Annotated in this window: 35 protein-coding genes, 1 rRNA gene and 1 pseudogene; 5 read left to right on the top strand and 32 right to left on the bottom strand. The window is 31.3% G+C overall.

Annotated elements, in window-relative coordinates; genetic code table 11:
- On the top strand, window positions 1-79 hold a 79-nt coding region (locus CLCOS_RS23215), incomplete at its 5' end, for an IS3 family transposase (RefSeq protein ID WP_430392620.1).
- An 84-nt stretch (window positions 80-163) separates the two neighbouring features.
- Here the strand turns inward: CLCOS_RS23215 and CLCOS_RS17560 are convergent.
- The 13 genes from CLCOS_RS17560 to CLCOS_RS17505 all read right to left on the bottom strand — a co-directional run bounded on the left by CLCOS_RS17560 (window position 164) and on the right by CLCOS_RS17505 (window position 15,556).
- Window positions 164-1,249, bottom strand: coding sequence for an Ig-like domain-containing protein (locus tag CLCOS_RS17560; protein ID WP_153042958.1), 1,086 nt, complete (start codon window positions 1,247-1,249; stop codon window positions 164-166).
- Window positions 1,250-1,651: 402 nt separating this feature from the next.
- On the bottom strand, window positions 1,652-3,106 hold the full coding sequence (locus tag CLCOS_RS17555) for a basic amino acid/polyamine antiporter (protein ID WP_063602360.1): 1,455 nt from the start codon (window positions 3,104-3,106) through the stop codon (window positions 1,652-1,654).
- Window positions 3,107-3,463: 357 nt separating this feature from the next.
- Complete coding sequence (gene arcC, locus CLCOS_RS17550) at window positions 3,464-4,414, bottom strand: carbamate kinase (protein WP_063602359.1); 951 nt, start codon at window positions 4,412-4,414, stop codon at window positions 3,464-3,466.
- Between the two features lie 20 nt (window positions 4,415-4,434).
- Entirely contained in the window at window positions 4,435-5,433 is a 999-nt protein-coding gene (argF, locus tag CLCOS_RS17545) for an ornithine carbamoyltransferase (RefSeq protein WP_063602358.1), read from the bottom strand.
- 519 nt (window positions 5,434-5,952) lie between these two features.
- Window positions 5,953-7,947 carry a methyl-accepting chemotaxis protein gene (locus CLCOS_RS17540; protein ID WP_063602357.1) on the bottom strand — a complete coding sequence of 665 codons (1,995 nt, stop codon included), beginning with the start codon at window positions 7,945-7,947 and terminating at the stop codon, window positions 5,953-5,955.
- A 150-nt stretch (window positions 7,948-8,097) separates the two neighbouring features.
- Window positions 8,098-8,937 carry a DNA-binding domain-containing protein gene (locus CLCOS_RS17535; RefSeq protein WP_063602356.1) on the bottom strand — a complete coding sequence of 280 codons (840 nt, stop codon included), beginning with the start codon at window positions 8,935-8,937 and terminating at the stop codon, window positions 8,098-8,100.
- An 81-nt stretch (window positions 8,938-9,018) separates the two neighbouring features.
- Complete coding sequence (locus tag CLCOS_RS17530) at window positions 9,019-10,434, bottom strand: amino acid permease (RefSeq protein WP_063602355.1); 1,416 nt, start codon at window positions 10,432-10,434, stop codon at window positions 9,019-9,021.
- Window positions 10,435-10,606: 172 nt separating this feature from the next.
- Entirely contained in the window at window positions 10,607-11,446 is an 840-nt protein-coding gene (locus tag CLCOS_RS17525; RefSeq protein WP_063602354.1) for a DNA-binding domain-containing protein, read from the bottom strand.
- Window positions 11,424-12,710, bottom strand: coding sequence for an ATP-binding protein (locus CLCOS_RS17520; RefSeq protein WP_063602353.1), 1,287 nt, complete (start codon window positions 12,708-12,710; stop codon window positions 11,424-11,426). Before CLCOS_RS17520 ends, CLCOS_RS17525 begins: the two co-directional genes overlap by 23 nt.
- Window positions 12,711-12,968: 258 nt before the next feature.
- Complete coding sequence (locus tag CLCOS_RS22560) at window positions 12,969-13,145, bottom strand: hypothetical protein (protein ID WP_156496396.1); 177 nt, start codon at window positions 13,143-13,145, stop codon at window positions 12,969-12,971.
- A gap of 42 nt (window positions 13,146-13,187) precedes the next feature.
- The gene (locus CLCOS_RS21625) at window positions 13,188-13,616 is read right to left on the bottom strand and encodes a hypothetical protein (RefSeq protein ID WP_082853629.1); all 429 of its coding nucleotides are present in this window, start codon (window positions 13,614-13,616) and stop codon (window positions 13,188-13,190) included.
- A gap of 442 nt (window positions 13,617-14,058) precedes the next feature.
- Window positions 14,059-14,442 (bottom strand): hypothetical protein, encoded by a 384-nt coding sequence (locus CLCOS_RS17510; protein WP_063602352.1) that lies wholly within the window; start codon window positions 14,440-14,442, stop codon window positions 14,059-14,061.
- Between the two features lie 559 nt (window positions 14,443-15,001).
- Window positions 15,002-15,556 carry a flavodoxin family protein gene (locus tag CLCOS_RS17505; RefSeq protein WP_063602351.1) on the bottom strand — a complete coding sequence of 185 codons (555 nt, stop codon included), beginning with the start codon at window positions 15,554-15,556 and terminating at the stop codon, window positions 15,002-15,004.
- A gap of 148 nt (window positions 15,557-15,704) precedes the next feature.
- Here CLCOS_RS17505 and CLCOS_RS17500 point away from each other — a divergent pair, with 148 nt between their 5' ends.
- From CLCOS_RS17500 to ltrA, 3 genes are all read left to right on the top strand, one after another.
- Entirely contained in the window at window positions 15,705-16,025 is a 321-nt protein-coding gene (locus CLCOS_RS17500) for a winged helix-turn-helix transcriptional regulator (protein WP_063602350.1), read from the top strand.
- A gap of 72 nt (window positions 16,026-16,097) precedes the next feature.
- Window positions 16,098-17,276, top strand: coding sequence for an IS3 family transposase (locus CLCOS_RS21620; protein WP_082853628.1), 1,179 nt, complete (start codon window positions 16,098-16,100; stop codon window positions 17,274-17,276).
- 504 nt (window positions 17,277-17,780) lie between these two features.
- Entirely contained in the window at window positions 17,781-19,343 is a 1,563-nt protein-coding gene (gene ltrA / locus CLCOS_RS17485; protein WP_242872342.1) for a group II intron reverse transcriptase/maturase, read from the top strand.
- 336 nt (window positions 19,344-19,679) lie between these two features.
- Here ltrA and CLCOS_RS23115 read toward each other — a convergent pair whose 3' ends face one another.
- The 18 genes and pseudogenes from CLCOS_RS23115 to CLCOS_RS17410 form a co-directional block, all read right to left on the bottom strand.
- Window positions 19,680-19,871 (bottom strand): hypothetical protein, encoded by a 192-nt coding sequence (locus tag CLCOS_RS23115; protein WP_063602348.1) that lies wholly within the window; start codon window positions 19,869-19,871, stop codon window positions 19,680-19,682.
- A gap of 202 nt (window positions 19,872-20,073) precedes the next feature.
- Window positions 20,074-20,190 (bottom strand): annotated as a pseudogene (locus CLCOS_RS22860) (aspartyl-phosphate phosphatase Spo0E family protein); the annotation flags it as partial.
- Window positions 20,191-20,845: 655 nt separating this feature from the next.
- The gene (locus CLCOS_RS23110; RefSeq protein WP_343217902.1) at window positions 20,846-21,028 is read right to left on the bottom strand and encodes a toxin-antitoxin system HicB family antitoxin; all 183 of its coding nucleotides are present in this window, start codon (window positions 21,026-21,028) and stop codon (window positions 20,846-20,848) included.
- An 8-nt stretch (window positions 21,029-21,036) separates the two neighbouring features.
- Entirely contained in the window at window positions 21,037-21,201 is a 165-nt protein-coding gene (locus CLCOS_RS23105) for a type II toxin-antitoxin system HicB family antitoxin (RefSeq protein ID WP_343217901.1), read from the bottom strand.
- 81 nt (window positions 21,202-21,282) lie between these two features.
- Window positions 21,283-21,456: a hypothetical protein gene (locus CLCOS_RS22550; RefSeq protein ID WP_156496395.1), complete on the bottom strand. Its 174-nt coding sequence runs from the start codon at window positions 21,454-21,456 to the stop codon at window positions 21,283-21,285.
- A gap of 238 nt (window positions 21,457-21,694) precedes the next feature.
- On the bottom strand, window positions 21,695-22,990 hold the full coding sequence (locus CLCOS_RS17470; RefSeq protein ID WP_063602347.1) for a glycoside hydrolase family 18 protein: 1,296 nt from the start codon (window positions 22,988-22,990) through the stop codon (window positions 21,695-21,697).
- A gap of 195 nt (window positions 22,991-23,185) precedes the next feature.
- The gene (gene garR / locus CLCOS_RS17465) at window positions 23,186-24,070 is read right to left on the bottom strand and encodes a 2-hydroxy-3-oxopropionate reductase (protein WP_063555433.1); all 885 of its coding nucleotides are present in this window, start codon (window positions 24,068-24,070) and stop codon (window positions 23,186-23,188) included.
- Window positions 24,071-24,228: 158 nt separating this feature from the next.
- Complete coding sequence (garD, locus tag CLCOS_RS17460; protein ID WP_063602346.1) at window positions 24,229-25,752, bottom strand: galactarate dehydratase; 1,524 nt, start codon at window positions 25,750-25,752, stop codon at window positions 24,229-24,231.
- Window positions 25,753-25,783: 31 nt separating this feature from the next.
- Window positions 25,784-26,926, bottom strand: a complete 1,143-nt coding sequence (locus CLCOS_RS17455; RefSeq protein WP_063602345.1) for a glycerate kinase family protein — start codon at window positions 26,924-26,926, stop codon at window positions 25,784-25,786.
- 295 nt (window positions 26,927-27,221) lie between these two features.
- Window positions 27,222-28,571: a glucarate dehydratase gene (gudD, locus tag CLCOS_RS17450; RefSeq protein ID WP_063602344.1), complete on the bottom strand. Its 1,350-nt coding sequence runs from the start codon at window positions 28,569-28,571 to the stop codon at window positions 27,222-27,224.
- A 193-nt stretch (window positions 28,572-28,764) separates the two neighbouring features.
- A complete protein-coding gene (locus tag CLCOS_RS17445) occupies window positions 28,765-30,051 on the bottom strand; it encodes a lactate racemase domain-containing protein (RefSeq protein WP_063602343.1) in 1,287 nt (428 codons plus the stop codon).
- A gap of 192 nt (window positions 30,052-30,243) precedes the next feature.
- Complete coding sequence (locus tag CLCOS_RS17440) at window positions 30,244-31,569, bottom strand: gluconate:H+ symporter (protein WP_063602342.1); 1,326 nt, start codon at window positions 31,567-31,569, stop codon at window positions 30,244-30,246.
- Window positions 31,570-31,954: 385 nt separating this feature from the next.
- The gene (locus CLCOS_RS17435) at window positions 31,955-33,301 is read right to left on the bottom strand and encodes an enolase C-terminal domain-like protein (RefSeq protein WP_063602341.1); all 1,347 of its coding nucleotides are present in this window, start codon (window positions 33,299-33,301) and stop codon (window positions 31,955-31,957) included.
- A 230-nt stretch (window positions 33,302-33,531) separates the two neighbouring features.
- Complete coding sequence (locus CLCOS_RS17430) at window positions 33,532-34,608, bottom strand: iron-containing alcohol dehydrogenase family protein (RefSeq protein ID WP_063602340.1); 1,077 nt, start codon at window positions 34,606-34,608, stop codon at window positions 33,532-33,534.
- A gap of 185 nt (window positions 34,609-34,793) precedes the next feature.
- Complete coding sequence (locus CLCOS_RS17425) at window positions 34,794-36,242, bottom strand: DASS family sodium-coupled anion symporter (RefSeq protein ID WP_063602339.1); 1,449 nt, start codon at window positions 36,240-36,242, stop codon at window positions 34,794-34,796.
- Between the two features lie 59 nt (window positions 36,243-36,301).
- The gene (gene speE, locus CLCOS_RS17420) at window positions 36,302-37,174 is read right to left on the bottom strand and encodes a polyamine aminopropyltransferase (RefSeq protein ID WP_063602338.1); all 873 of its coding nucleotides are present in this window, start codon (window positions 37,172-37,174) and stop codon (window positions 36,302-36,304) included.
- A 269-nt stretch (window positions 37,175-37,443) separates the two neighbouring features.
- Window positions 37,444-38,343 (bottom strand): aldo/keto reductase, encoded by a 900-nt coding sequence (locus CLCOS_RS17415; protein ID WP_063602362.1) that lies wholly within the window; start codon window positions 38,341-38,343, stop codon window positions 37,444-37,446.
- Between the two features lie 34 nt (window positions 38,344-38,377).
- Window positions 38,378-39,529, bottom strand: a complete 1,152-nt coding sequence (locus CLCOS_RS17410; protein WP_063602337.1) for a sugar diacid recognition domain-containing protein — start codon at window positions 39,527-39,529, stop codon at window positions 38,378-38,380.
- Window positions 39,530-39,776: 247 nt separating this feature from the next.
- Here CLCOS_RS17410 and CLCOS_RS17405 point away from each other — a divergent pair, with 247 nt between their 5' ends.
- Window positions 39,777-40,673, top strand: a complete 897-nt coding sequence (locus tag CLCOS_RS17405) for a dihydrodipicolinate synthase family protein (protein ID WP_063602336.1) — start codon at window positions 39,777-39,779, stop codon at window positions 40,671-40,673.
- Window positions 40,674-40,800: 127 nt separating this feature from the next.
- On the opposite strand, the gene rrf is transcribed toward CLCOS_RS17405, so the two are convergent.
- Window positions 40,801-40,917 (bottom strand): 5S ribosomal RNA (gene rrf, locus CLCOS_RS17400).
- Window positions 40,918-41,111 lie beyond the last annotated feature (194 nt).

The raw sequence follows: 41,111 nt of genomic DNA, 5'->3' as shown, positions 1-41,111 counted from the left end.
CAATTTCTATAATACTAAGAGACTACAAAAAAGATTAAACGGCCTAACCCCAATGGAATTTAGGGCTTTATCCGTTTAAATAACTTTTATTATTTCCACTGTCTACTTGACAGGGTGCAGTTCATTTGAGAATAACACGGTGCTTTAGCAAACTATTTATTATTTACTTAGTTTGAGGCGGAACGTCTCCTCCTTGATCTAAATAATCATATCCATTTGGGAGTACTCTAAACCTCCAATAATGCTTTCCCACAGTTTGGGTACAGCCATTATAGTAATAGCCTTTAGCATTCCAAGTTTCAATTAATGTAATAATATATGTTGGTTTATCTGATTCATCTACTTTTGTTTCAAGTTCTACTGGTATACTTTTATTTTCAACATTAACAGATGTTTTAATCTTAGTTGCTGATTGAGGAAATTGTAAATTACCAACTTTTCCTGAAATTTCACTTGGATCTGAGAACAATATAGATAAAGCATCTCTTGCATTATAATCAATTCTTGTGCACCTATGTCCATCTTTATCACTAAATTCTAAAATGACTCCATATGAACTGCTAACTCCAGGTATTTGATATATATATCCCCCATCACTGGTTTGTCCAATTTTCTGCCCATTTATTGGTCCACATCTGCCATCTACAGCATATACTTGTTTATTCCACACAACTTTACAAGGAATACATGTATGGCTATGGTTAGGAATTGTATCTGATTCAGGATCATACCATCCACCTGTAACACTTTTCTTCCATTCTTTTAATTGTTTCGTATCATTAGGTCTAGATGGATAGCCATAATGTGTAAGCTCTTTATCCGAAGCTGTAAATGGATTCCAATCTGTTGGAGGTAAATGGGCAAGTATATCTTCCTGACTTTGAGTTGAAAAAACTTTAGTAACCGCCTCTAAAGCTGCGCTTCCCTCCAATGACTTAACATTCTTGTTTATAGTTATTTTATAAACCTCACTAGGTGTATATTGGCCTTTAGGAGTTACTGTAACTGTTTTGCAATCATTATTCAAGCTTAAAATAGTATCAATCATTTTTCCGCTAGCATCTGTTATAGTTATGTTATTATATAATGTTTTATCATCGATTTTTTCATTAAAGTTTATATTCCATATCTTATTAATAGATACACCATTTTGTTGAGGCAGTTCCTTTGCATAAGCACAAGTATATGCACAAAATGGAAGCATCAGCATAAATAAAGATGCAATTGTAATTGTTTTTAAATTACTCATCACTAATATACTTCCTTTCACGAAATTTAACTATATATGAAAATTATAGCATACAATTCATCTTCATGCTTTCATCAACTTAATTATTATAAAGCATTTTTAATATCATATTATTCAATTTTCAACTTATATCCATTTCTATATTAAATACTTTCCCTTTGCGGGTGTTATAAACCTGATTTCTGATTCTTTATCTTTTACTTCTTTCTCTATGTCCTTGAAATTTAACTTTAGTTCACCTAAAATTGTATCATTCATACTAAAGCCCCTTTCTATTTTTATTTTTATAGATTCAATTATAAAAAGATTTTAGCATGAAGAAAGGCCTACCAGCATGGAATCTGCTGGCGGCCTTTCCTTTTTTTCTGTCTAAAAACATTTTACTTACTTTCTATTTTTTAACTAAATCATAATTTTCCCTGCAACTATCATATATACACTTATAACTGCAAGAATTACTAGAATTGTTACTACACTTTTTTCTACGTTTGTAAAAGCAATTGTATTTCCCTCTTTTCTAGCTTTATAAAAAACTAAAATTCCACCTGAAAATAATATAGTAAGAAGAAGCATATAACTTAAGCCTGCTGCATATATAAGCCAAACTGCATATATAACTGACAATCCTGATATAGCCATATCTCTAATTCTTGTATTATCACCTACAGTATATGTCTCCTTAGTGATAGTTAATTTTAGAGCATACAATGCACTGAAAAAATATGGTACTAATACGGCAGAACTTGCAATAGCGTATAGTATCTGATACGAACTTTTAGAAAAGAAAGCCCATATTAAAAAAACTTGAGTTACTATATTTGTAACCAAAAGAGCATTTTTAGGTGCTCCATTTGCATTTTCTTCTGTAAAAAACTTTGGAAATGCTTTACCTTTGCCTGCAGAATATGACAATTCTGAACATATCAAAGTCCATCCAAGAAATGCACCTAATAATGATATTATTAAACCTGCATTTACTACTATAGCACCCGATTTACCAACCATATATTCTAGAGCATACGCCATAGAAGGGCTCTTTAATCCAGCCAATTGAGCTTGTTTCATTGTACCAAGTGCCAATAATGATACTAAAACATAAATAATAAGTACTCCTAGTAATCCTACTATAGTGGCTTTACTGATATCCTTTCTTACTTTTGCTTGCTTTGAAAATACAACTGCACTTTCTATACCAATAAATGCCCACAAGGTTATAAGCATTGTACCCTTTACCTGTGTCAATACACTTCCAAGATTAGTGCTCATATTTCCCCAAAAATCCAAGTTGAATATATTAACTTTAAACATAATTATTGATACTATTATAAATACAAATATAGGTATAAGTTTTCCAATAGTAGTTAAAACGTTTACCCATGCAGCTGTTTTTACACCTTTTAATATAAGCGCATTAACACCCCATATTAATATGGATTCACCTATTAGTGCAGGTAAATTGTTTCCATTTCCAAATACGGGAAAGAAATATCCTATTGTACAGAAAAGCATAACCAAATATGAAACATCACCTAACATCGAGCTAACCCAGTGTCCCCAAGCACAATTAAACCCTGTATATTCCCCGAAACCTTCTTTAGCATAGCTGTATATACCGCAGTCCAAATCTGGTTTTCGCTGAGATAAATTTTGAAATACATAACCAAGTGTAAACATTCCAACTCCAGTAATAATCCATGCTATAATAATTGCACCTGGGCTTGCTACCTTTGCCATATCTGCTGGAAAAGAAAAAGCTCCACCACCAATTATAGAACCAATTACTAATCCAATTAAAGGTACAAGTCCTAATTTTCCTTCTCCTTGGTTTTGTACACTACCTTCTATACTACTTTGCATACTAACACTCCTCCTTATAAACATCAATAATCTTCTGTAAAACTAAGTAAGCGTTAACTTTGTAACTTTCATATAAAAATTTCTACATTTGATACTTCTTTTTGAATAAAATATGCGGTAACTTTATATCTAGAAATCCTTTTCATTTATAAAATTACTGCCAGATAAATTATATATGGCAGTAATTTTATAATCTAACATTTCCTTATATCAACTTTACTTTATTAGTAAATTTCCTATGTTATATAGATATTTACTAATAAGATAATAAATATAATTTTGTTAAATATTCATTATGCTATACAAACACTACAGCATATAATATATTTTTAATTAAATTGCATTTGTTCGTTAAAATTATACTGTTATTGTTGTACCAGTCAAACCCATTATGGATTCTTTAGCTTTTTCAAGTGAAGTAATGACTGCTATTCTTCCTAGTTTTGATTGTACAAAAGATAATGCAGCTTTAACTTTTGGAAGCATGGAACCTGGTGCAAAATGTCCTTCCTCAATATATTTTTCAGCTTCATCTACTGTCATTTTTAAAATATTTTTCTGATTTGGTTTACCAAAATTAATTGATACTTGTTCTACTGCAGTTAAAATAACTAATTTATCTGCATTGAGCAATTCTGCAATTTTTTCTGAAGCAAAATCTTTATCAATTACTGCAGGAACTCCTTCAAGATCTCCATTTCCCTTATCAACTACAGGGATGCCGCCACCACCTACAGTGATAACAACATGTCCAGCATTAACTAGAGTTTTAATTACAGGTTCTTCGATCACAGTTTTAGGAAGTGGTGAAGGAACTACTCTCCTCCATCCTCTGTTTGCATCTTCTTTCATAACATATCCTTTTTCATCCATAAGTTTTTTCGCTTGTTCTTCTGTAAAAAATGACCCTACAGGTTTAGTTGGATTTTTGAAAGCTGGATCGTTTTCATCTACTACAACTTGAGTAATTACTGTAGCAATTTCCTTACTTAATCCTCTTTTTTTCATTTCTTCTTTTATTGCCTGCTGAAGCTGATATCCTATATATCCCTGGCTCATTGCGCCGCATTCTGGGAAAGGCATAATTGGATTTTTTTCATTTACTGCTGCAGCTGTTTCATATGCAGCAACTAACTGCCCAACCTGAGGTCCATTTCCGTGTGCTATTACTACTTCATGACCTTCTTCAATAAGGTCAACAATTGGTTTTGCCGTTTCTATACATGTTTTTAGTTGTGTTTCCGCTGATTTGTCATTAGGATTAGCCTGCAGTGCATTTCCACCTAATGCTACTACTATTTTTGACATATTTTACTTCTCCCTTCTAACTAATCTCCAAGTGTAGCAACCATAACTGCTTTTATAGTATGCATTCTGTTTTCTGCTTCATCAAATACTACTGAATGCTTTCCTTCAAATACTTCATCTGTAACTTCCATTTCATTTAAGCCAAATTTATCATGTATCTGTTTTCCCACTTTAGTTTTTAAATCATGGAAAGAAGGGAGACAATGTTCAAATATTACCTTTTCATTTCCTGTCTTCTCTATCATTTCTTTATTTATCTGATATGGCTTCAGAAGTTTTATTCTCTTTTCCCATACTTCATCAGGTTCTCCCATAGATACCCATACATCCGTATAAAGAACGTCTGCGCCTTTTACACCTTCATCAATATTATCGGTTACTGTGATCTTTGCTCCTGTTTCCTTTGCTACATTTTTGCATTTAGTTAACAATTCTTCTGATGGAAATAATTCTTTAGGACTAACTATTCTAAAATCCATACCCATTTTTGATGCACCAATCATAAGTGCATTTGCTACGTTGTTTCTTCCATCTCCTGCATATACAAACACCATCTTGTTATATGGTTTATTCAAATGTTCTTTTGCAGTAAGGAAATCTGCCAATACTTGAGTAGGATGATCAGCATCTGTAAGGCCATTCCATACTGGGACTCCTGAATATTTAGCCAAATCTTCAACTGTTTCCTGTGCAAATCCTCTATATTCTATACCATCAAACATTCTTCCAAGTACTCTTGCAGTATCTGCTGCTGACTCTTTCTTTCCCATTTGGCTTCCAGTTGGTCCTAAATATGTTACATTTGCTCCTTGATCCTTTGCTCCAACTTCAAATGCACATCTTGTCCTAGTTGAATCCTTTTCAAACAATAGAACTATATTCTTTCCTTTAAGTTTTTGCTGCTCCGTTCCAGCATACTTTGCCCTCTTCAGATCTTTAGCAAGATCAAGCATAAAATTTATTTCCTTTGTTGTAAAATCCATTAGTGTTAAAAAATTTCTGTTTCTTAAATTGTACATTTAACTACCTCCTATAATGATTATGATTTATTCTAGAATGTAAGTTTCAAAATAAATCAAGATAATTCAAAAAGTTCTTAAAATAAATTTTTAAAATTTACTATCTTCAATACAGTACTTGCACAGAATGATTTACACATAAAAAAATGAATAGCTTAAATCATTAAAACAATATGTAAAAGGTTGTTTCTATAGAAATTACCATAACTTAATCATATTATTAAATATTTGCCTCTACTTGAACTGATGAACATATATGAATTAGATATAATAATCATATATACGAGATAATAAGGATAGAATATAGAGTTGATACTATATGACTTGTACTAGAAAAATTAAGATGATTAAAATATATTATAAGACTATAAAATGAGGAAAAGTAGATACAAATATTTACTTTCAATAATTATTTGTTTAAAGAGAGGAGAATACATAAAATAATTTACACACCTTTTTTCCTTAATCCCTGGTGTATGTAGGATTTTTCACGTACACCAGAAATTATTAAAAGTTTGTTTAAATTTTAAACTTAGAAATTTGAGCTTTCAATTTATTAGCACAATCACTTGCTTTAATTACTTCATCTAATACATAATCTGACTTATTATTAATTTCAAGTACTCTATCGGAAATATTTGATATTTCACTTGTACCTTCACTTGCTGACTGTGCTACATTATCTATAGTTTTTAACACATCACTAATAGATGCTAAAAGTTCCTCTGATGTAGAACTAAAATCTACTACTAAACTCTCTACAAATTTAGCATCTTTACTATATTCTTCTGATACTGTAAGCATTGATTTGTAGTCCTTATTTACATCCTTCTCCATGAACTCTAAAAGTCCGCTGGAATTTTGTGAGAGATTATTTACCGCTTCAATTACTTTATTGGTTATACTTTGTATTTCAGAAGCTGCATCTTTTGATTGTCCTGCAAGGTTTGTAATTTCTTCAGCTACTACTGAAAACCCCTTTCCTGCTTCTCCAGCTCTTGCAGCTTCAATAGTTGCATTTAATGCCAAAAGGCCTGTTTGCTCTGTTATTTGCATGATAGTATCTGAAAGCACATTTATTTGTTTGGCTACGCTGGACTTTTTTATAGCAATTTCAAGTTCCTTTTTTGTACTTAAAAACATTTGATAGCTTTTTTCCTGAGATGTTTGTACACTTTTTTTAGTTTTATCTGCTCTTTCATTTATTTCTTCGGCCTGTAGTGCACCTGTCTGTGATTTTTTTGCTATAGACTGAGCAGCACTACCTATTTCCTGTGATGTAGCTGACATTTCTTCAGCAGATGCTGTTGTCTTTTCCATACCTGCAGATAATTCCTCTGTACTTGAAGATACTTTTTTTACATTTTCATTCAAATTTGACATTTTATCTTTTATAGTGTTTACTACATTTTCTATTGTACGTGATTCTTCTAGTATAGCTCCTATTAATTCTATAAGTGAACTTTTCATTGAAATTGTAGCATTAGCAAGTTGTCCTATTTCATCTTTTCTTCCTAATAAATAATCACAGCTAGTATCAGAAGTTAAATCAAAGTTGGAAGTTTTCTTTACTAACTTTGTTAGAGATATTATTGGATTCCCAATTTTACCTCCAATATATAAGGAAAGTAAGATTGAAAGCACTAACATTATAATTATTACCAAAATAAATCCTAACAATAATGAATGAAGTGGTTTTTCCAATTCATTTTTAGGTACTACAACACCAACAAGCCAATTACAACAGTTAACCTTAGAAGTAACAAAATATTTTTCTTTACCATCAAAATCCTTTAATAGAGTTATATTATTGTTTAATATCTTAGAAAATTTTCCATTCATAATTTTATTAACATTTTTATTTTCATTTTTTGTAGGTTGAAAATCTTTATTGGGATGCATTATAAAATCATTTTTATTATCTAATAAAAATGTATAACTATTATTGACGGGTTTTACTTTATCTAGCATGTTTTTAATTGTATTTAATTTAAAGTCACAACTTACAACACCGATTATTTCACCATTTTTTACAATAGGTTCAGATATAGAAACTGTCATTTTTTTTGTAAGTTCATCTAAATAGGGTTCAGAATAAACTAATTTATTTTTTTGGACAGCATCTTTATACCAATACCTTTGAGTACAATCAAAATCTTTATCAGGTATCCACCCAGTTCCATCTAAATATCTTTTGTCTTTAAACCCTAGATATATTCCCCCTGTATTAGAATTGTCTCTTGTTTTTTCTTGCAGGTATGTTAAAATTTTTTTATTATCATTTGTGTCCATTTGTTGAATACAATCTCCAATTTCTTTGATTACTTTTCCCTGCTCGCCAATCCATTCGTTAGTTATTTCAGAATATTTATCTGATTCTGCAATAATTTTGGTTTTGGATTCCTTCATTATTAAATCATAAGAAATAAAATAACTTACTGAAGCTAATATTATTAAACTTAATATGCATAGAGATGAAATAACTAATATTATATTGTGTTTGATACTTCTCATAAATTGCACTCCTCGTATAATAAGTTTATAACTAGTTAAAGATTTGCTATAGACTTATTTATTTTTTATATTTCCATATAGATTAAAGAATCTATTTTATTTTTCTAGTGGTGATTCTTCCAACAAGCAAGATTTATTAATAAGAATAATTTATTTATCCTGACATTTAAATATAAGGCCTTCAAAAAATTTATTTATAGAAACCTTTCCTCCTATTTTCCTTTTATGATTTATATAATCCATTTCAGCTTTTACATTGGTAAAATCAAAAAGTGCATTTGCATATGTATGAAAAGTATCATCAGCATAATCTTCTATACCCATATTAGCTGTATTAGTAAGTCCTACTTTTATTGCCCTTCTTATCCTTTGCTTTACAACCTGGGCATTATCTCCTAAATAGTTTTTCAAATCATCTAAATTGCATTCTACAAAATTTCTATTATTCTTCATAAGATATAAACTTATCTTGACTATATCATTTGTACCTTTTTCTCCGAGCATACCAAGCATACCTAGAATATGCTTTACTTTGACCAGATTTTCATTTTCAGTTTTGTCAACCTTTTTACTTTTATTTGAAGTTTTAAGCATTTTCTTTATATTAGACAGCATATTCTCCATTTCTACCCTTTCTGCCACTTTTGAAATTACTTTTTTAACCTCAATCTTATTTATTGGCTTATTTATAAAAAATTCTATTCCTGCTTCATAAGACTCTGCTCTTAAATCACTATCTAATACTTGAGATATCATAATAAAACAAATGCTTGAATCCAAGCTTTTAAGTTTTCTTACAAGAACATTTCCATCCATTTCAGGCATAAGAAGATCTGCAAGTACAATATCAGGTTTAAGTAAAAGTATGTCATTAAAAGCATCTTCACTATTGCATGAACTTCCTACAACTTCAAAATTAACATCTTCTTCTATTATCATAGTTAATATTCTAACTATGCTTATATCATCATCTACAACATAAAATCTCATCCTGATCACCTTCTATCCCATGTTCTTTTATTTTTATAGTAAACCCTGTGTCTTTTTTTCTTTTGAAACAATTGATATAAATTAACTTGCCCTCTCAATATCCCTCTTCCTATTTTTATTAGAAAATAGTACATATCCTATATACAAAATCAAAGCTGTAGGAACACCAGTATAAATAGCCATTCTTTCAGTAGCGTCAATTATCATTGCTATTATTACTACTACATACAGTATAATTGCTGCAATCGGAGTAATTGGATAAAATGGTGTTTTGTATTTTAAATCTTCAACCTTATTTCCTTCTGATATAAAACGTTTTCTAAAACGCATTTGACATATGCAATCGATTGTGTAAATAAATACATCAATACTAGCAAGTAAAGATATAAGAAAAAGATAAACTGTATCTGCTGCTATAAAACTTGAAACGATCGCAAATGATGCAAATGCCAAAGAAATAATAAGTGCATATATTGGAACCTTTTTTTTATTTGTTTTAGCTAGTATTTTAGGAGCTTGATCATGTTTTGCAAGTGACCAGAGTGTTCTTATACTTGCATATAAAAAAGAATTGGCTGATGATAAGGCTGAAGTTATAACAATTATATTAACTAAAAGTGAAGCTGAAGTAATTCCTGCACTTTTAAACATATACGCAAACGGGCTTCCTGCAAGATTTGCCTGTCTCCATGGAAGTACACATCCAATTAAGAAAATACATGTAACATAACATAAAGTTATTAAAATTATAAATCCTCTTATGGCCTTCGGCATTTCTACCTCAGGATTTTTACTCTCACCAGCTGCAGTTGCAATAAGATCAGAACCACCAAATGCAAAAATAGCAGATAACATCGATGCTAATATTGCATTAAATCCATTAGGAAAGGCACCACCATCAGAAATAAAATTTGTAAATCCAATAGTTTTTCCTCCTATAATACCTGTAATTATTCCAATTCCAGTTATAACAAATAATATTACAGCTATTACTTTAATACTCGCAAACCAAAATTGAGTTTCTCCAAAATTTCCAGATGGAAGAATATTAAGAACTGCTAACAATATAGTAAACAATAATATCCAAATTATGGGATTAATATTTGGAAAGATATTTTTCATTATAATAGATGAGGCAACTATTTGTGCAGTAACTGTAACTGCACAGCTTATCCATTTCATAAAACCAGCCGTAAATCCCATTGCAGGACTAATAAATTCTGTTGCATATGCTTGTACATTTCCTGAAACAGGCATTGCTACTGCAAGCTCTCCAAGACAAGACATCATTAAATACATTATCAATGCTCCAATTATATATGCCGCTACAGCACCTCCTGGGCCGGCTTTATTGATAACGTTTCCAGAAGCTAAAAAAATACCCGTTCCTATTGTTGCACCAACTGTATACATTTGAATATGTCTGCTTGCCATACTTCTTTCAAGACCTTTTGACTTATCAAGTACCTCTTCTATATCGTTTTCATTTGCATCCATATTATTTCCTCCTTAATTTAATTTATAAACCATCAAAAATAAACCGTTTTCTCAAATGTCACAATTAATCATATTTTATGATAAAATGTAAGTTTCAAAATAAATCAAAATAATTCAAAAAAGTTCTCAAAATAAAATTTTAAGAACTTTTAATTTAATACTATGCTATTTTTTATTCATCCTGGCATTTAAGTACGAGCCCTTCAAAAAACTTATTTACAGAAACTTTTCCTCCTGTTTTCCTTTTATGATTTATATAATCCATTTCAGCTTTTACATTGGTAAAATCAAAAAGTGTATTTGCATATGTATGAAAAGTATCATCAGCATAATCTTCTATACCCATATTAGCTGTATTAGTAAGTCCTACTTTTATTGCCCTTCTTATCCTTTGCTTTACAACCTGGGCATTATCTCCTAAATAGTTTTTCAAATCATCTAAATTGCATTCTACAAAATTTCTATTATTCTTCATAAGATATAAACTTATCTTGACTATATCATTTGTACCTTTTTCTCCGAGCATACCAAGCATACCTAGAATATGCTTTACTTTCACCAGATTTTCATTTTCAGTTTTGTCAACCTTTTTACTTTTATTTGAAGTTTTAAGCATTTTCTTTATATTAGACAGCATATTCTCCATTTCTACCCTTTCTGTCACTTTTGAAATTACTTTTTTAACCTCAATCTTATTTATTGGCTTATTTATAAAAAATTCTATTCCTGCTTCATAAGACTCTGCTCTTAAATCACTATCTAATACTTGAGATATCATAATAAAACAAATGCTTGAATCCAAGCTTTTAAGTTTTCTTACAAGAACATTTCCATCCATTTCAGGCATAAGAAGATCTACAAGTACAATATCAGGTTTAAGTAAAAATATGTCACTAAAAGCATCTTCACTATTGCATGAACTTCCTACAACTTCAAAATTAACATCTTCTTCTATTATCATAGTTAATATTCTAACTATACTTATATCATCATCTACAACATAAAATCTCATCCTGATCACCTTCTATCTTGTCCTCTTTTATTTTTATAGTAAATTCTGTGCCCTTTTTTTCTTCTGAAACAACTGATATTGAGCCCTTAAAAATATCAGTTACAATTCCATTTACATGAGTAAGACCTATTCCTCTGCATATATCTCCGGTTTCTTTATTAAATTTCGTTGAAAATCCAGGATTAAAAACATAAGCTAAATCCTTCTTTTTTATTCCTGATCCATTATCTGACACTACAAAAATGCATTCACCTTGTCTTTTACTAATAACAATTCTTATATATCCATTTTTTCTCTTTTCCATAGATTCAATACTATTGTAAATTAAGTTTCTTATAATTGAAACTAGATAATAATGTTTCTCTACACTGAAATTATCATATATTTTAAAATCTAAGTATACATTTAACTTATTTCTTCTTATATGTTCTTTTACATCTGCTTCAATAATATCCATAATATCCTTAATGTTTATCTTAACATTATCATATTTCTTATCAAATATTTCTTCTAAACCTTTTATAACACTTGCATAATCTTTCTTTATTTCATGAACATCCTTTGCCACATCTAAAGACGCATTTTGAAATTCAACTGGATAATTATTTTCAGACAATGTTTTATAAAGACAATAAGCCTTTTTCATAACACCTTCAATATCTGCTTTATTTTTATTCATAAAATATACTTCACTTTTAATTTTTGAAGTAATAAGTATAAGCTTTCTGTATCTTTCTTCATGCTCTTCCCTTATAAGCAAAGAGCTATAATATTTATACACCAATATTACACATACTGCAATTATAGATCTTACAAAAGCTATAATTGCTAAATCCTGAAATATAATATATTTATACCCTTTAAAACACATAAGTGCACTTATTTCAAAAACATTGGCAATAAAATCACTTGGGACAATTGAAACAAAGAAATTGGTCAAATTTGCATCTATCTTTTTCCAATATAAAAAGTAATATATCAATCCATATGTAAAATAGAATAGAATATCCGTAAAAACCGGACTCACTATTTGATGTAAACTAGCATTACTTATATACATCGTAAGTCCCCTATAAAGAGGTGAAGCTATTCCAACTATACCTGTTAAATATAGAGGATTAATTTCTCTATTAAAATAGAGAAGAACAGGTAGCATGATCACAGACAATGTTATCGTAAATCCCGGTACAAATAAATTAAAATATACTTGTGAACTAAGTGCAATACATGCAGCGACAAGGAAAATAGTTTTTATTTTTTTCATAGTATCCTTCCTTTTTTATTTTTATTATCTTACATGACTAGTATTACATTCGTTTTACCTTTTGTGTTCATCTTTATTTTAGCAGTACCTTCTATTTAACATATCTATAATTTCTTGGCCTCTTATACCTTTTCCTTCTTCTATCAATTCATCAAAATACTTGTCCTTCATTTTTTATTTTCTCACCTTCCTCATAAAAAATTATACCATGTAATTATCGTCGTATTATTTTAATACTATATGTAAATAGTATAGCTTTTATAGTATACTGTCTGGCACAGTTTTTATTACCAAGTTTTCAAACTCTCTTTTAAATTTTCCATATTGACTCTCAAGGCATACAACTACTAATTTAAATTTATCTGTTTTATTATACCTATTTATCATCTGGCTCTGCTTTACCTTTACTATTTTCTCTCCATAATTAGTTACCAAAATAACAACCTATCCCTCTTTTGTTGTATAGTCAGCATATGCCTAATCATGGGAATCATAGTCATCATAAAGATATTCCATAACCTTTTCTTCTATATTTTCACTGCCTATCTTTTTAATTAAGTCAAAACCAAGATCTTGCCACGGAATTATAAGCTGCTCTTTTACATTCAAGGACACAAGACTTTCGTTATACAGATCCATAACCGCTTTATCTTCAGCTAAAAATATTACCCGTTCTATCTTTCCTCCTTGTGCCTTACTTATTATTTCTTCTCTAATTTTCTGTATATATCTCTTTTTTAGACTTACGGCTTTATTTATATATTTTGTATCAGCTAACTTTTTCCTCCTACGTACAGGATATTGAACTGCACTTCCATATATTTTATCTATTGTTTTATTATTTAGAATTCCATATTCACCTATCTTTTTAAGAAGATATTCATCTCGCCTTTGAATCCTAATCATAAGTAATCCCTTCCCATCCTTTTACTAATACAATTTTCTATTTTATCATTGAGCTGCATCCTTTTTAAACATCATTTTATATATTAAAAATACCTTAAATGTAATTTATCAATAAAAATCAATTAAGTGCCTTAAAGCATTCTTTTTTTAATCTTGAAAGTCAAGAAACTGCAAAGGTTTGAGGTGTTTTTTGTATACCTTTTTGAGGCTAAATAATGCCCTTTTTAATAAACTCAGGTATGTTATTATCTCCAAATATATACAACTCCATGTGTGGATATTTTCTTAATCGTTACATCTTTAATAATTAGTTCTTATAAAAGCCTTTATATTACTGAATTAAAGGTACTAAAGGTACGTTACACTATTCTGTTACGATTTCATTGTAACTATACTAGTAACGGCTGCAATATCAGTTAATCACAGCCGTTACAAATTATATTTAATGTCTAACTTTAGATTTTAGCTCTGCAAGTTCTGCAATCTTATGATATCCAAGTGCATTTCCCATTTGAGAATCTTTAGCCAGCTCTAATTTTAGAGATTCTGAAACAACTTTCAAGTAATCAAACATGTCTATACTTCCTCCACCAGATGCAAAAACTGCATTAAAATACAAGATTATATCTGTCCATTTCTTTGTAATCTCATTAAGTACTTTTTCAGCCCTATCCCTTTTTATGTCTTTAATATCTTGTGAAAAATCAAGCTGCTCTCTGTTAAAATACACTTTTCCTGTTTGAATTAGTCTCAACAAATTACTGTAAATATTGTCAGCTACACCTTTTGTATATTTATATCCTAAATCTAATCCTATCTTATACATATCCAGCCTCCTAAAATATATTTTCTCTTTTTCAAATTTCTGAAATAATATGAATTGAATTTACCAGTATATCTTCCTGCATGAAATTGGGGAAAGATATATATTGTCTAAAATCCTTGTAAATGGGATGGTCTTCTTTCAAATTTACTATATACTGAAGGGCATTATTTGCCATTTCAATATCATATTTTTCAACCTATACCTTTACTTTAATACTTTTTTTCTTTGTTTCTCGTAATTCTTAAAAAACTATTAGTAAACTAGCAATCACATATACTTTCTTTTGATGTTTCATCTTCTGGATACTTTAGAATCCAATCCATCTTTCCGTAACAATGTGGTCTATCCATCACTTTCATTCCTTCCTAAAATATTTGAAATGCGACATAAAAACACTGTAAGATTCAATTTGAATCTTACAGTGTTTTTATAAATCGTTCGTATTTTTAGTTGTTACGTTAAATAAGAAGATTGTGTTTTAACCATGTAAATGTTTATTACAATTAGAATCCAATACAATCTATCATTATGTTTATTTGATAAGTGATATATTAGGAATTTATCCAACCAAATTTTCTCCATCTTTAAATGCTCTTAAAGATAACTCATCAAACACTGCTAAATCAGGATTATCGCTAGTTCCGCAGTAATGAATACTATCCTCTAATTTCCAACCTAATTCTTCTAACATATCATTAGCAAATTTAACGCCTTCTGCTCCTATTTTAGGATCTGAGCTTCCTTGAGTGAATATGGTTATTAGCTTTTTACCTGGATGTCTCGGTATAAAATTATCTCCAAGCATTGGGAATGTACGATCAAACCAAACTTTTGCTTGACCTGTAATTTTATAATAATAAATTGGCGAACCAAATACAATAGCATCTGCTTCCTTAATAGCCTCATACATTGGTTGAAGATAATCATTAACAGCACAACCATCATGAGTACGGCAATAAAAGCATCCTTGACATCCACGGATTCCAGGATCATTTAAATCAAATTCAATAACCTCAGTACCTTTAGATTTAGCTCCTTTTGCTACTTGTTCTAATAATTTTGTAGTATATCCATTCTTTCTTGGACTACCTTTGAAAATAACTACCTTTGACATTTCAAATCTCTCCTTCTAAATGAAAAATTTTCTTAAATCAACTCAATTATCTATTGACTAACTTTATTATATTAAGTATCATATGAATGAACAAGTACGCAAAAAATATTTAGTTACTAATATTTATATAAGTAATGGAGGTCGCTTTATGGAAGATTGTTATGTTAAGTACGCTATGGATGTTATAGGTGGCAAATGGAAACTCTTAATCATTTGGACTATGTCTCAAAATGGAGTTATTAGATTTAATGAACTACAGAGGAAAGTTGATGGCATATCCAGTCTGATGCTCTCAAAAAACTTAAAAGAACTTGAAGAAGATTGTCTTATTATTCGTCGTCAATACAATGAAATTCCACCAAGAGTAGAATATGAATTATCAGAACTTAGTAAAAAACTCATAGCTGTTTTACACTCTCTCGGTGAATGGGGGTATGAAGTTCATAAATATAAAAAAACATCTGTCTAACACATTGATATGCTCCCTTTATGGTAGACAGTTAAAATAATAAAACTGTTTCCATAAAGGGGGTATATTTTTATGGGTAGAAAAGAAAAAGTTACAGTTGATAGGAAGATAGCAGCTGTTAAGGATTACCTCATAGGTAAAAAAAGTTGCATGCAAATTTGTTTTGAATTAGAAATTACTAAAGGTTCATTTAGAGAATGGGTTAGAAAATATCAATTAAATGGAGAACTAGGGCTGCAATGTTATAAGAAAAATACCTATTATCCTGAATCCCTTAAATTGCAGGCTGTCTCTGATTATGAAAGAGGAGCAGGATCGTTAAATAATTTATGCAACAAATACAATATTTCTAGTCATGGTATTCTCCAACGATGGATAAAAAAGTATAATGATCATAATAGAGTTAAGTCTCATAACTCAAAAGGAGATAGTACTATGATCATTGGAAGAAAAACAAACTATGAAGAAAAAATTGAAATAGTATCATTCTGCATTAAAAATAACGATAATTATCAACTAGCATCAGAGAAATTTAATGTTTCGTATCAGCAAGTTTATGCTTGGACATCTAAGTATAAAGAAGGTGGTGTAGAAGCCCTTGTTGATCGACGTGGAAAGGAGGCGAGATGGGAAGACAAATACATAGCCATTAGAGAATATAGTGAAGAAAATAAAATCTCAATATCTCAACTATGTGACATTGCATGCGTAGCCCGTTGTTCATACTATAAATGGTTAAATCGCATAGAAAGTATGTCAGATAAAGAAAATGCTGCAATAATTAAAATTATGATTCAAATCTACTCTGAAGTTCAAGGTATATATGGGTATAGAAGAATGAATTTGAATATAAATAGAATACTTAAAAAGAGGTACAATCATAAGCGAATTTATAGATTAATGAGATCTATTAACATGAAATCTGTAATTCGTAGGAAGAAAAAGAACTATGTTCCTAGCACTCCTCAAATCACTACTGAGAATATACTGGATAGAGAATTTTATGCTGATAAACCAAATCAAAAATGGCTTACTGATGTAACCGAATTTAAGTTAACTGATGGAACAAAAGCTTACTTGAGTGCTATACTTGACCTGCACGATAATAGCATTGTTTCCTATGTTCTTGGACATTCAAATAATAACCATCTTGTTTTTCAAACACTTGATAAAGCTATTGAAGCTAACCCTAATGCTAGTCCACTCTTTCATAGTGATAGAGGCTTTCAAGTGCGACAAGAAGTCGCTTAATATATTGCCATAAGGCTACCCCATCCATTCGGGGTAACTCTATTGTGACTAGCGTAGATGGTAACGTCTGGGTTAGAAAGCTCACAAGACAATGTGGAAATCCGAGAAGCCTAAATCTGGGATGACTGCTAGAGTAAGAAAGTTATGGAGAACGTAAAGTGAATCACTTTAGGAATCGTTACGCTGGAGAAAGCGAAATAGGCTGAAACGCTTCGACCAAAAAGGTAAGGAGTCAAGCAAAGGCACTCTTGTTAAACCAATGCGAATGGATAAAGAACTCCCGGTTTAAAGGTGCCTCCTAAGGCTTTCACAATTATATATTATGCGGAACTTGGTAAACCCTATATGCTCCTCTTTATTGAGGTATCTAACCGTAAGGAAAAGAAATGGCATAGAGGGCAGAAGAAATGGATAAAAAGCAAATACTACTTTTATAATGAAAGAAGATAGGGGTTCAAACTTTGCCCTAACCTGAAAAGGTGCTGACTTATCCAATGGTATTTCTTGGCAGGAAAGGACTGTAAACTTATGAATTTTAGTAATTCAACGCCGGATAAAACCGAGAAGCTAAAAAACTATAAATTACTTGCTAATCAATGGGAATCCATTGACTGGATTCAGGTAGAAAAATATGTTAATAGGTTGCAGACCAGAATTGCTAAAGCAACAGTAAAAGGTGACAAAAACAAAACCAAAAGACTACAATACTTATTAACTCATTCTTTTTATGCAAAGTCATATGCGATAAAAAAAGTAACCTCGAATAAGGGTAAAAACACCTCAGGTGTTGATAAAAAACTGTGGTCAACACCAGCGTCAAAAATGAAAGCAGTACTAATGCTAACAGATAAGCATTACATTGCAAAACCCCTTAGACGTGTTTACATTAGCAAGAAAAACAAAAGCAAAAAACGACCTCTAGGAATTCCTACAATGTATGATAGAGCTATGCAGACGTTATATGCACTTGCACTTGAACCAGTTGCAGAAGTTACAGGTGACAATGTTTCTTTTGGCTTTCGTCAAGGAAGAAGCGCAAAGGATGCCTGTGAACAAACATTCAATATATTAGCCAGGAAATGCTCTCCTATATGGGTATTAGAAGGTGACATTAAGGGTTGCTTTGATAATATTAACCATAATTGGCTTATGGAAAACATACCCATGGACAAGAGAGTTATGAAACAATTCTTAAAATCCGGGTTCATATACAAGGGTGAAATGTTTCCAACAGAGAAGGGTTCACCACAAGGTGGTGCCATCTCAAGTCTATATGCAAATATGACATTAGATGGATTAGAAAGGCTAATACAAGATAAATATCATCGAAATACTAAAGGTAAAATTGAAAATCACTACCGGGCAAAAACAAAAGTAAACCTGGTGAGATACGCCGATGACTTTATTATTACCGCAAAAACTAAAGAAATTGCAGAAGAAATTAAAGATTTAGTTAGTTTATTTCTTAAAACCAGAGGACTTACTCTATCTGAGGAAAAGACAAAAATTACGCATATAGATACTGGATTTGATTTCCTTGGTTGGACTTTTCGAAAATTCAAAGGAAAATTAATTGTTAAACCATCCAAGGATTCTATAAAAACCATGATAAGGAAATGTTCTAATATCATACTGAAAGAAGGAAAATCAGAAACACAATCAAAAATAATCCGGAGGTTAAATCTAATTATTAGAGGTTGGACTAATTACCATAGGCATGTTGTTGCAAGTCAGGTTTTCTCGTATATTAATAACACTATATATCTTTTATTGCAACAATGGGCAAAACATAGACATCCCAACAAAAATAGTTGGTGGAGACTAAATAAATACTGGCATGAAAAGAACAAGAAGAGATGGCTGTTTACAACGGGTGAATACAGTCTGATTAACTTAAGAAGAATAGAAATAATTAGACATCCAAAATTACAAATTTCAAAGAATCCTTTTATTGACAAAGATTACTTTGAATTAAGAAAATTAAACCTAAAACTACTGTTTGCTGCCAGAAATGGTGAAGGAATGCTTGAGCCGTATGAGTTGGAAACTCTCAAGTACGGTTCTTAGACGAGGGAAAGGGAGTAATCCCTTTTCTTTAGTCGATTTTAATGGAAGGTAAAGATATTTATGTCTTTTCATCTATAACATCTACTAAATTCACAAAATAAACAAAAATATTATATGGACAAGGGAGGCAACTGTCTTTAATTCTCATAATTATTTAAACTTTGGCTTAACAAGTAAAAAACTTATAATACTAATTCTATGTAGTTTTTTATATTAAATCAAATATATCCATTATTTTAACAGAATACTATTCGATTTCAACGAGTCTTTCATCCATATATTAACTTACACGTCTTTTAACACCTTTAAAGCAATGACTGGATACCTCAGCTTAAACTAATTGTACATCCTTTCGTAATTCTCAGATTTAGGCCCTTTAATATCCTTCACCCTAATATAGGCTCCGTCATTATGCAATACTAAAAAATCTGCACCCTCTTTTTCAAATACACTTTGTATTGTTTCTGTGCCCAGCTTATATACCATGGCCATGTCCATGTGTTTAGGCAACCAATCAAGGGCTTTCATTTTATTCTGAAGCTTAATTTTAATACCATCTTTACCTTATGATACAAATGACAGTACCATCTACTCTATCAGAATTATTAAAGTAAATATAGTTCCACTTAATTGTTTTTTCCTTTTTGACTCATTCAACTCCTTAAAAATATAAAAAATTATACTTCATTAGCTAAATTACAAAAGGAGAGATAAAAACCTTTCCTTTTGTCTAATTGTTCATTTTTCTTTTAGCTATTTCACCACATTCATTTAGTGCTGAATCTAATTTTTGACTTGCAACAACTATTTCCAAATCTAATAACATATCTTTTTCTCGAATTAAAGTATTAAGCTTTTTTTAATCTTCTATCTATACTAAGATTTCTCCCACTTTAAGCATTATTATCCTAGCTTTCCTCGATTAGTATAAGGAAAAGACAGATATTGAATAAATATTAATTCCTTGCTAAAAATAAGCACTAGTTTTCACCAGCACTTACTTTTAATATATCTATATAATAAAAGGGGACTTATTATATCATTTTTATTTTCTCTAAGATTATTTCCTTAGGACATTTATATATTATATCTATATTCTTAAAATTTCCTTAAAACATAAAATAAACATCCTAGATAAGGATGTCTATTTTTACACTAGTTTTAAGGAAATTCAATTCAATATACTATCTTGTGGTGGTTGCATTTAAGTTTAATGTGCCTTGCAACCGCAGGCACAGATGAGTTTTTACTTTCTTTAGGATATTATAAGTATACAAAATATTTGTTACAATTTAATGTCCTATAAATGAACTAATTGTCTATTTTTTTAATATATTGTAAACAATGTAAGAATAAGCACCGGTTTTATCCAGTGCCCATTCTCCATTTATACAATATATTAAATTTCATTTATCGACTATACATAGCATATAACACTTTTACATGAATTTTGTCCCAAATATGTCCCATTTTTGTCCCACGATTTTTATTTATTCTACTATTTAGCTTTTACTTTGAATTGCTATTCCCTTATTCAAAAGGTATAAGCAATATTGGTTCATACTTATATCTTCCTCTTTTGATTTCTCCATTAATTCCTTATACAGTGATTTAGGCATTCTTAATTTAAATTGTCCTGAAAAACTTTCTTCTAATGGCTCTGGTATTGATATACTATCTTCCAATGCTATTTCTATCTAGCTTTTTTTACATCATTTAAAAGATTTCCTTCGTCAATCGTATCTGCACAAGTAATACACCCCTTCAATTCTGGGTACCTTAACACATATTCACCTTCCTCATCTTTTATAATTTCAATTTTATAATTAAGATTCATATAATATTCTATATTCTTCATAACTTATTCCTCCTCTAGATACTTTAAATTCATTCTTTTGTAACAATATAGGGCTTAATTATGCATTTAAAATTACTAATTTCACCTATACATTGCAATACAAATAGTTGTACATAATATTTCAGATTCAACAAGCAACTTTAAAATACTTTCATTGATTCCAAGATAGTCCGCTGTACCATCTGAAATTGAATTTTGATTTAAAATACAATGAGATATTAATACGATTTTTTTGCTTCTAGCATCAGTAAACATAAAATTTCTCCCCATTCCTAACTATTAAAACTTAATATGAGAACACATTATAAAATAATAAATTCATATAAGCAACAAGAAAAATAATTAGCACAAACCATAAAAGTATCCTGTAAGATTAGACACAACCCCTTTTAATGTGTCCATCCTACAGGATACAGTTTAAATAGCATTAAACAGTTTTTAATAATTAAACTATGGAGGAAAAAACTAATTTCACAGTTATATTCTAACCATATCACCTAGCTGGTATAACTTTTTCAATATTGAACATATTATCAAGTACCTGCCAGTTTTCTGGGAATGGCTTTGCCAGAACCCAGTAGCTAACACCTCGAAGTCCATATTCACTTACAAGTTTATATTTTGCTTCTACACTTCTTGCATCTTCAAACCAAACTACATGCTGCCGTCTTTCTTCATCTATATAGTTATAATATGGTGATTGTGCTTTTTGATCATACCTTATGACAGCTCCGTATCTTCTTGCTCTATCCACCGCTTCTCTATTTCCTACACTTTCTGCAAATTCTCCTCCTGGAGTATATGGAAGTGTCCAATCGTATCCATAAAGCGGCATTCCCATCATTATCTTATTAGGAGGTATTACGGTTACAGCATAATTTATTACTTTTCTCACCTCATTAATTGGAGCGACGGCCATAGGTGGGCCACCCGACCACCCCCATTCGTAAGTCATTATTATTACAAAATCAACTATTCTGCCGTGAGCTCTGTAATCATGAGCTCCATGCCATGCACCAGCTTTTACATCATATGTTTTAGGTGCTAATGCAGTTCCAACTACATATCCCAGTGGGTGAAGCCTTGCTACTAATTTCTCAAGGAAGCGGTTATACTTTGTTCTATCTTCTGGTGGAATTCTTTCAAAATCTACTATAGTTCCATAATAACCTTTTCTCCTCATCATATCTATCATATTGTTTATAAGATTATTCTGAGCTTTCTCATCATTAAGGAACTTTCCTATTAACTCAGTGTCAAAATTTTTTCCAGATAAATTTGTAACTGAAAGTAACGGTGCAACCCTATTATTTTTCCCAACCGCAATAATTGTTTCATCTCTAAGTGGAGTCAATCCCCCTTCTGCAGTAATATGATGGCTAAAAGGAGTTATATAAGTTAGATATGGTGCTGCATCAATTACAATTCTAGTTTCTTTTTCATCAGTAGAAGGTTGTATAAAACCATTTGTTTCAATAGTTCCATAGTTTTTGGATTTTTCAGGTATCCTAAGTGTCATACCTTGATAAATAGCGGAAGAACTTGACATGTTATTTAAACTTAGTATGCTGTTTACGGAAACTCCAAATTTTTGAGCTATAGACCACAGTGAATCTCCTGCTTTAACCCTATATGCTCTTTCCCTTGATGGAATTACAATTGATTGTCCCACTACTAAACTTTCCCTTGGATTGAGGTCATTGGCCTTTATTATACTGTCCGGAGAAACTCCAAATTTTCTAGCTATAGACCATGTAGAGTCTCCTGGACGGACTACATATATATTCAAATATATATACGCTCCTTTTCTATTTACTACCATTAGTTATTATATTCAATAACTCTATTTCTGTTCTAAAATACAAGTGAATATTTTAATTGCTTATTATAGAAATGATTTTTTATAATTATGTGCATCTATCTTAAGATTAGTAAATATATGAAAAAGGAATCTAGCTCAAGTTCAAACTAGATTCCTACAAAATTATTTAGTTACTTCAACTTTTCCTAATTTCTCATAGAATTTTACTAAAGCAGAATGATCGCTTTGTCCCTCTCCATCTAAATGCAAATTTCTAAGCATTTCTAATACTTGATTTGTAAGGAAAAGTGGTGCTCCTACTCCTGCTGCAGTTTCAACAGCATTCTTTAAATCTTTTATATGTAGGTCAATTTTAAATCCTGGTTTGAAATTTCTGTCTAATACCATTGGAGCTTTAGCATCTAATACAGTACTTCCAGCTAGTCCTCCACGAATAGCATTGTAAATTAATTCTGGAGATACACCAGCTTTAGTTCCTAGTACAAAAGCTTCTGACATAGCTGCTATATTTAATGCAACAATTACCTGGTTTGCTAACTTTGTTACATTACCTGCACCAACATCACCACATAGTACTGCACTTGTACCCATCTTCAAAAGTAAATCTTTATATTTTTCAAAAACTTCTTTCTTTCCGCCTACCATCATAGATAAACTTCCGTCAATAGCTTTTGGTTCTCCACCACTTACTGGAGCATCCAACATGTCAATTCCTTTTTCTTCTAATTTTTTAGCTATTTCTCTAGAAACAAGTGGTGCTATGGAACTCATATCAATAAATACGGAACCCTTTTTTATTCCCTCAATAACACCATTTTCTCCTAAGACAACTTCTTTAACCTGTGGAGAATTTGGAAGCATCGTTATTATAACATCACTTTTAGCTGCAACATCTTTTGGTGAAGCTCCTCTTTCAGCTCCTGCTTTTTCGAGTTCTTCTTCTGATGCCTTACTGCGATTATAAACTACAAGGTCATAACCTGCCTTTATTAAATTCTTTGACATTGGCTTTCCCATTATTCCAAGTCCGATAAATCCTACTTTCATAAGTCAATCCTCCTGTATTTCTATTTTATAATATTATTATCATACCTTTGCATTTATCATTCAATGTTCATTTGCACAAATATGATTTATTACCAGCAAACTATTTTATATATATGCATAACATTTTACAATCTACTATTTTATCATCAAGGCAATTATCACGTAATTGGTGCAGGATTAAAAACTGATAGTGCATTATAAATTTCATGTACATCTGCATAAGTTTTTTTAGTTCCACTAGCTATATCTATTATCAATTTAAAAAGTTCTAAACCAACCTCTTCAATTGTCTTTTCACCTGTGGCAATTCTTCCTGCATCTAGATCTATTAAATCATTCCATTTTTCTTTAAGTGCCGTATTAGTTGAAACTTTTATAACAGGGGCAATCATTAAATTATATGTAGTACCTCTTCCAGTAGTAAACACTTGTAAAGTCATACCTGATGATAACTGCATTGTCCCACAAACAAAATCACTTGCTGGTGTTGCAGCATAGGTCATACCTCTTTTTCTAATACGCTCTCCTGGAGATAATACATCCACTATGCTTGTACTACCTGATTTAGCTACCGATCCAAGTGCCTTATCTACAACATTTAAAAGTCCACCCTTTTTATTTCCTGGTGAAGGGTTGGCATCTCTATCAACATGTGATTCGTCCAAATATTTATCATACCATTTCATTTCCTTAACAAGTTTCGCAAGTACTTCATCACTAACTGTTCTAGGTGCCAGCAAATGAACTGCATCCCTGATTTCAGTCACCTCAGAAAACATTACCTTTGCACCTGATCTAACTAATAAATCTGCTGCAAATCCTACTGCTGGGTTTGCCGTAACTCCTGAAAAGGCATCACTTCCACCACACTGAAGTCCTACTATTAAATCAGATACAGGACATTTAGTTCTAACTCTTGAATTTAACTTTGTAAGTTTTTTTTCTGCTCTTTTCATAATTTCATCAATCATTTTATTAAATCCAAAACACTCTTGTAGTATGACAAGATTTTCATCTTTTATTTCAGGAAAAAGTAATGTAGGTACTAATTTTTCACATCCAAGAGATACTGTCAGCATTTCACCGCCAAAATTAGGATTTTTGGATAAATTTCTTATTGCCCTTATAGGAATTTCAGAATTATCACCATGTATTGCAACACCACATCCATATAGATGATTCAAAGCTACAACAGCATCAACATTTTTATACTTAGGTAAAAGCTCATTTTTTATTCTCTCTACTGCAACATTGACAACACCTTGTACGCATTGAACTGTTGTAGTTATTCCAAGTATATTTTTAGTTCCAACGCTGCCATCTTCATTTTTATACCCCATAAATGTATAACCTTCTAAAGGTTCATATTTATCAATCATTTTACCGCTTTTTAATTCATCTAAGGAATGTGCCTTAGGTAGTCTAACTTCATCGTGTGCTACCCGACTTCCCTTTTTTAAATCTTTTTTTGCAAATCCAATTATTTCTCCATATCTAATAAAAGGTTCATCTTTTGAAATATCTTTTAAAAGCACTTTATTAGCTTGCGGTATATCCTGCAGCAATTTCAATCCATTTTCAAAAGTAGTTCCCTTTTTAAGTCCACCTTTGTTTACTATTATAGCCACATTGTCTTCAGGGTTAACTTTAATATACAAAGGTTTTAATTGATTACTATCCATTTAACTTTAACCTCCTTACATGTGATTTTAACTATTTTACATTCATTAATCTTACTATATTTTCAACTGTTTTCTCTATATTTTCACTGCCTTTTTTTAGAGCACAGTCTAATGTGGTCACACCTCTAACAATACTAAAAATTGAATCTATACCCTTTTCATATAATACATCTATACCATTTTCAACACTACCTGCCAGTGCTACTACAGGCTTATTGTATTTCTTTGCTATCATAGCTACTCCAATTGGGGTTTTTCCATATTGTGTTTGAAAATCAATACTACCTTCACCGGTAAAAACTATATCTGCTTGCTTAATTTTTTCTTCCAACTTAGAATATTCTATAACTATATCGATGCCGTTTTTCAGTTCCCCTTTTAAGAAAACCATAAGTCCAGCTCCTAATCCACCAGCCGCACCTGCTCCAGGTATATTTAATACATCTACATTAATTTGTTCCTTAATTATCTTAGCATAATGCCTTAAGTTATCATCCAATACTTTAATCATTTCATGAGTAGCTCCTTTTTGTGGTCCAAAGACATTAGAAGCCCCTTCTTTTCCACAGAGAGGATTAATTACGTCGCAGGCTACTTCTAATTTGACATTCTTCAAACGAACATCAAAATTTGTTAAATCAATTTTTTCTATTTTACCTAACTCACCACCACCAAATCCAATTTCCTTTCCATCTCTGTTTGTAAATTTTCCACCTAGAGCTTGAATTGCACCTACGCCACCATCATTAGTAGAGCTTCCCCCTATGCCAACTAACAATTTTTTTATATTGTGGTTTAAACACTCTCTTATTAATTGTCCTGTTCCGTAAGTTGTTGTTATGAGCGGATTTCTTTTTTCTTTTGGCACCAAACCTATTCCGCTTGCACTGGCCATTTCTATAATACCTGTTTCGCCGTCTCCTAAAATACCATATTCAGCTTCTACTTCGTCTCCAAGTGGTCCAATTACTTTTAATTTATATATATCTCCTCCTGTAGCATCAACAAGAGATTGCATTGTTCCCTCTCCCCCGTCAGCCATAGGCACTTGTATACACTTAATATTTTTATTTACTTTTTTTATTCCCTTTTCCATAGCTTCACAAGCTTCTTTTGCAGTCATACTCTCTTTGAAGGAATCTGGTGCCAGCAAAATACTAAAATCCTTTTTCATGTTTAAACCCTCCTATTGCCTAAAATCTATTCAAGAACTTAGCTTTTCTAATATATCTAAATTCTATATTAAAGTTAAATGTTACTATTAAAAGCGTTTACTGTTCATCATCTATTTCTATTTTATTATTGTACTTTTTTACAAGTGAAACAATATTCAGTTGCACAAATATCATTTGCCTTTAATATTTTCTTTTTATCTATTTGCATAACTTATTTTTGATTTGAATATCCATATATAAATTTAGGACTGCTGCACTAATAGTTGGTGCAGCAGTCCTAAACGAAAGCATATTTTATCTTACTAAACAAGGACGTTTATTGTTAAACTTCCAACCTGGAATTAAAAATTGCATAGCAGCTGAATCATCACGTGCCCCTAACGACATTTTGGTATATAATTCATTAGCTTTCTTGACTTGTTTCATGTCTATCTCTACACCCAAGCCTGGTTTATCTGGAATATCTATCATACCACCTACAATCTTAAATGGATCTTTAGTCAAATACTGACCATCCTGCCATATCCAGTGTGTATCAATTGCAGTTACATTTCCTGGGGCTGCAGCTGCTGTTTGAGCATACATTGCAAGTGAAATATCAAAATGATTATTTGAATGTGAACCCCAAGTAAGTCCAAAATCTCTACAAGTTTGTGCTACTCTCACTGAACCTTCCATTGTCCAAAAATGTGGATCAGCTAATGGAATATCTACTGAATGCAGCTGAAGAGAATGTACCATCTGCCTCCAGTCCGTTGCTATCATATTAGTAGCAGTAGGCAAATCAACAGCTCTCCTAAATTCAGCCATGACCTCACGTCCTGAAAAACCATTTTCAGCTCCACAAGGATCTTCAGCATAAGCCAAAACACCTTTTATGTTTTTGCACAACTTTATAGCTTCATCTAATGACCATGATCCATTTGGATCAAGAGTTATACGAGCATCCGGGAAACGTTTAGCCAAAGCTGTTACAGCCTCTATTTCCTTTTCTCCACTTAAAACTCCACCTTTCAATTTAAAATCTTTGAATCCATAGCGTTCCTGTGCAGCTTCTCCCAGTCTTACAACAGCTTCTGGAGTCATTGCTTCTTCAATACGTAATCGTGACCAATCATCCTTTGAATCAGGTTCACTTACATAAGGTAAATTTGTTTTTTTCCTATCACCTACAAAGAATAAATATCCCAAAACTTTAACTGATTTTCTTTGCTGGCCTTCACCTAATAATTCACAGGCTGGTACATTAAGAAATTTTCCCATTAAATCAAGTAATGCTGCTTCTATTGCAGTAGCTGCATGTATAGTAGTACGCAAATCAAATGTCTGAAGTCCACGTCCACCAGAATCCCTAGATGAAAAAGTTTCTTTTACATTTCTAATTATTGATTTGTATTTTCCAATACTTTGTCCCACAACTAATGACTTTGAATCCTCTATTGTCTTACGTATAGCTTCGCCTCCTGGCACTTCTCCAACACCAGTATTTCCTGCATTATCCTTTAAAATCACAATATTACGTGTAAAAAAAGGTCCGTGTGCTCCACTTAAATTAAATAACATACTATCATGTCCTGCTACAGGAATAACTTGCATGTCAGTAACAACAGGTGTATTCTTTATCATATTTTTATTGTCATTCATATTCTAACCTCCATAATAACGTTTTCCTTTGTTTTTCAATAAAACTTATATTACTTTATAATATAATTATTATACTTTCAAATTTTCTATTCAATGTTCAATTGCACATATATTAATCTTTAACATCAACTTATTTTTATAGATATGCATAATACCCTTCAAGTTGTAATTTAATAAAGAAGGAAACCTTCTATTACAGGTTTCCTTCTTCATTAAATTGCATATATTCTGGTTCACTTTCCACTTCTAGATCAGGATAGTTTTTCATTTCATCATAGTAGGCTTCTGATAACATAATATGACCAATATGCAAACTGTTAGGTATTCTTACTACCTTTGGCGCCTTTTTATTAATTCCCACACATGTTCTAATACAAAGCTGTATAGCTTCTTTATCATTTGCCACAACACAGGGTATCCTTGCAGATTCCAGTACTGTACTTGTAATACAATTAGGATACATTTTTTCTAGATCCAATTTATCAAACAGTCTTTTTGTTATAACATTTGAAAGTCCTACACCCAAACCATTTCCGTGAGATTCTTTACTTATATCAAGCATTGCAGTTCTCTGTACTTTTACACCACCTGATGCATATTTTGTAGAAAATGTTCCTGTAATATTAGGATCCACACCTGTTCCACTATAATTTTTTCCTATTTCATCAACAACAAGTACATCACATCTTCCAACTATAATCTTAGGCATATTAACAAAAGCCTCTTGTAATAACTTGGGTTCCTCTCTTGCAATTTCATCGCTGTTAACTGCTATTATCTTGCATGTTTCATCAAAAGCATTTTCTATACATGGTACGGCAAAGAGAATTGGTGCATGTTTAATAATTGCATTTCCTATAATAGGTATATTCTTTGCAATATTTTGCATTCCTTGTTCATGAACATGCTCTGCTCCAACCTGCTTACCTAAACCAACTGCCATCATTTTCATAATTCCACTTTCGTATTTACCTCTAAAGGCATTATGAGGTTTAATACGACATGAAATTATAATACCATCAGCTTCTGCAGCATTTTTATCTATTACCACTTCTCTTCCATCCTCTGTATGTCCTATCATTTTGACTTCCATAGAAGATTTAATTGGGCATCCCAAATACTCTTCCGTAAGACCATAACCTGCTAATAATTCGAGTTGTCCTTCAGCAGTTGCTCCACCATGACTACCCATAGCAGGAACAACAAATGGACTTGCTCCTTTAGATGCTACAAAATCTACTATAGATTTTGTTATAATAGCTACATTAGCAACACCTCTGCTGCCAGCTGTAATGGCAATATTCATTCCCGGTTTAATCTTATCAGAAAATTTCTTTTGTGCTAATTCTCTTTTTACTACTTCAGGTATATTTTTTGATTCAATAATAGGTCGTGGGAAGATCTGCCTTACCTTAAACATCTTTGGGATATATACATTTTCCAGTAACTTAGATACTACTCCACCTTTTTTTATTTCCATATTAACTCTCCTTTTCTATTGCATTCATAACATTAAATATATGTTTTTTTGCAATCTTGCACTAATCAGCAGTAGAACTCTTTGTTTTATAAGAAAAGATTATACATAATTTAGAAAGGCATCTGGTGAATGAACCGACCCCCAAAAGTTAGACCTAAAATCTAACGATTGGAGGTTGGTTTTTTAAATTGACTAATGTACAAAAATATTTAAGATCAAAACACCAATTAAACCAATAACAGAAAGAATACACGTATAACTTGTCCTAGTTTTTATTGCATCTGCCACTGATAGTCCAAAGTATTCTTTATACATCCAAAATCCAGGATCGTTTACATGAGATGCAAATATACTTCCTGTAGTAACTGCAAGTACCATTAAACTAGTATTAACTCCTGATGAAGCTGCCAGCGGCATTACTAATCCTGCTGCAGCTGTTACTGCTACAGTAGCTGATCCGAGTGCTGTTCTCAAAATTGCTGCAATAAACCATGCCAGTACTATTGGTGAAAAATTTAATCCTTTTGTTATAGAAACAATTGTATTTCCAACTCCAGAATCAACTAATACCTGTTTAAACGCTCCTCCTGCACCAATTATAAGAATAATCATTGCAATAGCTTTTACAGATTCACTCATACTTTTCGTTATATCATCTAAGCTTCTACTACATCCAAATCCAAAAGTAAACATTGCAATAATTACTGTAATCATCAATGCTATAGGTGCATCTCCAAAGAACTTAATGTATTTTAAAAGTGAAGATCCTTTAGGCAGAAACATTCCACTAAATTCGGAAATAGCTATTAAAATTACAGGTACAATTGCTGTAAATAAGCTTTTTCCAAAACTAGGCATTTCCTCATCCGTAAACAACTTACTTGTAGTTAAACCTTCTGGTATATGCGTCTTAGCATTTTTTACAATACTTGTTTTTGAAAATAAAATTCCTGCTATTATAGCCCCTGGAATTGCAAGAATTAGTCCTAAAAGAAGTGTTCCTCCTACACTAGCTTTAAATGCAGAAGCCACAAGGGTTGGACCAGGATGAGGTGGTAAAAAACTGTGTGTTACTGATAATGCAACAACAGCTGGAAATCCAACATAGATTAAAGGTAACTTTGTTTCCTTAACTATACTATAAATAATTGGTATTAATAAAATGAATGCTGCTTCAAAAAACATTGTGATTCCTACAATAATTGATGTTACCAGCATAGCCCATTGAACTCTTTTCATTCCAAACTTATTAATCAAGGTAGTAGCAATACGCTGTCCAGCTCCACAATCTGACATAAGTTTACCAAGCATTGCTCCAAATGCAAGTATAAGTATTAAACTATTCAGCTGGCCTCCAATACCCTTATACATAGATTTAGTAACATTTCCTAACGGCATTCCTTCAAGAACACCAACTACCAACGAAACCAATATCAAAGAAATAAATCCATTAAGTTTACAAGGTATCATCAATACCAAAAGTAGTATTACTCCAATACCAACTATAACTAATGACATGTAAAACTCCTCCTTAATCGTGTTTTATCAAATTATTTTATTGCAAACATTTACTTTACTTTTAATACAACCTTGGACTAATCATATGATATACTGAAATACTTAAAATTGAGTACTATAGAACTCTTATAAATACTTTGTAGTTTTATTATCATATTTTTCTATATTACCTTCAATATTCACCTGCACAAATTTTAATCGTTATCAGAGTCATTTTTTCATTTATATGCATAAATATTTTTTTAGAAAATTTTAATTTTTCTCTGAATATCCCATAAAAAAAACATATACTATATTGCATTAATTCTTTTATTTTTACCTATAAAAAACTAAGAAAAAGAGCCGTCTAATTACTAAGACAACTCTTTCTCTATATATTTATAATTTACCTTACCATACACGGTTTTTTACTATCAAATTTCCAATTCTTTATTAAATACTGCATGGATATAGAATCATCTCTATCTCCACAACTCATTTTAGTGTATAACTCATTAGCTTTCATAACCTTGTCCATGTCAACCTCCAAACCAAGCCCTGGCTTTTTAGGAAGTTCTATCAACCCATTAGATATTTTATATGGAGTTTTAGTTAAGTATTGTCCATCCTGCCAAATCCAATGGGTATCCATTGATGTAATTTCTCCTGGGGCTGCGGCAGCAACTTGAGTGAACACTGCTAATGATATATCAAAGTGATTATTTGAATGTGAACCCCAAGTATATCCCCATTCATTACATATTTGCGCCGCACGTACTGCACCATTCATTGTCCAAAAATGTGGATCTGCTAAAATTATGTCAAGTGAATTTAATGAAAGACAGTGACCAAACTGACGCCAATCTGTTGCTATCATATTTGTTGCTACTCTTAGTCCTGTAGCTCTCTTAAACTCAGTCATAATCTCTCTTCCTGAAAAACCTTTTTCTGGCCCACAAGGATCTTCAGCATAAGATAAAGCTGTACCAGCATCCTTGCATAGCCTTATAGCTTCTTCTAAAGACCATGCCCCATTAGGATCTATATTGACATTAGCATCTGGAAATTCTTTAGCTAAAGCTTTTATAGTTTCTATCTCTTTTTCTCCTTCAAATACTCCTCCTTTTAATTTAAAATCTTTTACTCCATAACGTTCTTTTACTGCATGAGCCTCTTCAATAATATCTTCTACAGTTACCATTCTCTTTCTTCTTATTTTAAACCATGGGTCCTTGCTATTGCTTTCATCAATATATGATAAATTCGTTTTATTCTTATCTTCTACATAAAATAAATAACCAAGCATCCTCACAGCATCTCTTTGCTTACCATCTCCAAGTAAAGATGCTACTGGAAGATCCATATATTGTCCTAATAAATCCAGTAATGCAGATTCAACAGCAGTTTCAGCATGAACTACAAAACGCAAGTTTTTTAAATCAAGTTCTTGAATACATTCCCCATTATTTTGATCTGCACCCCAAGTCCTATTTTTTAATTCATATATTATACCCTTATAATCACCTATATGTTTGCCTATAACAAACGGCTTATAGTTTTCCAAAGCCTTTCTAATATGCTCTCCTCCATGTATTTCACCAAGCCCTGTATTACCCGAATTATCTTTTATAATAACTATATTCCTTGTAAAAAATGGTGCATGAGCTCCACTTAATGTTAATGACATACTGTCATATCCTGCTACTGGAATAACTTTCATATCTGTTACAATAGGTGTACCTTTACTACTCATATTAAGTCTCCTCCAAATTCTGTATTTCTATAAAATATAGCTCATTTACATTATCATATTTTTTTATTTTTCCTTCAATGTTCATCTGAATAAATTTTAATCATTATCATAGCTACTTTTTTATATATATGCATAAATATTTTCCTACTATTATTACAAGTGCAGATAATAAGGTATTTCACCTGGATAAATGCTGATTATACGAGTACCTCCTGTTAATGGCTCTAAACTTACCACATAGATTGCATGCTGTTCCAAATTAACTTTCTATCCTCTTCACCACATTTTATTTTACTAACAATATATTCACCAATAATCCTCAAATTTTTCTCCGTAGCATCTAATTGTATATCTCTTAATGTAGTTGGCAAATTAATAGATCGTAAAAAACTTTTATGTTGCTCAATCTCAGCATTTGAACATCCATTAATTTTCATCTGAAGAGATAGTCCTAAAGAAACTAATTCTCCATGAAAAAATTTAGCTTGTTGTTCTTTAAAAAACTTAGTTATACAATTATAAAAATAATGTGCAATTGCCAACTGATTTCCGCTATTAACTAAGGATGATGTCATTCCAGTTAGCACAATATTAGCACAAACCATATCCTCTACTTCCTGTGAATTGCAATTATTATTTACATCATTTACAGCTTTTCTGCTCATTTCTATATATTTGTCCCAGGTAAATTTCACCACTTGCATAGCTAAAGACATTGAACTTGATTTCTTTAACTTGAGACAAGATGACATTCTAAACTGAATTTCTGGATACTTTGCCATTCCGTTTCCTATCCCAGCCGCCAGCATGCGAGAAGGACATTTTTTAGCAATAATATTTGTATCTATAATTACACAATCTACTTTATGTTTGAGAAACATATTATCTATTACCACTCCATCGTCAGAGTATACTACACTAAAACTAGAATAACCCGCACATTGTGCTGCAGTAGTTGGTACTGTAACAATTTTTTTACTAAAAATATCAGCCACAGCTTTAGCTGTATCTAAAACATTTCCTCCTCCAATGCCTATAATAACATTAGCATTAAATTCGTTTGCCTCTTCCCCAATACGGTTTATCTGTGCTATTGTGCAATAACCACTAAATATATGTACCTTATAATCGATTCCTTCACTTTTGAGGCTTTGTTCTATTTTATCAAAGGAAACTCCAAGTGCAGTTTGTCCTCCAATAATAAAAGCTCTTTTTCCCAATTGTTTGACTTCTCTTCCAACAGCTTCAAGTCCACCAGAAGTTTGAATGTATTTACTGATAAGTCCACTACAATTCTCCTTACACATTCTAATACCTCCTCTACTCTCTTCCAATATAATCATCATATTTTTTTTAAGTAATATCAATATTCAATTGCATAAATAGTCATAGCTATTACTTCTTGTTTTTATGTAATTGCATAGTGCCTTATTTAAAAATATATGATTTCTCATAATAGAGGCTTAGAACTTAAAAGTTTGTAAATAAGTACTTAATATATTCCAATCAATTTCCACCACAACATTCCAATTCCAATGATAATTAAAAGATGTGCTATTGAGATACAAAAACCTACAAACCACCATTTCTTTTGCTTAACATATCCTTCCGAAAAGTAAACTCCTCCTTGTGCTAATCCATAATGAGTAAGTCCAGAACTTAAAGCTGATATGTTAACTAGTAAAAATATAGATACTATTGTTGGAGCTCCAGCACTTAGCAATATAGTTAAAAAGGCTGAAAATAGGGCAGTAAAGTGTACTGTATTGCTTGCAAACAAGTAATGCAAATAATACATTATAATACATACTATAATTAGTGTAAGCATCCATGATTTTGTATATATGTGTTCTCTTACTATACTGCTTATCCATTTAATAACTCCCAATTTGTTTAATTGACCTGCCATCATCATAAATGCTCCTAACCATATGAGTAAATTCCATATTTCCTTTTTGCCAGTAAATTCTTCCCAGGACACAATTCCTGTAGAAATTAATATTATGAGCCCTAAAACTCCTACAGTTGTAACATCTAAATTTATCTTATTTCCAATAATCCAAAGGAAAACTACTATTGCAAATACAAAAATCATTAGTTTCTCTGATTTACTTATAGGTCCTAATTCTTCTAATTTTTTATCCATCAATTCTTTAACATTGTCCATCTTTTTTATTTCTGGAGAACATAAAAAATAAATGATTATAGGTATAACTATAAAAGCTATCAATGATGGGATTAATGCCATTAAAAACCACATGCCAAAAGTTATATTCTCTTTTACTCCCAAATCTCTAGCCATAGTAATTGCTAGTAAATTTACAACCGAAGATGTCATAAATAGAGAAGATGAAATAAGATTACTATGTAGTGCCGTAAGCATTAAAAATTCTCCTGCTTTTTTCTCAGTTCCATCTCCAACTTTTGATCCATAGGCTCTTGACAAAGATTTTGCAATAGGAAATACTATTCCACAAGCCCTTGAAGCAGAACTTGGAATCAACATAGACAATATAATTTCACATATAACCAGAGAATATCCTGCACCTATAGTCCTCTTACCTATCTTCTTAATAAGATTATAGGCAATCCTTTTGCCAAGGCCTGTTTTAGTTATTCCTATAGAAAGACAATCAGCACATACAATCAGCCAAATAACTCCTTCTGCATAGGACGAAAATGCTGTTTTTACTGTAATAATGTGTGTGGAAGTTAAAATAAATATGCCTATAAAGGATGCTAGTCCAAGTGATACAGCCCCTAAAGCACAGGCAACTATAATAGCTATAAACACTGCCAAGAGGTACCATCCATTTCTAGGTACCATATTGGGTTTAGGTATAAAACAAATTAGTACTCCAATTAAAATTGATATTAGTAAAGGTTTTAATTTAACTGGAGAATTAAATTTAATTGCCTTTACATTTAAACTATTTACCATATAATCCTCCCCAAATAAATTTAGCTAACATAACAATGTTAGCTAAATTTATTTTTTCTTTATTTTAAATCACTTATGAAATTTGGAAGGTCAAAGCAGGACTTTACAATTTGTTTTGTTAAATAACGGGTATTTAAGGGCAATCTATCTACATCTATATTACAAGGATCATAGACATCTGAGGCCATTGTAAAGCTCCACAATCCTCCAGGATAAGTAGGAACAAAAGCTACATATGTTTTTACAATTTTAAAGTTATCCTTTAATATTTTTCTTGTACTTTCAATTATATCACGATGCAGCATTGGAGATTCACTTTGACATACCATTACTCCGTCAGAATTTAATGTTTTTTTCACATTTTTATAAAATTCTTCTCCAAATAAATCTTTGGCAGGTCCCTCTGGATCTGGTGAATCAACTACTATTACATCATATTTAATATCTGTGTTTTTTACATATTGAACTCCATCTCCAAATTTGAAATTCACCCTTTTATCAAAATTTGCTCCTCCGCTTATGTTTGGAAGAAACTTTATACATTCCCTTGTTACTATTTCATCCAGCTCAACCATATCAATTGTTTTAAGTTCTTCATACTTTGAAAGTTCTCGCACTGCCCCGCAATCTCCTCCGCCAATTACTAAAACCTTTTCTGGTTTTTTATGCGTAAGTACTGGAATATGGGTTATCATCTCATTGTATATAAACCCATCTGCAGAAGTGGACTGCATTATTCCATCTAGTGCAAGACATGGGCCAAATGCCGCAGTGTCAATCAAAGCTATCTCTTGATAGGGGGATTTCAAATAAGAAAGTACCTTGTTAACTTTATAAGTGATCTTTAAATTTTTTTTCTCAACCTCAAACTCCTCAAACCACAGTTCGCCATCAACTTCTTTCAAATACTTTGGTAATTGATTTATTTTCATAATACTCCCTCCGTTATGATAAATATTTATATATCTAATAAAGTTTTACTCGATTAATTATAACTAAAACGAAGATGTATTTCAAAGATTAATTCAAATAAAAATTTTTAAGGCATTTGAAAGAAAATAACAAGTCAAAGATGCGACGTATATTTTTTATCAGACAAGGAGACAGGTTCCGCAGATAGTGAATCCTATCTAAGGGTTCTACCGACGCAGTATGATAAAAAATAGGCTAGCATACTGACTTGTTATTTCTTTGAAAATGCCTAAAGTACATCCAAAATCACTTTTCTAGTAGGCTTTGGAAATATCCTGTCAAGTTCAATTAAATCTTCTTTAGATAAAACAATTGATCCAGATCTTGCATTTTCTATTACGTGTTCCTCACAGGAAGCTTTAGGAATTGCAATCACATCCTTTGTCCTTATGCTCCAGGCCAAAAGTATCTGTAATGGCTTTGCATTATATTTTTTCGCCATATTTATTAAAATAGGATCATCTAATAACTGTCTTCTCAGTTTACCGCCTTTGGCAATTGGACAATACGCCATAATTGGCATGTTGTGCTTTCTCTGCCATGGCAGTAAATCAAATTCAATTCCTCTTGAACCCAGGTGATATAATACCTGATTAACCATACAATTTTCTCCATCTTTACAACTTAAAAATTCTTTCATATCTTCTGTATCTAGATTTGATACTCCCCATCTTAATATCTTTCCCTGCTTTTTCAATTTTTCCATGCCTTTTATCGTTTCTTCAAAAGGCACACTTCCTCTCCAATGCAAAAGATATAAATCTAAATGATCTGTATTCAATCTTCTTAAACTATTTTCACAAGCAGTAACTATATTTGAAAGTCCTGCATTGTGTGGATATACTTTAGATACAATAAACAGCTTGTCTCTAATGTCCTTTATTGCCTGTCCTACTAAAACTTCAGAACCACCATCTCCATACATTTCTGCTGTATCTATAAGTGTCATTCCAAGCCTTATTCCCATTCTAAGAGTTTCTATCTCCCTTTTTCTCGTTTGTGAATTTTCACCCAGATACCATGTGCCTTGTCCTAATGCTGGTACTAAAGTTCCATCTGGCAATTTTACTAACCTTTTCTGATTTATGTTTCTAATTTGTTCTATTTCTTCATCACTTATTAAACTCAAAATATCAATTCCTTTCTTTTCATAATTATAACCATTAATTTTTATTAGTTTCAAAATTAATAATAGAGCAGTACAGCCAAAATAAATCAATATAATTTTTAGGATTCATATTAGTAATCTTATATATTTTGTTAAGACGATAATTAAGGGTATTTCTATGTATGAATAATTTATTTGATACTTTATTTAACTCTCCATTTTCTTCTATAAAAACTTTTAGTGTTTCTCTTAATTCACCATTTTTATCATTTAGTTCAATTAATCCATAAGAATCCTTCAATTCATTGATTTTCCATTGTGCATTATCCTGAAAAAATAACATCTCATACTTCAATACATCAAAAATGTATACGTTATTATCAGGATGACTTTTTTCTCCAAACAAAAGTGTTTCTCTGGCTATTTCATAGGATTTATGTATATCACTTAATTTAGTATATACCTTTCCAACAGATATTTTTGCATCAGTATTAGTTTGATTTTGTATTTTCTCATAAATCCCCTCTATTCTATCCTTACAAGTTATAGCCTTATATTTTATATTTGGACACTTATATAATAAAACGATAGTCTTTGAGTCAATAACTGCTACTAATGATTCCTTAAGAGTACCCTCCAAAATTGATACTATATTTTTTAATATATCCAAATCTTTTCTATTTGAAATCTGTTTAAAATTAACCTGTATAATAAAAATAGCCATAGGATAATTAGAAGCTATTTTAAATTTTTTAGTATACTTTTCAAGTAAACGAAATGATCCTTGATCATTTTTAATAAGTGAAAGTATCATATCCTCTTTAACTCTGTTGCTCCATTCAAGTTCCTTCATAACATAAGCTTGTTCTATTATCATTTCTGCAGTCATTTTGATGAGCTTACCATAGCCTATAACCTCATCTCTTTTTCCAGTAATACCTATTACTCCTACAATTTCATGTTCAAATTCAATAACTATATTTGTACCCTGTTCCACTCCATTTAATTTTCTACATTGATTTTCATCAATACTGAATTCAGATTTTCTTCCAATTGCAAGAACTGCACCTTCATGAACGCTTCCAATTCTATCTTTATTACCTGATGCTATTATAATACCCTGTTTATTCATTATATTAATATTTTTATTCACGGCTTTCATAGTTCTATCCACTATTTCTTCAGCCAATTTAGTACTAATGTCCATTAATCTTCCCCCTGACTATATAATAAGAGCAAATCTTATTCTGCTACAATGTGCACATAAATGAAAATGTTTAACTGATAACGATTAATATTTGTGCAATTGAACATTGCTATATATTACTATAAATACGATAATGATGTTGTAAGATTATTCATTTAAAATTAATCTTATTATAATTGTAATATAAAAAGGTTAATATTCCTAATTTCATAGGAGTATTATACTAAAACTTGGGAGGAATTGTATTATGTTAAAAGGTGTTTTTACACCAATGATAACTATTTTTGATGAAAATGGTCAATTTGACAGTAAATCAAATAAAGCTATGATTGAAAAATTAATTTCTGATGGAATATATGGAATATGTATACTAGGAACTACAGGTGAATTTTTTAATTTAACTTTTGAAGAAAAGAAACAATACATAAAATTTGCATCAGAAGTTATAAATGGAAGAGTTAAATTAATAGTTGGCACAGGTAGTACCAATTTAAAAGAAGTTATTGAACTGGGCAAATTTGCAGAAGAAAATAATGCAGATGCAATATTGGTTTTACCTCCATTTTACTTTAAGTTAGATGACAATCATGTTTTTGAATATTTCTCCATTATAGCAGAGAATACAAATTTGCCTATGATATTATACAATATTCCTCAAAATACAAAGGTAAATTTATCTCCAGATTTAATTTTAAAATTAGCTAATAAATATGAAAACATAGCAAATGGCGGCGTAAAAGACACTACTCCAGCCCTAGCTAATGTAAGAAATTTTGTAGAAAAGGTTAAAAGTGTCCATAAAAACTTTGCTGTTTTCTCTGGAATCGATGAATACCTTATACCAAACCTTATAATAGGTGGAAACGGTATTGTAGGAACTCAAACTAATACTCAAGCAAAATTAATGGTTGAGACTTATAAAACCTTTATGGATAAAGACTTTGATAAATTGCTATTACTTCAAAAAAGAATAAATAAGATTATGGCTGTACGTGAAATACCTGGCAGCAACAATATATTGTCTACAAAAACTGCGGCAAGTATAGCACTTAATATGGATTTCAACACTTCTATAAGATACTATGATATAAAGCTTCCTAAAGAAACTAAAGATAGGATCGAAAGAATTGTTAAACAAAAATAATATATTTGTGATTAAAAAAGAAATGAAAGTAGATTAATTTACTTTCATTTCTTTTTTAATTTTTACTTTTAAGCATATACTTAAATACCCACTGCATAAAATGTTCTATACAATGGGTATCTTACTTACCTGGCAGCGACCTATTCTCCCACAGAGCCTCCCCTGCAGTACCATCGGCACCCTGAAGCTTAACCTTCCTGTTCGGTATGGAAAGGGGTGTTACCTTCACGTCATTACCACCAGATTATCATCGAAAATTGCTATTTCTATCAATTTTCTTATATATTAACTTTTAAGAGTTCAAATTACTCTGTCCTCTCAAAATTGCACAGTAAACTTTTTTTCTTTCGTTTTTATTTGGTCAAGCCCTCGACCTATTAGTATCAGTCAGCTTAACAGGTTGCCCTGCTTACACCTCTGACCTATCTCCTCGTGTTC

Source organism: Clostridium coskatii, assembly GCF_001675205.1.
In the GTDB taxonomy this organism is placed as follows: domain Bacteria; phylum Bacillota; class Clostridia; order Clostridiales; family Clostridiaceae; genus Clostridium_B; species Clostridium_B ljungdahlii.
This window is presented reverse-complemented; position numbering and strand designations above follow the sequence as displayed.

What these genes read in the sequence shown, in the direction of transcription:
- CLCOS_RS17560 (WP_153042958.1), bottom strand. Translation starts at nt 1,249, where the DNA reads ATGAGTAATTTAAAAACAATTACAATTGCATCTTTATTTATGCTGATG.
- CLCOS_RS17555 (WP_063602360.1), bottom strand. Translation starts at nt 3,106, where the DNA reads ATGCAAAGTAGTATAGAAGGTAGTGTACAAAACCAAGGAGAAGGAAAA.
- arcC (WP_063602359.1), bottom strand. Translation starts at nt 4,414, where the DNA reads ATGTCAAAAATAGTAGTAGCATTAGGTGGAAATGCACTGCAGGCTAAT.
- argF (WP_063602358.1), bottom strand. Translation starts at nt 5,433, where the DNA reads ATGTACAATTTAAGAAACAGAAATTTTTTAACACTAATGGATTTTACA.
- CLCOS_RS17540 (WP_063602357.1), bottom strand. Translation starts at nt 7,947, where the DNA reads ATGAGAAGTATCAAACACAATATAATATTAGTTATTTCATCTCTATGC.
- CLCOS_RS17535 (WP_063602356.1), bottom strand. Translation starts at nt 8,937, where the DNA reads ATGAGATTTTATGTTGTAGATGATGATATAAGCATAGTTAGAATATTA.
- CLCOS_RS17530 (WP_063602355.1), bottom strand. Translation starts at nt 10,434, where the DNA reads ATGGATGCAAATGAAAACGATATAGAAGAGGTACTTGATAAGTCAAAA.
- CLCOS_RS17525 (WP_063602354.1), bottom strand. Translation starts at nt 11,446, where the DNA reads ATGAGATTTTATGTTGTAGATGATGATATAAGTATAGTTAGAATATTA.
- CLCOS_RS17520 (WP_063602353.1), bottom strand. Translation starts at nt 12,710, where the DNA reads ATGAAAAAAATAAAAACTATTTTCCTTGTCGCTGCATGTATTGCACTT.
- CLCOS_RS21625 (WP_082853629.1), bottom strand. Translation starts at nt 13,616, where the DNA reads ATGATTAGGATTCAAAGGCGAGATGAATATCTTCTTAAAAAGATAGGT.
- CLCOS_RS17510 (WP_063602352.1), bottom strand. Translation starts at nt 14,442, where the DNA reads ATGTATAAGATAGGATTAGATTTAGGATATAAATATACAAAAGGTGTA.
- CLCOS_RS17505 (WP_063602351.1), bottom strand. Translation starts at nt 15,556, where the DNA reads ATGTCAAAGGTAGTTATTTTCAAAGGTAGTCCAAGAAAGAATGGATAT.
- CLCOS_RS17500 (WP_063602350.1), top strand. Translation starts at nt 15,705, where the DNA reads ATGGAAGATTGTTATGTTAAGTACGCTATGGATGTTATAGGTGGCAAA.
- CLCOS_RS21620 (WP_082853628.1), top strand. Translation starts at nt 16,098, where the DNA reads ATGGGTAGAAAAGAAAAAGTTACAGTTGATAGGAAGATAGCAGCTGTT.
- CLCOS_RS23115 (WP_063602348.1), bottom strand. Translation starts at nt 19,871, where the DNA reads ATGAAAGCCCTTGATTGGTTGCCTAAACACATGGACATGGCCATGGTA.
- CLCOS_RS23105 (WP_343217901.1), bottom strand. Translation starts at nt 21,201, where the DNA reads ATGAAGAATATAGAATATTATATGAATCTTAATTATAAAATTGAAATT.
- CLCOS_RS22550 (WP_156496395.1), bottom strand. Translation starts at nt 21,456, where the DNA reads ATGTTTACTGATGCTAGAAGCAAAAAAATCGTATTAATATCTCATTGT.
- garR (WP_063555433.1), bottom strand. Translation starts at nt 24,070, where the DNA reads ATGAAAGTAGGATTTATCGGACTTGGAATAATGGGAAAGCCAATGTCA.
- garD (WP_063602346.1), bottom strand. Translation starts at nt 25,752, where the DNA reads ATGGATAGTAATCAATTAAAACCTTTGTATATTAAAGTTAACCCTGAA.
- CLCOS_RS17455 (WP_063602345.1), bottom strand. Translation starts at nt 26,926, where the DNA reads ATGAAAAAGGATTTTAGTATTTTGCTGGCACCAGATTCCTTCAAAGAG.
- gudD (WP_063602344.1), bottom strand. Translation starts at nt 28,571, where the DNA reads ATGAATGACAATAAAAATATGATAAAGAATACACCTGTTGTTACTGAC.
- CLCOS_RS17445 (WP_063602343.1), bottom strand. Translation starts at nt 30,051, where the DNA reads ATGGAAATAAAAAAAGGTGGAGTAGTATCTAAGTTACTGGAAAATGTA.
- CLCOS_RS17440 (WP_063602342.1), bottom strand. Translation starts at nt 31,569, where the DNA reads ATGTCATTAGTTATAGTTGGTATTGGAGTAATACTACTTTTGGTATTG.
- CLCOS_RS17435 (WP_063602341.1), bottom strand. Translation starts at nt 33,301, where the DNA reads ATGAGTAGTAAAGGTACACCTATTGTAACAGATATGAAAGTTATTCCA.
- CLCOS_RS17430 (WP_063602340.1), bottom strand. Translation starts at nt 34,608, where the DNA reads ATGTGTAAGGAGAATTGTAGTGGACTTATCAGTAAATACATTCAAACT.
- CLCOS_RS17425 (WP_063602339.1), bottom strand. Translation starts at nt 36,242, where the DNA reads ATGGTAAATAGTTTAAATGTAAAGGCAATTAAATTTAATTCTCCAGTT.
- speE (WP_063602338.1), bottom strand. Translation starts at nt 37,174, where the DNA reads ATGAAAATAAATCAATTACCAAAGTATTTGAAAGAAGTTGATGGCGAA.
- CLCOS_RS17410 (WP_063602337.1), bottom strand. Translation starts at nt 39,529, where the DNA reads ATGGACATTAGTACTAAATTGGCTGAAGAAATAGTGGATAGAACTATG.
- CLCOS_RS17405 (WP_063602336.1), top strand. Translation starts at nt 39,777, where the DNA reads ATGTTAAAAGGTGTTTTTACACCAATGATAACTATTTTTGATGAAAAT.